The sequence below is a fragment of the Actinoplanes sp. TBRC 11911 genome (genome assembly GCF_012933445.1).
GTDB lineage: Bacteria > Actinomycetota > Actinomycetes > Mycobacteriales > Micromonosporaceae > Actinoplanes.
The window spans coordinates 113,918-168,824 of record NZ_JABBNC010000018.1; the positions used below are offsets into that span (position 1 = coordinate 113,918).

Here is a 54,907-nt window from a genome sequence, read left to right on the forward strand (position 1 = left end):
GCCAGCGGTGGCCACGCCGCGATCGCCTGGCTGATCGGATTGTCCAAGGCGTGCAGCACGTTGGCGACCACCGACGCGGCGACGCCCAGCAGCAGCGTGGCTCGCACCGCCCAGCGGACGCGACGCAGATGCTCGAGGACCACCGGAATCTCCTCAGCTGATCATTACCTTGCGTGACGGCTCCCCGGCCCGGCTTCCGGGCCGGCGACCGCACCATCCTGACCGCTGAAGATGACGCAATCGCTCCCGGCCCGGAACCGTGACCGGTCCGTGCCGGGAGCGATGCGAGAGTGTGATCGTGTCTGCGGCGTGTCGGCTTGCTTCGGGCTAGGCCTTCTTCTCGATCTCGGCGCGGACCTTGGGGAACTCGCTCTTGATCGACGATGTGGACTTGAAGTACCAGACGACCAGGCCCAGGCTGCCGTCGTCGGCCCAGACGCAGATGGCCAGTTTCTGGCCGGCGCTGGTGCTGTTGCCGCACTTTGCGTAACCGCCCAGCGACCCCGTCGAGACGCTGGTGATTCCGGTCACCTTTGTGGAGCTGCCGCCGCTGGCGAGCAACGCGTCCACGGTGGTCTCCGGGAGCACGACGTCGGCCTCGGCGGCCGCCATCACCACGACGTTGCGGGTGCCGATCCGGCCGTACATGCCGCTGACCGAGTTGGACGCCGACGGGTAGCTCGACATCATCGTCTTCAGCAGGTCGACGTAGCTCTGCAGCTCCTTGCTGCTCACCTTGGGCCGGCCGCCCAGCGTCTTCGGCGCGACGACCTTGACGGTCGAGGCCGCAGGCGTGCTCGGCTGGGCCGACGGCTCCTGCGTCGGGTCCTCGGTGGTGGGTGAGGAGGCCGGCTCGGGGGTGGCGTCGGCGGAGGTGAGCTTGTCGTCCTGGTTCCGCAGAACGAGGACCACTGCCGTGCTGCCACCCAGGCACAGGACCAGGAAAATCGCGATCGAGGTGAGCACGATCGGCAGCGTCCGGCTCTTCGCCTTCGGCGGCTGGACGGGCGGCTGCGGGAATCCGGGGTAGGGCGCGTAGGGCGAGGGCGGATACGGCATCGGCTGCCCACCGGCGGGCGGGTAACCGGGCTGCCCGGCGGACGGGTAACCGGGCTGCCCCGGCGGTGCATAGCCAGGTTGGACAGCGCCCGGATACCCCGGCTGGGGCGGCACCGACGTCGGGACGTCCGGGTTGGGCTCGCCGGAATACGGCGACGAGTACGGCGTGGCCGGATACTGCGTCGGATCTGGCTGTGGGTGGCCGGGATAAGGCTCGCCGGGCTGGGGTTCCCCCGAGGTCGGCGGCTGAGGGGGCTGAGACATCCAGGCTCCATCGATCGGGTACCCGGTGAGGCTACCTGGCCTGCGCCTTTCCCGCTGTCCGGTTTAATTCCCGGCGCGTGACGGCACGACGCGGCTGCCCGACGCCAGAATCGACCCGGGGCAGCCGCGTCAACGATCAGGCCGGTGCGTTCGCCAATCCCGCCGGCAGGAACCGCTTCCCGGTCACCCGCTCCGAGATCCCGCTACGGTCCAAATAGGGCGTAATCCCGCCCAAATGGAACGGCCACCCCGCCCCCAAAATCAGGCACAGATCAATGTCCTGCGCCTCCGCCACCACGCCCTCATCGAGCATGATGCGGATTTCCTCGGCGACGGCTTCGAGGGCCCTCCGGCGTACGTCATCGGCGGCAAGCGGAGCGGGACCGCCCGCGACCAGCTTGACCACGTCGGGGTTGAGCTCGTCGTCCACCATGATCGGCTGACCCGAGTCGACGATCGCCTGGAGGCTGGTCGCCACCAGGAAGCGCGACGGGAACGCCCGGTGCAGCGTCTCGCCCACGTGCAGACCGATCGCCGGGCCGACGAGCTGGGTCAGCGCCATCGGACGCATCGGCAGGCCCAGGTCGTCGAGCGCGCTGTCCGCCGTCGCCATGTCGGTGCCCGCGTCGATCGCCCGGAAGATCTCCGTCGAGAAGCGGGTCAGCAGGCGGTTCACCACGAACGCGGGCGCGTCCTTGACCAGCACCGCCGACTTGCGCAGCTCTTTCGCCACGGCGAACGCGGTGGCCAGGGCCACGTCGTCGGTCTGCGAACCGCGCACCACCTCCAGCAGCGGCAGCACCGCGACCGGGTTGAAGAAGTGGAAGCCCACGACCCGCGACGGGTGCTCCAGGTCGGCGGCCATCGCGGTCACCGACAGCGAGCTGGTGTTGGTTGCCAGGATCGCCGAGGGCTCGACGATCTTTTCCAGCTCGGACCAGACCTGCTTCTTGACCTCCAGATCCTCGAATACCGCCTCGATGACAAAGTCCGCGTTGGAAAAAACGGATTTATCGACCGAGCCGCTGATCAGGCCACGTAACTTGGCGGCGTTTCCGGCATCGAGCCGGCCCTTGGACACGAGCTTGTCGATCTCGCCCCGGACGTACGCCACGCCCTTGTCCACACGGGACTGGTCCAGGTCGGTGAGCACGACGGGGACCTGCAAACGGCGTACGAAAAGAAGTGCCAGCTGGGATGCCATCAAGCCGGCGCCGACCACGCCCACCTTGGTCACCGGACGGGCCAGGGCCTTGTCGGGTACGCCGACCGGGCGCTTGGCCCGCCGCTGCACCAGGTCGAACGCGTACAGGCTGGCCCGCGACTCGTCGCCCATCAGCAGATCGGCCAGGCCCTGCGTCTCGGCGGCCGTGCCGTCGGCGAACGAGGCGTCCTTGGCCAGCGCGAGCAACTCCAAAGCCTTGTTCGCGGACGGGACCGCGCCGTGCAACCTCTCATCGAGCTGCTGCTTGGCGAAGAAGAGCACACCGTCCCACATCTCGCGGTCAACCTCAGCCCGCGAAATACCGATATTTCCGGACACCACGCCCGCCGCCCACTCCAGCGACCGCTCCAGGAAGTCGGCCGGCTCGAACAGCGCATCCGCGATCCCCAGCTCGAACGCCTGCTTCGGCCGCAACGTCTTCTGGGTCAGCGGGTTCTGCAGGATCACCTGCGCGGCACCGGGGATCCCGATCAGGTTCGGCAGCAGTTGCGTGCCACCCCAGCCGGGGACCAGGCCGATCGCCACCTCGGGCAGTCCGAGGGCGGCCGCTCCGCCGGACAGCGTACGGAAATGGCAGTGCAGAGCCACCTCGAGCCCGCCGCCGAGAGCAGCACCGTTGATGAACGCGAACGTCGGAATCGTGCTGTCGCGCAACCGGGCGAACACCCGATGGCCCAGCTCGCCCAGCTCGACCGCCTGCTCGCGGGTCGTCAGGTACGGGATGCCGGTGATGTCGGCGCCCACGCAAAAGATGAACGGCTTGCCGGTGATCGCGATGAACGCCGGCTCCTGCGCCGTCGCCTCGGTGATCGCCGCGTCCAGCTCCCGTAAGCCCGCCGGACCGAAACTGGTCGGCTTGGTGTGGTCGAAGCCGTTGTCCAGGGTGATCAGCGCGCCCTTCGTCCCGCCGATGTGGACCGACCGGACCAGCGCGTGCGTCACGACCTCTTTCGGATGCCCGATCACTTGGCGCCGCCTTCCCAGTTAGCGTTTTCCCAGATCACCGTGCCGCCCATGCCGATGCCGATGCACATCGCGGTGAGGCCGTAGCGCACCTCCGGATGCTCGGCGAAGTGCCGCGCGAGCTGGGTCATCAGCCGGATGCCCGACGAGGCGAGCGGGTGCCCGATGGCGATCGCGCCGCCCCACGGGTTGACCCGGGGATCGTCGTCGGCGATGCCGTAGTGGTCGAGGAACGCGAGCACCTGCACCGCGAACGCCTCGTTCAGCTCGAACAGGCCGATGTCCTCGATGGACAGCCCGGCCTTCGCCAGCGCCTTCTCGGTCGACGGGATCGGCCCGTAGCCCATCACCTCCGGCTCGACGCCGACGAACCCGTAGCTGACCATCCGCATCGCGACCGGCAAGCCAAGCGCACGCGCGGTTTCCTCGTCGGCGAGCAGGGCCGCGGTCGCACCGTCGTTCAGCCCGGCGCTGTTACCCGCGGTGACCCGGCCGTGCGGACGGAACGGCGTCTTCAGCGTCGCGAGCTTCTCCATCGACGTCTCGCGCGGCGCCTCGTCCGCGGTCGCCAGCCCCCAGCCCTGCTCGGCGCTGCGGATCGCCACCGGCACCATGTCCGGCTGCAGCCTGCCGTTCGCGTACGCCTTGGCGGTCTTGAGCTGCGAGTTCAGCCCGTAGCGGTCGGCCCGCTCCTTGGTCACCTCGGGCAGCCGGTCGTGCAGATTCTCCGCCGTCGAGCCCATCACCAGCGCGGACGGGTCGACCAGCTTCTCCGCCAGGATGCGCGGGTTGGGGTCGACGCCCTCGCCCATCGGGTGGCGGCCCATGTGCTCGACCCCGCCCGCGATCGCGACGTCGTAGGCACCCATCGCGATCCCGCCGGCCAGCGTCGTCACGGCGGTCATTGCTCCCGCACACATTCTGTCGATCGCGTAGCCGGGCACGGTCTTCGGCAGCCCCGAGAGCAGCGCGGCGGTCCGCCCGATGGTCAGCCCCTGGTCGCCGATCTGGGTGGTGGCCGCGACCGCGACCTCCTCCACCCGCTCCGGCGGGAGCTGCGGATTGCGGCGCATCAATTCCCGGATACACCGGATGACCAGGTCGTCGGCGCGGGTCTCGGCATACATGCCGCCCGCCTTCCCGAACGGGGTGCGGACGCCGTCGACGAAGACGACCTCGCGTACGTGGGGCACAGCAAGCCTCCCTAGCACTTTTCCAGGGATGCTACTAGCCAGTAACTAAGCTGTCGACGCTTTCTCCGCCGCCCGCAAGATCAAGATCAAGATCAGCCTGTCGTAGCGGGGTGGGTGGTGCAGACCGCCGCTCCCGCCGAGGGCCGCGGCGGGCCGAGCAGGGCGCCGGCGCGCCCAAAACGCTCACCCCACCCCGGCGACGTGCGTAAGCGGTCCCGCCCAACCCCCACACGCCCGTCCCCAACCGCACCACCGCCCCGCGCGCCGCCCGGGCCCGTGGTGACCTGCGCCACCCCAGCCGTGCGTGCTCCCCACACCGCGGCGCGGGCCAGCGGCGCGTGGGGAGCTGTGGCGCTCTGCGCGTTGGTGGTCCCCACACCTGGGCGCGGGCGGGCGGGTGTGGGGAGCTGTGCCGCTCTGGGCGTTGGTGGTCCCCACACCTCGGCGTGAGGGGGCGGGTGGAGCTGTGCCGCCCCTGGCCGTGCGTGGTCCCCACACCTCGGGTGGGCCAGCGGGGGTGTGGGGAGCTGTGCCGCTCCGGCCGTAGGTGGTGCCCACACCTGGGCGCGGGCGGGCGGGTGTGGGGAGCTGTGTCGCTCTGGGCGTTGGTGGTCCCCACACCGCGACGTCGGGCGGCGCGGTGTGGGGAGCTGGGGGTCTCTGGGCGTCGGAGGTGCCCACACGCTTGGGGTCGCGCCATGGTGTGGGGAGCTGGGGGCTCTGGGCGTCGGAGGTGCCCACACGCTTGGGGTCGCGCCATGGTGTAGGGAGCTTGGGGGCTCTGGACGGCGGCGATCCCCACACCCCGCGGGCAAGGTGTGGGGGCGTGGGTGGGGGCGCGCCGGGTGGGTCAGGTGGGGGTCGCGTCGGGGAGGATGGCGGCGAGCGCGTCGGCCAGGAGGGTTACCTGCCAGTTGCGGGCGCCGAAGCCCAGCAAGGTGTCGGCCACCGTGCGTGCGGTGATCTCGTCGGGGGGTGACCAGGCCAGGCGGCGGATGAAGTCGGGGCTGATCAGGTTCTCCGGCGGGAGGTTGTGGTCGTCCGCCGTCGTGACCACCACCGCTCGGCAGCGGGCCAGGCGCGCGGCGGCCACCGGGTCGCGTTCCGCCCAGCGGTGCGGCGGGGGCGGGCCCTCGACCGGCTGGTTCACCGGGAGCTCGTCGTCCGGCAGGGCCCGCGCCTCGTCCAGCGCGTCCAGCCACACGCGCGCGAGACGGCGTACGGAACGGCCGCCGAAGCCGGGAATCACCAAGAGTGAGCGTTCGTCCTTGGGGTCGGACTCCGCGGCGGCCACGATCGCCGAATCGGGCAGCACGCGGCCGGGGGCCGAGTCGCGCCGGGAGGCCACGCCGTCCCGCGCGTACCACAGCGCACGCACCCGGGACTGGGCCCGCGCGCCGCGTACGCGATGAATGCCGGAAGTGCGCCGCCACGGATCGGGGCGCACCCGTGGAGGGCGGTCGGCACTCGCCACCAATGCCGCGAACTCCTCGGCCGCCCACTCCGACTTGCCCTGCCGGTCGAGCTCGGCGGCCAGGTTGTCGCGCAGGTCGGTGAGCAGCTCGACGTCGAGCGCCGCGTAGGTCAGCCACGAATCGGGCAGCGGCCGGGTGGACCAGTCCGCGGCCGAGTGGTGCTTCTCCAGCGAGAAGCCGAGCAAATTCTCGGTCAGCGCGGCCAGCCCGACCCGATCGAAGCCGGCCAGGCGCGCGGCCAGCTCGGTGTCGAACAGCCGGCGCGGTTTCATGCCGAGCTCGGCCAGGCACGCGAGGTCCTGGCTGGCGGCGTGCAGCACCCACTCGCTCTCGGCCAGCGCGGCGTCCAGCGTCCGCAGGTCATCGAGCGGCATCGGATCGATCAGGGCGGTTCCAGCGCCGGCCCGGCGCAACTGCACCAGGTACGCCCGTTGGGTGTACCGGTAGCCGGAGGCTCGTTCGGCGTCCACGGCGACAGGGCCGGTGCCCGCGGCCATCCGGGCGACGACATCGGCGAGTTCGCCGTCGGTTTCTACCGGGCGGGGGGTGCCATCGCGCGGCGCGGTCAGCGGAACGGAGGTGGGCGCGGGCTCGGGATCGCCAGCCGTCGGGTCGGGCGGCTCGGCGTGCGGTCGTCCGTCCCCTGCGGTCTCCGGCGCGTCCCGACGGCGCAGGGGTGCTTCGTCGGTCACTCCGTAACCGTACGGGGGTACCGCCCTACGCGTGTGCAGCGGTACCGGCGCGTCGGTTCTCGATCGACTCCCGGCTGATCCGATGACGCGTTTCGTTCGTACTACCGGGCGCAGCGCCGAGACCCGGGAGGCCGCACCGGATGACCATGACCTTTGAGCCGTTCACCCCCGCCGATGGTTCTGACCAGGGCGGATACGGGGGACGACGGCGCGCCGAGGACCGCCCGGAGCAGCCCGGCTGGGTCGCGCAGACCCCACCGGCGGACCGATGGGCCGAGCCGGCCGACCCGTGGGGTTACGAGGCATCGCGCGATACGGGCGAATGGTCCGATCCGGGCGGGGTTGAGACCAGTTGGGCCGAACCGCGTCCGCAGGAGCGAGGGTGGGACCAGCAACCGAGCTGGCGCGCGGAGCTTTCCGCCGCCTACCCGGTGCAGTCGCCACCCACGGCACTGCCCGAGGAGCGCCGTCGCGGGTTCCGGGCCAAACCCGTCATCCTCGGCGTCGTCGTGCTGTTGCTTCTGGTGGCGGGGTGGGAGGCGTACCGGATCGAAAGCATGAGCAAGCACAACGCCGACCTCGCCTCGGTCCTGACCGCGGAGAAGACCCGCACCGATCGGCTGGAGAAGCAGCTCGCCGGCGTCTTCGACCCGGAGGCGGTGTCGTCCGGCGTGCTGCCCAGCGTCTTCCGGGTGCGGGCCGGCGAGTTCACCGGCACGGCCTTCTCGGTGGGCCGCAAGGGCGACGGGGCGAATCTGCTCACCAACTATCACGTGGTCGCGCAGGTGTGGACCAGCGGCGGGAAGTCGGTGTCGCTGGAACGCGGCTCCACCAAGATCACGGCATCGATCGTGAAGGTCGACAAGGGCAAGGACTTGGCGCTGCTGAAAGCCGGCCAGAAGATCGCGGGCCTGGCGCCGGCCGGCGGCGAGGTCAAGCCCGGCCAGCAGGTCGTGGTGGTCGGCGCGCCGCTCGGCCTGGACGACACGGTGACCACCGGCGTCATCAGCGCCTACCGTCCGGACGATCCGGACGGCGCGACCATCCAGTTCGACGCCCCGATCAACCCGGGAAACTCGGGCGGCCCGGTGGTCAACGCGGACAAGCAGGTCGTGGGCCTGGCGACCGCGAAGGCCAAGGACGCCGAGGGCATCGGCCTGGCGATCCCGATCAAGACGGCGTGCGAGACGTTCGCCGTCTGCTGACCCTCACGTGGCCGCCCGGTGATGGTCGGAAAGGGCCGTCACGCCGGGCGGCGGCAACCCCGCGGTGACCGCCAGCATCGCGCACCAGCCCAGCAGATGGGACGTCAGATCGTCATCGGTCGGCGTCCAGGACGCGCGCATCTCCAGGTCCGAGGTCGGTAGCGGCCCGGACAACTCGCCGAACCGTGTCGACGTGGTCTGCGTGATCGTCCCGCCGATCGCCGTGTACGCGGCGGCCTGCTGCTCCAGCGAATCGGTCAGCCACGTCCACGCCACGGCCGGCAGCAGCGGGTCACCGGCCATGTCCGGCTCCAGCTCGGCGGTGACCAGCGTGACCAGCCGGATGTTCCCGTGCCAGGCGTCGTGACCGGCGGGATCGTGCAACAGGATCAACCGCCCGCTGGCCACCTCGTCGGTGCTGCGCAGCACGGTCGCGGACAGCGCGAACGCGTACGGCGCGAGCCGCTGCGGCGCCGGGATCTCTTCCAGCAGGATGTCCGGCCGCGGTGACGGGACCCGCAGTCCGGCGACGGCGCGGGTGAACGCGTCGGGGGCAGCGGAGGGGGTCGCCATGGGGGAAGACTATGCCGATCTCGCGCACGGTTAGCCGATCGGCACGCCGCGAGTGTTTCGCGCCCGGCGTGAGCGGCCGCGCGGGGGAGCGTGGCACCATGGCGCGGTGACCTCAGCGACTCAGGAATCGGTCTTCGTACGGGCCTGTCGAGGGCTTGACGTAGAACACACCCCCGTCTGGTTCATGCGGCAAGCCGGGCGCGCACTCCCCGAGTATCGCAAGATCCGCCAGGGCATCGGCATGCTGGAATCCACCCGCCGTCCCGATCTGGTCACCGAGATCACCTTGCAGCCGGTCCGGCGGTACAACGTGGACGCCGCGGTCCTCTACAGCGACATCGTCGTGCCGATCGCCGCCGCCGGGATCGACCTGGACATCGTGCCCGGCACCGGACCGGTGATCGCCGAGCCGATCCGCACCCGTACCGACGTCGACCGCCTGACCCGGCTCGGCGACGTCGGCTTCGTCGCCGAGTCGGTCCGCCTGCTGACCGGGGAACTCGGCAAGACCCCGCTGATCGGCTTCGCCGGGGCGCCGTTCACGCTGGCCAGCTACCTGATCGAGGGCGGCCCGTCACGGACCTACCGCAAGACCAAGGCCATGATGTACGGGGATCCGCAGACGTGGCACGCGTTGCTCGACCGGCTGGCCGACATCGCGCTCGCCTTCCTGCGCGTCCAGATCGACGCCGGGGTCAGTGCTATCCAGCTGTTCGACTCGTGGGCCGGCGCGCTGTCCGAGGCGGACTACCGGGCGCATGTCATGCCGCACTCGGCGAAGGTGCTGGGCGGGCTCGCCGACGCCGGCGTCCCACGCATCCACTTCGGCGTCGGCACCTCGGTGCTGCTCGGCGCGATGGGCGAGGCCGGGGCGGACGTGGTCGGGGTCGACTGGCGCACGCCGCTGGACCGGGCCGTCGCGCAGATCGGCCTGGGTCGCTCGGTGCAGGGCAACCTCGACCCGGCGGTGCTGTTCGCCGGCTGGGAGGTCATCGAGCGGGAGGCGCGCCGCGTCCTCGACCAGGGCCGCGCGGCCCCCGGCCACATCTTCAACCTCGGTCACGGCGTGCTGCCGGAGACCGATCCGGACATGCTCACCCGGCTGGTCGCGCTGGTGCACGAGGAGAGCGCGCACTAGCTCACACAAAGTGCACCCGGGTGGCTGTACCGACACGCGACCTGAAAGGGTTGACACCGTGCGAAAACGGGTTGCGGTCATCGGCGGCGGCATCGCGGGCCTCGCGGCGGCGGCACGGCTGCGTGATCTGATGCCGGGCGACACCGAGATCATCGTGTACGAGCAGGGCGGTGCGCTGGGCGGCAAGCTACGCACCGGCGAGCTGGCCGGGCTGACCGTCGAACGCGGCGCCGAGTCGTTCCTGATGTCCGGCCCGGACGGCGACGAGTCCGCGGCGCTGGCCATGGTGAAGCGGCTGGGCCTGGCCGAGTCGCTGGTCCACCCGGCGCCGGTGCCGGCCGCGCTGGCGTTCGGCGGGCGTCTCGCGTCGGTTCCGGCGGGGACCCTGGTGGGCGTACCGGGAGATCTGAGCAAACTCGGCGATGTGGCGCACCTGGACGCCGAGCGTGACCACGACGAAGGCCGTCCGCTGCTCGCCGCGGGCGCGGATGTCGCGGTCGGTGAGCTGGTGCGGCAGCGCTACGGCGCCGAGGTCGTCGACCGGCTGCTCGATCCGCTGCTCGGCGGGGTCTATGCGGGACGCGCCGACCGGCTGTCGCTCGAGGTGACGATTCCGCAGCTGGCGGCGTCGGCGCGGGTCGAGCACACGCTGCGCGAGGCGGTGCGGGCGGCGCAGCGGCAACGGGCTCCGCGAGTTCCCGGGCGGCCGGTCTTCGGTGCGCTCGACGGCGGCATGGGCCGTCTGGTGGGTGCCGCGGCGGCGGCGAGCGGCGCCCGGATCAGCCTGGGCCTGCCGGTCCGCGAGCTGGCCCGCACCCCGCACGGCTGGCGGCTGCTGCTCGGCCCGGTCCCGGCGCCGCAGACCGACGACGTGGACGCGGTGGTGCTGGCGGTGCCGTCGAAGCCGATGTCCCGGCTGCTGAGCGAGGTGGCGCCGGACGCCGCCGAGCCGGTCGGGGCTCTCGACTACGCGAGCGTGGCGCTGATCGGCCTGGCCCTGCCCCCGGGCACGCCGCTTCCGGATCTGTCCGGCTTCCTGGTGCCGCCGAGCGAGGGCACCCTGGTGAAGGCGGCGACGTTTTTCACGCGCAAGTGGGCGCACCTGGGCGGGTCCGGTGCGCCGGTCATCGTGCGCGCGTCGCTGGGCCGGGCCGGTGAGCAGGAGCGGCTGCAGCTCGACGACGCGGTGCTGATCGAGACGGCCCGGCGCGAGCTGGGCGAGCTGATCGGCGGCGAACTGCCGCCACCGGCGGCGTCGTGGGTGCAGCGGTGGGGCGGCGGCCTTCCGCAGTACGCCCCGGGGCACCTCGAGCGGGTCACCGCGGCGCGCGCGGCACTGCCACCCGGGTTGGCGCTGGCCGGGGCGGCGCTGGACGGTGTCGGCATCCCGGCGTGTATCGCGAGCGGCGAGCGGGCCGCTGAGGTCGTCAGCAAGTCTTTGGAGGTCAGTCAGTGAGCGAGCAGAGCAACGCGGCGCGGATCAACGAGCTGAACGCGACGATCCGGTACACGATGTGGTCGGTCTTCCGGGCCTCGTCGGCGCTGCCGGGCGGGCGGGACGAGCTTTCCGCCGAGGTCGATGCCCTTTTCGAGCAGCTCGACGGCAAGGACGTGACGATCCGCGGCACGTACGACGTCTCCGGTCTGCGGGCCGACGCGGACCTGATGATCTGGTGGCACGCCTCGTCGTCCGACGCGCTGCAGGAGGCGTACGGGCTGTTCCGCAAGACCGCCCTGGGCCGGCACCTGACGCCGGTCTGGTCGCAGATGGCGCTGCACCGGCCGGCCGAGTTCAACAAGAGCCACCTGCCCGCGTTCCTGGCCGGTGAACAGGCCCGGGCGTACATCTGCGTGTACCCGTTCGTGCGGTCGTACGAGTGGTATCTGCTGCCCGACGAGGAGCGCCGGCAGATGCTGGCCGAGCACGGCCGGTTGGCGCGCGGCTTCCCGGACGTGCGGGCGAACACGGTGGCGTCGTTCGCGCTGGGTGACTACGAGTGGATGCTCGCCTTCGAGGGCGACGAACTGCACCGCATCGTCGACCTGATGCGCGAGCTGCGGGCGTCCACGGCGCGGCGGCACGTGCGCGAGGAGGTCCCGTTCTACACGGGCCGCCGCCGTTCGGTCAGCGAGCTGGTCGCGGCGCTGCCCTGAGCATGGGGACGTGCGGGATGCCGTCCTCGACGAACTCCGGCCCGCTCGGCTCGTACCCATATTTCGTATAAAAGCTGACAAGGTAGGACTGGGCGTCCAGCACACTCGGCCGGTTGCCGATGATCTTCAATGCCTCGTCGAGCAGCCGGCCGGCCAGTCCGGCGCCGCGGGCCGACTTCGCCGTCACCACTCGGCCGATTCGCTGCACGTCACCGTCGTGCAATATGCGAAGATAAGCCCGAATTTCGCCGTCCCGTTCGATCCACGCATGCCGGGTTCCAGGTTCGATGTCCCGTCCGTCCGGATCCGCGTAGGCACATTCCTGCTCGACCACGAAGACGTCACTGCGGAGCTTCAGGATCGCGTACAGGGTGCCGGCGTCAAGATCTGCGAAGGATGCGGTGCGAAGCTCGTCGTGCATGTGGCACAGCGTATTCGGCGTGCCGTCACCCGCAACGCGGCCGCCCGTTGTACGGATGGAAGCCCGAGCTGTGGAGGACTTCATGATCAAGAGAAGCAAGCTCTTCGGCAACAAGACCCGGGTGACCTTCTGTCTGCCCGTCGACGATCCGGCCGGCCCGATCAGCGTGGTCGGCACGTTCAACGGCTGGGAGCCCGGCCGGCACGAGCTCAAGCCGCGCCGCGACGGCACCCGCACGGTCAGCGTGACCATGCCGCCCGGCCACTACTCGTTCCGCTACCTCGGCACGGACGGCGTCTGGCTGGACGACGAGGGCGCCGACGGGGTCGGTCCCAGCGGCAGTGAGCTGCGACTCTAGGCGTTTCAGTCGCGCCCGCCGGGGGACTTAGAAGCTTTAGTGTTGCTCGCCAGCTCTTGTGCGATTAAAGCCCGAAAAAGTCTCATTTCTGGTTAATGTGAGGCATGACCACGTACGAGACCTCTGACCTGCACAAGCGCATCAGCCGGTACGAGACGGCACTCGAAGAACTCCAGGCGGCCCATCAGGACGTCCGCAACGTTCTTCATGATCAACTACTGTACGACCGCTGGCAGCAGATCGGCATGGAGCTGGGCTTCGTGCCGGGTGACCAGATCGGGGAGCGCTCCGACCGGGTCTCCCCGCAGATGCCGCAGCTGTCCGAGTCCTGGGCAGGGTGACCGCTCCGCCGATGTCACCCACGCCACCTGGGGTGGCGTCGGCGGAGCCCCCGGCGCTCGGGCTAGGTTTGCTGGCATGCCCGTCGACACCCAGTACGAGGACCTGCTGCGCCGGGTCCTGACCACCGGCACCCCGAAGAACGACCGCACCGGAACGGGCACGGTCAGCCTGTTCGGCGAGCGCCTGCGCTACGACCTGTCGGCGGGCTTCCCGCTGATCACCACCAAGCGGGTCCACTTCAAGTCGATCGCCGTCGAGCTGCTCTGGTTCCTGCGCGGCGACAGCAACGTCGGCTGGCTGCGCGACCAGGGCGTCACGATCTGGGACGAGTGGGCCGACGACAAGGGCGAGCTGGGCCCGGTCTACGGCGTGCAGTGGCGTTCCTGGCCGACGCCCGAGGGCGGGCACATCGACCAGATCTCCGGCATCCTCGACACGCTGCGCCGCGACCCCGACTCCCGGCGCATGGTGGTCTCCGCGTGGAACGTGGCCGAGCTCGGCGACATGGCGCTCGCGCCGTGCCACGCGATGTTCCAGTTCTACGTGGCCGACGGCCGGCTGTCCTGCCAGATGTACCAGCGCAGCGCCGACATGTTCCTGGGCGTCCCGTTCAACATCGCGAGCTACGCACTGCTCACCCGGATGATGGCCGACCAGGCCGGGCTCGCGCCGGGCGACTTCGTCTGGGTCGGCGGCGACTGCCACATCTACAACAATCACGTCGAGCAGGTGACCGAACAGTTGTCCCGTGAGGCGTACGAATTCCCGCGTCTCGATATAGCTAAACGTGATTCACTGTTCGACTACGCGTACGAGGATTTCCAACTCTCGGAATACAAATACCATCCGGCACTCAAAGCGCCGGTCGCCGTCTGACGATGACGGTGCACATGATTTGGGCGGAGGCCCGCGACGGAACGATTGGGAAAGACGGGACGATTCCCTGGCGGGTGCCCGAGGACCAGCGCATGTTCCGCGAGCTGACGATGGGCGCGACGGTGGTGATGGGCCGCGCGACGTGGGATTCCCTACCGGCCCGCTTCCGGCCGCTGGACGGCCGCCGCAACATCGTGCTGACCAGGGATCCGTCGTGGACCGCGGCCGGTGCCGAGGTGATCCACGAGATCGGGTCGGTGGACGTCTCCGCGGGCCACGTCTGGGTCATCGGGGGCGCCGCCATCTATCAGGCGTTCCTGCCGGTGGCAACACATATCGTGCGTACGCGGGTGGATCTGGACGTTCCCGGCGACGTCCGCGCGCCGTCTCTCGGTGACGACTGGCGGGTCGACCGCGATACTGGGTGGGTGACGTCGTCGAGCGGATTGCGGTACGCCACGCAAGAATTGGTCCGGGCCCGCTGAACCGGCTACTCTTCCGGGCCGACGGTAGGCGAAACCCATTCATCATGAATGGGAGGTAATGATCCTCCGCACCATCGCTCCATAGGGAGAGATTCCCATGCCGCAGCACACCTCGCCGGTGACGCTTTCCGTCGTCACACCGATGTACAACGAGCGCGAGGCGGTCGACCACTTCGTGGCCCGGCTGCGCCCGGTCCTGGACGGGCTCGGCGTGACGTACGAGGTCGTCGCCGTCGACGACGGCAGCCGGGACGCCACCGTCGCCCGGCTGATGCAGCTGCGCGAGGAGTGGGCGCAGCTGCGGGTCATCTCGCTGCGCCGCAACGTCGGGCACCAGACCGCGCTGCGCGCCGGCCTGCACTCGGCCCGCGGCGAGTACGTGGTGAGCATCGACGCCGACCTGCAGGACCCGCCCGAGGTCATCGGCGAGATGCTGGGCGCGGCCCGCGAGCAGGACGTCCACGTGGTGTACGGCGTGCGCAGCGACCGCTCCACCGACACGGTCTTCAAGCGCAGCACCGCCGGCGTCTACTACCGGGTGATGCGCCGTCTCGTCGGCCCGTGGGTCAACGACCAGGCCGGCGACTTCCGCCTGATGAGCCGCACCGTCGTCGACGTGCTGAACAACCTGCCCGAGCAGAACCCGGTCTACCGGCTGGTGGTGCCGTCGCTCGGGTTCTCCAGCGCCGAGGTCGCGTACGTGCGGGCCGAACGCGTCGCGGGCGAGACGAAATACCCGCTCAGCAAGATGATCAAGCTGACGCTCGACAGCGTGACCAGCTTCTCGGCCGCACCGCTGAAGATCGCGACCTGGCTGGGGGTGTTCGCCTTCGTGCTCTGCGTCGGGCTGATCATCGCGGGTCTCATCGCCTGGGGGTCCGGCACGGTGGTGCCCGGCTGGACGTCGCTCTACATCGCGGTGCTGCTCCTCGGTGGGGTTCAGCTCATCTGCCTGGGGCTGCTCGGTGAGTACATCGGGCGCATCTACGCGGCCACCCAGAACCGCCCGCCGTTCCTGATCGCCCTGGACACCGACACCCGTAAGGACAACGAGCCGGCGGAGTTCGCGAGCCCCTCGGTGCGCTGATCTGCTCGCCCACGGTGTGCCTTCGGAGGGCATAGGGTCGGGGGCATGCCGAAAGCCGCAGCGGAAGAGCACGAGATCGCCGGGCACACGGTCCGGCTCAGCAGCCCGGACAAGGTGGTCTTCCCCCGCAAGGGATACACGAAGCGTGACGTCTTCGAGTACTACCTCGCGGTGGGTGACGGCATCATGCGCGCTCTCCGCAACCGGCCGACGACGTTGCAGCGCTTCCCGGACGGCATCGAGGGCGAGATGTTCTTCCAGAAACGCATCCCGACCCGAGGCGTCCCCGACTGGATCCAAACCGCGAAAATCAAATTCCCCAGCATGCGTACGGCCGACGAACTGTGCCCCGCCGACCTGGCCCACGTCGCCTGGGCCGCGCAGATGGGCACGATCGTGTTCCACCCGTGGCCGGTCCGCGCCGCCGCCGTGGACAATCCCGACGAACTCCGCATCGACATCGACCCGCAGCCGAGCAACACGTTCGACGACGTGGTCAGCACCGCGCAGGTCTTCCGCGAGGTCCTCAGCGACCTGGGCTGGACCGGCTTCCCGAAGACAAGCGGAGGCCGCGGCGTCCACCTTTACGTACGGATCGCACCGCAATGGTCATTCGTCGAGGTGCGGCGCGCCGCGATCGCCCTGGCCCGCGAGGCCGAGCGCCGCAGCCCCGCCACGATCACCACCTCCTGGTGGAAGGAAGAGCGCGGCGACAAGGTCTTCATCGACTACAACCAGATGGCCCGCGACCGCACGATCGCCTGCGCGTACTCGCTGCGCGCCAACGCCCGCGCCACCGCGTCCGCCCCGGTCACCTGGGACGAGCTCACCGAGGTGGAACCCGACGACTTCGACCTGCGCACGATGCCGAAGCGCTTCGCCGCGATCGGCGACCCGCACGCGGCCATCGACGACGTAGCGCACGACATCACGCCGCTGCTGGAGTGGTCCCAACGCGACGAGAAGGCGGGCCAGGGCGATCTGCCCTACCCACCGGACCACCCGAAGATGCCGGGGGAGCCGCCGCGCGTCCAGCCGAGCCGCATCAACCCCGCTAACTGGGAGAAGGAAAGCTAAGTCGCGCCGCGCAATAAGGAAAGCTGAGCCGCGCCGCGCAATAAGGAAAGCCGCGCCGCGCAATGAGGAAAGCTAAGTCGCGCCGCGCGACGCGGAGTGCTCGAGCCTCAACCGGGTGTCACGCGGCGCGGACAGCCCGCACATGGCCTGCCAGCCGCCGCCGGCGAGCATCAACGCGCCCGCGGCCCTCTGGCCGAGACGTCCGAGCCTCTAAAACGAACGTTCGTTCCGCTTGGAAAACGAACGTTCGTTCCGCGACGGCCTTTGAACTACGCGTGCGCGCTCGAGCCGCGATCCCCAGCGAGGAGCTGAGCCCGCCCGGGGTGAGGGCCGAGCCTCATCGACTAACGAGCCTTATCGACCAACCGGAAGGCCGAGCTTCATGCCCTCGTGGGAGGCGACGAAGCCTAGCGACGCGTAGAAACGCTGCGCGTCGCCCCGGCGCTTGTCGGTGGTCAGCTGCGCGAGCACGCACCCGCGGTCGCGGGCCCGGCCCAGCGCGAACTCCATCAGCGCCCGCCCCCGCCCGCCGCCACGCCGGTCCGCGCGCACCCGGACCGCCTCGATGGTCATTCGCGAGGCGCCGCCGCGGCTCAGGCCCGGGGTGAAGGTCAACTGGCACGTGGCGACCACCTCGCCGGCTTCCTCGCCCACGATCAGCTCATTGTTCGGATCCGCGTCGATCTGCTCGAACGCCCGCCAGACGGCCTCGTCCGCCTCCTCGCTGACCGGGCCGCGGCTCCGCGCGATGTCATCGTCGCTCAGCATGGCGAGAACGGCGGGCACGTCATCCCGCCGCGCGATCCGAAATTTCACGCAGGCAGTCTAGGGCGCCCATCCCGCCGATCAGGTCGCGCCGCGAAGAGCCCTGCCCGCACCCGGCACCGTCCGCCCTCGCCGCGACCTCGCCCACCTCCTGCCTCGAGCTCGCCCAGCTCCTGCCTCGAGCTCGCCCAGCTCCCGCCCCAACCTCGCGCCGCTCTCGCGTGATCGACATGTTCAGACCTGGGCGACGGGGCTGCGCGGTCACCGAGCGCTCGGGCACGATGACCCAATGCGCTTGCTGCTGATGCCCTTCCGGCGGGCCTATCGGGTGATCGTCTGGCTGGCCAACTCGCCGCGCACGCTGATCCTCTCGTACGCGATCCTCATCGTGATCTGTGGCGCGCTCTACCACCAGTTCGAGCCGGGGGCCTCCTTCGGCGACGCCGTGTGGTGGGCGGTCGTCACGGCGTCGACGGTCGGCTACGGCGACATCTCACCCGAGACGTGGCAGGGCCGCGCGGTTGCCGGCCTGCTCATCTCGATCATGGTGCTGGTGGTGATTCCGCTGATCACCGCTCACTTCGCGAGCCGGCTGATCGTGGACGCCGACGCCTTCCGGCACGAGGAGCAGGAGGAGCTCAAGAACAACCTCCGGCGCGTACGGCAGCTGCTGGAAGCCGTCGCCGAGCGTGAGGGGATCACTGTGGCGGACAGCGCAGTCCCTCCTGCGGCACCTTCAGATCGATGAGGTAGTCGTCGACCGCGTTCACGATGCAGGGCGTGCTCGGGTACGCCGTGTGGCCCTCGCCCTCCCAGGTCAGCACATGGCCGACGCCCAGCATGTTCGCCAGCTCCGCGGTGTTCTCGTACGGGGTGGCGGGGTCGCCGGTGGTGCCGACCACGACGATCGGCGGCGCACCGACGGCGGGGCCGGTCGGGTACGGGTCGCGGGCCTCGGAGTAGTACGCGCAGTTCAGCATGCCGATCGCGAGCGTGGCACCGAACAACGGGTACTTCTTGCGCCACTCGCCCTGCAACTGCCGGATCTGGGCGACCGTCGGCACCTCCTTGGCGTCCGAGCAGTTGACCGCGAAGTTGGCGTCGAACAGGTTCGAATACGTTCCGTCCGGGTTGCGCTCCGCGTACTGGTCGGCGAGGTCCATGACGCCCTTGGCGTTGCCGGTCTTGAGCTGGGCGATCGCGGTGGCCAGGGCGGTCCAGCCGGTCTCCGTGTACAGCGACGAGGTCACCGCCGTCATGATCCAGCCCTGGGTGGCGCTGCGGCCGTCCGCGTACTTGACCGGGTTGGTGGCCGCCGCCGCGATCGCGTCGGTCACCGCCTTGCGGGCGTCGGGCGCGATCGCGCACTTGTTCGGCGTCTGCGTGCACCAGTTGGTGAAGTTCGTGAAGGCGCGCTCGAAGCCCATCGCCTGCGACTCGGAGCCCTGGACCGCCGTCTGCTTGGGGTCGACCGCGCCGTCCAGCACCAGCGCCCGGATCTTCGTCGGGAACAGTTGCGCGTACGTGGCGCCGAGCAGCGTCCCGTACGAGAAGCCGAGGTAGCTCAGTTTGTCGTCGCCGACCGCGGCACGCAGCGCGTCCATGTCGCGGGCCGCCTGCTCGGTGGAGTAGAACTGCAGCTGGTCCGGGTATTTCGCTTCGCAGCCGGCCACGATCTTCTGCTGCAGCTTGCTGATCGAGTCGAACTGGGCCTGGGTCACCGGGTCGGGCGGGGCCCCGAAGTTTGCGTCCTGATCCTGCGGCGAGATGCACTGGACCGGGTCGGACCGGCCGACGCCGCGCGGGTCGAAGCCGATGATGTCGAACTGGTCGGTGACCTGCTCGGGCAGACCACCGAGGGCCGAGCCGAAGGACAGGTAGACCGCCAGGTCGATGCCGGAGCCGCCGGGGCCGCCCGGGTTGATCAGCAGCGAGCCGATCCGGTTGGTCTGCTTGTCCGACCGGACGCGGATCATCGCGATCGACATCGTCTTGCCGTTGCTCGGCTGGTGCCAGTCCTGCGGAACGGACACCTTCGCACAGTCGTAGGACATGCCCTGGGCGCCGCGGCCGACCAGGTCGCGCGGCACGTCCGGGCAGGGCTGCCAGTTTGCGGTGCCGGCCGCCTTGGCGGCCGGGGACTGGGCGCCGGACTGCGGCGTCGCGCCGGAACCGTTGGGCGCGACCGTGGGCAGCGTGCACCCCGCGGCGGCTAACAGGACCGTGGCCAGTAAGGCGACGATCATGCGGGAACGGCGCTGCAGCATGCGCGACCCTTTCGTCCGGGGCGGGTTGGGCCCAAGGCTAGCCGGTGCCTGTGACAAGTGACCTCACCGGCTGCTGAGCACCTCGGCAAGATCGAACCGCACCGGGCGCTCCAACTGCTCGTACGTGCACGTGCGCGGCTCGCGGTCCGGGCGCCACCGCTCGAACTGGGCGGTATGCCGGAACCGGAGGCCCTCCATATAGTCGTAGCGGACCTCGACCACCCGCTCCGGGCGCAACGGCACGAACGACAGGTCCTTACCGTTGTTCCAGCGGCTCATCTCGTTCTTGCGCGGGGTGCGTTCGCCCTGCTCGTGCGCGGCCCAGTTCCACGGGTGCCCCTCGAACGTGGTCACCAACGGTTGCATTTCCCGAAAAAGCTCTTCCCGTACGGACATAGGGAACGAACCGATGACACCGACGGAGACCAGAATGTCCCGTTCGTCGTAGAGGCCGAGTAACAGCGAGCCGATCCGGTCGTCGCCCGACTTGTGCAGGCGGTACCCCGCGACCACGCAGTCCGCCGTGCGCTTGTGCTTGATCTTCGTCATGACCCGCTTGTCCGGCTGATACGTCAGGTCCCGACTTTTCGCGATAAGTCCGTCCAAACCGGCGCCCTCGAACTCGGCGAACCACCGTTCCGCCGTCGCCAGGTCGTCGGTGGCCGGCGTGACGTACACGGGAGGCTTGGCGTCTTTCAAAACCTCCAAAAGGCGTTCCCGCCGTACGCCAAAAGGCAGTTCAGTCAGATCCTCATCGCCGACCGCCAGCAGGTCAAAAGCGACGAACCCGGCCGGCGTGTGCTCGGACAGCATCTTGACCCGGCTGGCCGCGGGATGGATGCGCTGCTGCAGCGCCTCGAAATCAAGCATGTTGCGCTCGGTGTCGGCGACGATCACCTCGCCGTCGATCACCACGCGCTCCGGGAAGTTGGCCAGGACGGCCTCGACCACCTCGGGAAAATAGCGGGTCATCGGCTTCTCGTTGCGGCTGCCGATCTCGACCTCGGTGCCGTCCCGGAAGATGATCGAGCGGAAGCCGTCCCACTTGGGCTCGTAGATCTGGCCCGGCGGGATCTCGGCGACGGGCTTGGCCAGCATCGGCTTGACCGGCGGATTGATCGGCAGCTCCATGGGCCCAGTCTGCCGTGTCCGCCCGAATCCGGAAGCCCCAGTCGCCGGTGTTCAGACCGTTCGGCCGACGCCCACCAGCAAAGACGCCCAGCGGCCATCAGCCCGAGATCGGCAGCGAACCCACCTCGGCGATCTCCTCGGCTCCCACCGGGCACTGCCACACGACCCGCTCCCCGTGCGCCGCGACGGTCAGCGGATGCGTGCCGGGATGCCGCGGGCAGGGCGGCCAGTTCGTCGGCAGCCTCCGCGCCCAGAGATCCTCCACCGCCCAGTCCTGGACCCGACTCGCCAGCTCCACGAGGGGCAGCGACGGATCGACGCCGGTGCGGGAGCCGTCCACGCCGTACAGGAAAATGAAGTCGGGTGTCTGGGTGATGGCCGCGGGGGTGATGCCACCGGGCACGGCGAGGTCGCGCAGCACGAGATCGAGATTCACCGGACGAGCAACTCCAGCAGGCGATCGAGTTCGGCGGACGGGTCCTCGGCCAGGCCCATGTGCACCGGACCGGCTCGCAGGATAGTGCTGCGCGGGGCGACCAGCCAGCGGAAACGCTCACCGAGTTTCATGTCGGCGGAGGCGCCGTCGCCGACGCACATCCGCTGCCAGGAGTCGAGGGCGGCGCGGATGGCCGCGATGTCGGCGCCGGGATCCAGCGCGAACAGCCGCTCGGGGTGCAGGTGGGTGCGGGCGGCCAGGAAGTCGTGGCGCTGACTGTAGAGCAGAACTCCCACGTTGATGACCTCGCCGCGTTCGATGCGCGGAACGGCCTGGATCACGGCGTACTCGTAAGGGGTCTTCATGGCAGCCACGCCTCCGGCTCCGCAGCCCTCTGGGACAAGTGCGACAAATACCGATTTTTGTCGCCGTCGTCAAGCCACTCGTCCGGAACCAGCGCGATGGCCTCTTCCAGCAGCTCCGGTGTCAGCCGGGCAGCGAGGGCGGGCCCTTCCGTCTTGACCGCGGTGGCGTACGGCTTCAGAACGTGGTCGTCCCAGGAGTACGGCCGGTGCACGACGTTCTCCGCGCGCGGCCAATTGTGGTGAAAGTAGAGCGTCGCGCCGTGGTCGATCATCCACAGGGCGTCGTGCCAGACCAGCAGGTTCGGATTGCGCCAGCTGCGGTCCACGTTCTCGGTGAAGGCGTCGAACGCGACGATCCGGGAGGCCAGCGCCTTATCCACCGGGTGCGCGACCGGGTCGAACCCGAGAGCGCCCGGCAGGAAGTCCATGCCCAGGTTCGTGCCGGCGCTCGCCTTGATCAGCGCCTGGATCTCCTCGTCCGGCTCGGCGCGCGCCACCACCGGGTCGAGCTCCACCACGGTCAGCTCGGGGACCGGCAGGCCGAGCCGGCGGGCGATCTCCCCGGAGATCACCTCGGCCACGAGGGCCTTGGGTCCCTGCCCGGCGCCGCGGAACTTGACCACGTACGTTCCCAGGTCGTCGGCCTCGACGACACCGGGCAGAGACCCACCCTCACGCAGCGGCGTGACGTAACGGATAGCGGTGACCTGTCGCAACACGCCGTTACATTAGCCAGGCCCCTGGCGCCGGAGTTCGTCGACCTTGGACATGGCGCCGCGCAGGTCGGACAGCCATTGGTCGCTGTGCTGCCCGACGAGCTTGACGCACCAGGCCAGCGCCTCCGACCGGGACCGCGCCACGCCGGCGTCGACCAGCGTGTCCAGGATCTGGCGCTCGGGCTGGCGCAGCCGGGTCATCACCGGCGCGGACAGGTGGGTGAAGAGCTCGTTGGTGTCGCCGCAGCGGATGCCCCAGGCGACCTTGCGCTGGTAGCGGTGCTCGATCTGGCGCGCGACCCGGATCCGGTCGTCGCGCGTGTCCTCGCGGAACTGGCTGATCCGGCCGCCCTGCGCGGCGGCCTTGTCGGCGTCGGTGGCGTCGGCGCCCAGATCGGGCTCCGGCAGCCGCCCCCAAATGATGATCTCGTCCCGATCGATGACGACTTCGGGCCGCTCGGTGAACCAGCCATCCGGGATGGCACCGGTCACCCAAGCGGGGGCGTCGTCCGCGTCGGGAGGTTCGACGCGCCCGTGAGGCGCACTTGGACGGAATCGCATGATTACATGCTTACACCGTTGCAGGCGTTAAAAGAAGGGCCCGGCGAATGCCGGGCCCTTCTTTCGTTCGAAGCCGCAGCGGCGTGACGGCGCCGCGTGGCCTCAAGCGGCGCGACGGCGCCGCGTGGCGTCAGGCGGCGTGACGGCGCCGCGTGGCGTCAGGCGGCGCGACGGCGCCGCGTGTACCAGACCGAGGCCCCGCCCGCGGCCACCATCAGGATGCCCAGCGAGATGACCGCACCCATCGGCGCGCCCGTCACCGGGAGGTTGTGCCCCGCGCTCACGCCGCCACCGGGCGTGGTCGCCGCGGCCGCCGGCGTGCTCGGGGTCTCCGAGGCGTTCTGCACACCCGGCGGAACCGTGTCGGTGCTGGCGGTCGGAGTCGGCGCGGTGGTGGCCGGCGTCGTCGTGGCCGGCGTCGTCGCGGCCGGCGTGGTGGTCGTCGGTGCCGGCGAGCCGTAGCCCGGCTTACCCCGGCTCGGCGTGGTCGTGGCCGGGCCCGCGCCGGGCTGCTCGGGGGTCTCGGTCGCTCCGTAGCCGCAGTTCCCGCGGTCGGCGTCGGCGCACGGTGTGGCGGCAACGGCCGGGCGCTCCGCCTGGACGCTCGTGGCGGCCATGGCCGGCGCCCCGCTGATCGCGAGAGCGGTGAGGACGGTCAGGCCGGCGGTGGGCAGCCCGGCGGCGACAATCCGGCGAAGAGAGCTCATGAAGGGTTATCCGTTCTGTTTGCGTATTTCCAGGTTCGAAGGGAGCTTAACGGGATATGCCCGATTTACCCGTTAAGTCGCCTCGGCGGGTCATCATCCCGGAAGTCCACCAAATCGGTGACTACGCCACAGAGAGGACAAAGCGAACATTTTTCCTTCGAAACGGGGGTCGGCCGCGAACAACTCACCGCTGTACGGCGCCCGGAGCTGCAGGTTCGCCCCCGACTCAAGATAGAGCGACACCACGGTCCGTCCGCCGCGCCGCTCCGCCCGCAGGTCGACCACCTGGTTCCAGGTCGCCATCCCCGACCCGGTCTGGATGCCGCCCGCACAGATCCGCACCTTCGTACGGCGGCAGGCCGGCGTCCCGATCAACGCACCCGTCAGCAGCGGCCCGACCACCAGCATCGCCCACAGCCAGACCGGCGGCGCGGCCCCCTCGGTCCAGGCCAGCACCGCGACGGTCACCAGCAGCGCGACCGAGATGCCGAATGCCGAGACCATCGCACCGAGGTAGAGACCGCGGCCGAGAGCCTGCTGCCAGGTGGGCCGAAACGTGGGGGATGCATCGTCCATGCAAGGCCCAACGGCGGCGGTCACGCCCTCACCCGCACGCGAAGTGCGTCGTACAGTTGATGACATGGCAACCAATGACACCGCCCTGCCCCGCACCGAGGAGGAGTGGCAGGTCCGCCTGTCGCCGGACGAGTTCCGCGTGCTCCGCCAGGGCGCCACCGAGCGGGCGTGGACCGGCGAGTACGTAGACACCAAGGCCAACGGCATGTACGAGTGCCGCGCGTGCGGCGCCGCCCTCTACCCCAGCGACTACAAGTTCGACTCCAACTGCGGCTGGCCGTCCTTCGACGACGCCATCCCCGGCGCCGTGAAGGAGATCGACGACTACAGCATGGGCATGGTCCGCACCGAGATCCGCTGCGCGAACTGCGACTCCCACCTGGGCCACGTCTTCCGCGGCGAGCACTTCACCGCCAAGAACACCCGCCACTGCGTCAACAGCCTCTCCCTGCGCCTGCAGCCCAAGGACTAACCCAAGAGGTACGAGGCAGCGAACCGCAACTCACCTCTTCAGCCCGGCCGGGACTCCCCAAGCGCCCCCTGCGCCAGCCCCGGCCGGCGCGCTCCCACACTCTCCCTGCGCTTGCTGCTTGCCGGTGCGTTCCCGCGCTCTCCTCGCGCTGGCTGCTGTCGGTGCGTTCGCGCGCTCTCCCCGCGCTGGCCGCCGTCGGTGCGTTCGCGTGCTCTGCGTGTGTCGGTTGCTGTCGGTGCGTTCGCGCGCTCTCGCCGCGCCGGCTCCGGCCGGTGCGTTCGCGCGCTCTCCCCGCGCCGGCCCCCGACCGATGCTCTCCCGCACTCTCCCTGCAAGCACGCGCATGTGCCAACTCTCTGACCGGCACGTGCCCTCACGCCTCCATGCCGGCCCCGGTCGAGCGGGCTCCGCTCCCGCACCAAGGCGTCCGCCCGGGGAGACGCGTTTCGCGCGGCCCGTGCGTCAACCCCCGACCTCTCCGGCCCGCTGATCGACACGGCCCGGGTAGCGGCGCCGACGCGATCGGACGGCCTCGGACCGACATGTTCCTGACGCGCTTCACCCCCGCGTCGCCGAAATTGGCACGCGAATCGCGAATGTCGGTAATGCTGGAATTTCGCACCACCAGCGCCGACGGCTTCTTGGTAGTTTTGCCGCCTTCCCTGATTCCGGGCGCGCGAATCCTGTGCGCACACGAGTTCCACATAAAGGCATTGCTGGGCACATAGTGCGGTGGGGCGTTGGAGCGGATTGGCGTTAGTATTGAATTCGCGACCAGCGCTGTGTGGCCAGGCGAGGCGCGCATATTCGCGGCGCGCGTGCGGATGCGATTTCTGCCGGTGGGCAGAAATCCGATGATTCGGCAGTGGACATAGGGCTCGCCGTGGACGGCGAGCTCGTGCGTGCGCGCTGGCTGGCGCTGGACGCCTGCGTCGTGCGCGCCTGCAGGCTCGCTCTCGACGGCGCGCTCGCTCTCGACGGCGCGCTCGCTCTCGACGGCGCGCTCGCTCTCGACGGCGCGCTCGCGGTCGACTACGGGCTTGTGATCGGTATGCGACGCGCGGTCAACTGCCGGCTCGTCGTCGACGGCCGGCCCATGGTCGGCGTACGGCTCGCCGTCGATCGTCGGCTTGTGGTCGGTGGGCTGCCTGCGGTCGATTGCGAGCGCATGGTGGGCGTGCGGCTTGCGGTCGATCGCGAGCGCGTGGTCGACGGACGGCTTGCGGTCAACTGGGAGCGAGCGGTCGGTGGGCGGCTCGGGGTCAACCGGCTCGTGGCCGGCGGTCGGCTCACGGTCAACTGTCAGCTCGAGGGCAACTGCGGGCTTGTGGTCGGTGCGCGACGTGCGGTCAGCCACTGGCTCGTGATCGGAATAGGGTGTGCGGTCGACTGTCTGCTCGTGGTTGGTGTGGGGTGTGCGGTCGACTGTCTGCTCGCGGTTGGTGTGCGGCGTGCGGTCAACTGCCTGCTCACGATTGGTGGGCGAGCCGCGTTCGACCACCGGCTTGTGGTTGGAGGTCGGCTCGCGGTCGAGCGGCCGCTTGGGGTCGACGGCCAGCGCGCGGTCGGCTGCCGGGTCGCGCTCCGGCCGGCTGCGCGCGTTGGGTGACCGCCGGCCGTTGTCGGTGCGAGCAGTGTCGCGTGGGCGAGCTGGGGTCGGGGTGCGCCTCGGTTCGGGTGTGCGGTTTGGGGGGCGGGTGCGTTCGCTTCGGGAAGGCGGGTCGGCTGGCCGCTTCCGGGGCCCCGGCGCCTGCGGAAGGGGGGAATCGCCATGGAGACGGCGCCATTTTGCTTCGTGCCGCCTTGCTAAACCCCACGCGCGGTGGCGCTCATGGTCGCGGCGGAATTGCTCAGCTTCGGGAGAATATTTGCGTGACCGCGTCCGGTCGCGCATCGCTGCCAATTCTGCCCGGGTGAAAATCTCTAGCTGCCGCACAAAAGAATTCTCCCATTCGCACGCCTGTCCGCCAGTTATTGATCATGCCGAATCAAAAATATGCCGAATGGCTGAATTGCCTCGGCCATTCAGCCGATGGCCCGACGTTGATGATCGCGGTTGCCAATGCAGACAACCCGCGTGTCGTCATCTCACGCGTTCTCTGTCTGCTGCACTTTCGGTCGAGGGCGAGATCTGACCGGGCCTCGCCAGCGGTCGGGAGCCGACTTCCGCCCAGGCTGCTGAAAGTGGCTTCGGCGGATCGGCCGGGCAGGCGACTGGTCAGGCAAAGATCGGCGGCCTTGCAGATCGACCGGGTGGGTGGCTGGTCGGGCAGGGGGTTGGGCTGCGTGGGGGATCGGTCGGGCGCCGCATAGCGGGGTCCGCAGGCGCTGCGAGTGTGAAGAGTCAGGCGGGTGACTGGTCAGGCAGGGGGTCGGTTGTCTGGCTGATCGGTTGGGGTGCCACACAGTGGGCGCGGCGAGTGTGAAGAGTCGGGCGGGTGACTACGGCGTGTGTGTGGCGGATCGGTCGGGTGCTCCCATAGCGGTCGGTCGACGCGGCGAGTGTGGAGAGCCGGGCCGGTGACTGGTCAGGCAGCGGCCGCGTCGGGGACCGGCCGGACCGGCAACCACTCAGGCAGCGGGGATCGGCGCCCCGGTGGCGGACCGGCCGAACGGAACAAGACGAAGTTCGGACGCGACGACATGGTCAAGCTGGTTGCCGCCTCGATCGAGGAAGGCCTCCAACGCGCCAGCCAGGGTGGGGAGGCGCGCCAAACAGTCATCAACCTGCCGGCGAGGCATAGCCAGGCTAGGAGCCCCCATCCCGCCGCGTCCAAGGCGCTGCACCGCGGCGCAGCCACGCGTGAACCCCCACCGCCGGGACTACCCCTACGGCGTACCAAAGGAGGTCTTGGGGGTCGAAACTCACCCCTAACGCCAGCCGCGCCAGCATGCTGCGCGCCGACAGAGCAGCGGGGATGCCGGTCAGCTGAAAGCACTCGACACCCCAGCAGAAGACGAGGGCGGCTGCCGCTCCGACCAGCGGCGACGTGCGCGGGCGCAGGACGAAGACACCCGCGTACACCATGGCGGCGTACAGGGCGGTTCCCGAATACTGCGACAAAGCACCCGAGCTGTCCACGACACGCTGCCCGTTCAAGTGACGTACGACCAGGGCCGTTGTCAGGAAGAGAAGAACCGCTGCCAGACCTGCCACGCGAATGCGCATCAAAGGACGAACGCGTCCGTCCACAGCTGCCGCGACCGGCCGGACAGCGCGTCCATCAAGGCGATCGCCTGGTTATCGGTCAGGCCGGCCACGAAGTCCACCACCGCACGGCCGCGGGCCTGCTCGAGGTGGAACGGGGTGCCGTCGGGCAACTCGGCCTCGGCCAGCTCCACCAGGTCCTGCAGGCGGCGCGGGATGCGTTCGGACTCGTCGGGGTCGGTGAGCCAGGAGAGCAGGGCGTCCACCAAGGAAGCGAGCAGGCGTGCCTGGCCGCGCTGGTGCAGGGCCAGGTCGGGGCGGGCCAGGACGAAGCGGTTCTGGACGAACTTGAGGATCTGGACCTCGTGCCACTGGGCGGGGGCGAGGTGGACGTGGCCGGAGCGTACGGCCGGGGAGTCGGTCAGCTCGATCGACTCGACCAGGCGCTGGGTCCAGGTGGCGGAGAAGGCGGCCACCCTTGACTCGGCCTCCAGCGAACCGTCGAAAGGCTGGGCCAGCAGGCCGTCCACCAGCTCGGCGCGGACCAGCTCGATCGCGGCGGTGAAGGCCTCGTCGTCGGCCATCCAGGCGTCCTTGCGGTGCAGCTGGCGGCGCAGCGACTCGATGGCGCCGCCGGAGCGGTTCAGGTCGGTGTCGCGGCCCCAGCGCTGCCACGCCATCAGCTCGGTGGCGACCGCGCCCTGCTGCAGGACGCCGACGCGGTGCACGTCCTCCAGGTCGTGGATGGCGTACGCGATGTCGTCGGCCGTGTCCATCACGGACGCCTCGAGGGTCTGCTGCCAGTCGGCGACCCGGCCGGCGAACGGCTGCCGGGCGGCGCGCATGTCCTCGGCCTCGGTGGAGTAGGCGCCGAACTTGGCCGAGCCGCTCTCCGGGTCGTCCGGCGGTGGGGCGGCGCCGCGCGGGGCCGGGTCCATGAAGCGGGGATCGCCGTGCCTGGTCCAGGGGTATTTGAGGATCGCGGCGCGTACGGCGTTGGTGAGGTTCAGGCCGATCGTGGCCTGGCCGCGGATCTCCGTGCTGGTGACGATGCGGTACGACTGGGCGTTGCCCTCGAAGCCGTCGCTCAGCCGGAGCCGCTGCCGGGCGAGACGGTCCAGGACGCGTTCGCCGAGGTGGCCGAACGGCGGGTGGCCGAGGTCGTGCGCCAGAGCGGCGGCCTCGACCACATCAGGGTCACAACCACCCAACTTATCCGATAAATCGGATTTGTCCGAAAAGCGCTCCGCAACAGCCCGCGCCACCTGCGCGACCTTCAAGCTGTGCGTCATCCGATTGTGCACCAGCAAACCGGCCCCACCCGGGCTGATCACCTGGGTGACGCCGGCCAGCCGCGCGAAGAACGGGGACGAGACGATCCGGTCGCGGTCCACCCGGAACGGGCTGGCCGCCAGGTCGCCGGGCGCCACCAGAGAATCGCCGAAGAGGCGTTGCGCCCGCGGATCATCCATCCCCGTCAGACTACCGGGCCTGCAGGGCGTCCAGCGCCACGGCCATGGCCCCGACGAGCCGGCGGTCGACCTGCGGGTCGTGGATCGTCACCACGTACCGGTCGCGCAGGCCCCACTTCTTCACCACGCTGAACGCCGGACGGTCGCCGCCGATCACGAAGTCGAAGTGGTACGGCAGCCAGGACAGCGAGTCCACGAAGCGGCGCAGCACCGCCACCGTCATGTTGCGCTCGCGGCCCACCATCTCCGCGTACCCGGGCTGAATCAGGTGCCACGTGGACCGCAGCAGCGACTCCTTGAAGTTCTTGCGGAACTCGCCGATCCCCAGCCCGGAAGCGTCCACCACGTCGTAGGTGGCGCCCAGGTCGATCACCTGGCGGGCCTTGAAGCCGAGCACCGGCGTCTGCTTGGTGTCGTCCGTGTAGAGCGTCACCTGCTCCTTGAACGCCAGTCGCTTCTGCTGGGCGAAAGCGAGCAGTTCGGCCTCCGATCCGTCGGCGGCGACGGCGTGAATCTCGTATTGGTTGACCATCAGGCGGATGCGCTGACGGACTATTAGTTGCTGCTGCGTCTGCAGGGTGTCGACGGTCACGGCCGGGGAGTGTGCCATAGATGAATGCTTTGTCGGTAGCGAGATCACTAGTGGGCCGTCAAACTGTCGGGATGGCAAAGGGCAGACGATTAGCGATCTTGGCGGGCACGGCGGCACTGGCGTACTGGGTCGCGAAGGACATTCCGCGACAAATGGGTGCGAAAGCGAGCGGTGCCCGATTAGCCCGGATGGAATCCTCCCCGCAGTACGCCGACGGCCAGTTCCAGAACTCCGTTCCGTCCAGCGTCATGGCCCCGATGTCGCGCTCCGACATGTTCTCCGCGTTCCTGCGTGACCGCGAGCGGCGGCACCCCCGCCTGCCGATCCCGGTGGTCCACGAGGCTCCCGTACGCGACGCCGACGGCCTGCACGTCACCTGGCTCGGCCACTCCTCGGCGCTGGTCGAGATCGAGGGCCACCGTGTCCTGCTGGACCCGGTGTGGAGCGAGCGCTGCTCCCCGTCGAACCTGGTCGGCCCCAAGCGCATGCACGAGCCGCCGATGGCGCTGCGCGACCTGCCCCCGCTCGACGCCGTGGTGATCTCGCACGACCACTACGACCACCTGGACATGCCGACCATCCAGAACCTGGCCGACCTGCAGGGCGCCCCGTTCCTGGTCCCGCTGGGCGTCGGCGCGCACCTGGAGCGCTGGGGCGTGCCGGCCACCCGGATCATCGAGCTGGACTGGAACGAGACCCACAAGATCGCCGGGCTGGAGTTCGTCTCGACCGCCGCCCGGCACTTCTCCGGCCGCGGCTTCACCCGCAACGAGACGCTCTGGTCCAGCTGGGTGATCAACGGGCCGACCCGCAAGGTCTTCTACAGCGGCGACACCGGCTACTTCGCGGGCTTCGCCGAGGTCGGCGCCGAGCACGGCCCGTTCGACGTCACGCTGGTGCAGGTCGGGGCGTACGCGGACGGCTGGCCGGACATCCACATGACGCCGGAGGACGGCGTGGCGGCCCACCTCGACGTGCGCGGCGGCCTGATGATCCCGGTGCATTGGGGCACGTTCGTGCTGGCCATGCACGAGTGGCCGGAGCCCGCCGACCGTGCGTGGCAGGAGGCCAAGGCCCGCGGCGCGCGCCTGGCCGTGCCGCGCCCCGGCGAGCGCGTCGACGTCGACAACCCACCCGCGCCGGACGGCTGGTGGCAGCAGATCGCCTAGCGCGGCACGCAGACGCGCACGGCGCCCGGAGCCACCGACGCCTCGAAGCTCTTCGTCTTGGTCCGGGCGCCGCCGTCCAGCTCGTACTCCATCTTCGACGCCAGCTTCACCGAAATCTTGCGGGCGCGCGTGGTGCGCACGAACGGTGAACTGTCCGAGCGCCCGACCGCCATCGTGCCCAGCGCCCGCGCCCACTGCAGCGCACCCTGCGCGGTGGCGACGCCGACGTCCAGCCATCCGTCGTCCGGCCGGGCGTCGTCGAACGCCCGGATCCCCCCGGTGATCGTGCCGACGTTGCCGATGAGCACACAGCTCGCCTCGTCGTCGAACCATTTCGTGCCGTCGATGCGCACCGTCGCGGTCGGCGCCTCGCCGTTGACGTGCCGCAGACCCGTCCAGACGTACGCGAGCTTGCCCAGCCGATCCTTCATCTTCCGGTCGGCGTCGTTGATCATCGCGCCGTCGAAGCCGATGCCGGCCATCACCCCGAAGTACTCGCCGTCGAGCTTGCCCATGTCGATGCGCTTGCGCCGGCCGTGCATCGCGATGTCGACGGCCTGCTCCATGTCGGTCGGAATGCCCAGGTTGCCGGCCAGCAGGTTCCCGGTCCCGGCCGGCATGATCGCGACCGGGGTCTTGGCCTTCTCCCGCGCCACGACGTCGAGTGTGCGCTGCACCATGCCGTCGCCGCCCCAGACGACGAGCAGGTCCACATCGGCCTTGAGCGCAGCGTGGACCTGCTGGGGTGCCTTCTTGCTCTTCGGCACCTCAAACCACAACATTTCCCGTACGCCTGTGCTGGTGAGCCGGCGCCGGAGCTCGTCGAGTCCGCCACCCAGCGTCTTGCGGGAATGCGCGACCACGGCAATCGATCGGGGGGTGTCCATGCCCAGGCAACTACCCGGATCGCGGTGTCGGTAATCAGTTCACCGTTTCGCGCATGCGCTGCTCGGCGGCCGCGCTGCGGATCACCATGAGGCGCAGTTCGAGCTCGTCGGAGACCATCGACGCCAGGTGCTCCAGAGCCTGCAGCTGCCGGCGGGTGGCGTCGCGCGGCTTGTTGTCGATCACGTTGACGGTGCCGAGGCGGTACCCGTCGTGGGTGCGGATCGGCGCCGCGGCGTAGAAGCGCAGGCCCAGGTCACCACGGACGAGAGGGTGCTCAAGCGTACGGGGATCGACCGCCGCGTTGTTGATCACGTACACGTCGTCCTGCGCGATGACCGACGCGCACAACCCCGGTTCCTTACCCACCTCCCGTACGCCGGCGAGCCCTTGACACGCGGCTAGCCACACGCGGTCCTGCTCGACCAGCGACACCGTCGCGATCGGAGTGTCGAAAATCGCCCCCGCGACGTACGCGATCCGGTCGTACGCCTCCTCGACCGGCTGATCGACCAGCCGGTAGCGGCGCACCGCCTCGAGCCGCGCCAGCTCCTCTGGCCCGACGTTGTCCAGGTATTCGTAGGCATCGGACGACACCGTCATGGCGAGCCCCTTCGCTATAGATCGCCGATGGTCACTGCGAGCCTAGGAACGCTTCAGCCCTCAATCAATGCTCCAGCCTGCCGATTTGCACTATCCCACCGATCGGGAACGCCGATGTCGCACAACCGGTGGGTCTTTCAGTGGTGACCTTCGCCGGTTTCCTCGGCCCAGACCCGCCAGTTGTCCAGCACGCCGTACAGCGACGGGGTCAGCCAGCCCGGCGCGGATCGGCGGAAGACGCCCGGGTCCATCCGGCCCGCGCCGCCGGGCAACGCGCCGACCAGGTGCGGCACCAATTCGCTCAGGTTGGCCCAATGCTCCAGGTCCGGTTCGGCGGGCCAGGCGCCGATCACCACCCCCGCCGGTACGCCTCGCCGGGCCAGCGCCTCGAGCGTCAGCGCGGTGTGGTTGAGGGTGCCCTGGCCGGCGCGCGCCACCACGATGGTGCTCGCGCCCAGCGTCGTCGCCAGGTCGGCCACGGTCCAGGACTCGCCGGACGGGCGGACACCCATCGGGACCAGAAGCCCGCCGGTGCCCTCGACCAGGACCAGATCGTGCTTGGCCGCCTCGGCGCGGATCGCGTCGACCACTTCGTACAGTTCCAGCGGCTTCATCGAGGCCACCGTGGCGGCCGCGAGCGGGGCCACCCGCTCGGGGAAGGACGCCAGCGTGCGGGTGGTGTCCGGGGAGGCCAGGCGGCTGATCACCTCGATGTCGCCGGGGGTGCCGGTCTGGCCGGGCTTGATGACCGCGACCCGGAGACCGGACGCCTGCGCGGCGGCCGCGATCGCCGCCGTGGTGACCGTCTTGCCGACCCCGGTGTCGGTGCCGGTGACCAGCACGATCCCGCGCCACTCGGAGCTGTCGGGTGGCTGCGCCTTGGGCTGAGCGGCCGGCTGCCGGGCATCCCCTTCGTCTGCGGGGGCGGTGTCGTCATCGGCGGCTGTCGGGGCTGACTCTTCGCCCGCGGCCGTCGGGCCCGGTTCGTCGTCGGCGGCCGTCTCGCCCGTCTCGCCCGGCTCGTCGTCGTCGGCGGCCTTCGGCGTTGGCCTTTCGCTGTCGCCCGCTGGGACTGACCTTCGGGCCGGCTGCGGGATCTCCGCCCCGGGGATCTCGAGCGCCGGCGCGTACAGCTCGGTCGGCTCGGCCAGGAACTCCGGCGGCTCGTAGATCGCCGGCAGCGCCACCACGACCGGCACGATCGGCAGCAGCACTCGCGGACGCGGGCGCTGCGCGAACCCCTTCGCCTGCGTGATCCACACGACGTTCGCCCCGGGCAGGCGCGTGGTCACGCCGGAGACGTCGGGGGAGGCCGCGGTGGTCACGCTATGGGCTCCACGACCACGTCAACTTCGATCACGAGTTAGGGAAACTATCACCTGTCGCGTGCCGGCCGTTGTGGTGGCGGTGGATCGCGGAAGGAACCACCGCCACCGCCCACCCGCTACTTGAAAGTTGCGGGAGCCTCGTCGTCGGCCGAGCGGTGCGGCCGCATCGGCAGCGTGAAGGTGAGCATCGAGCCGTCCCGGTCGATCTGGCCCGCGCCGAGCCGCCGCACGCTGCGCAGCATCGCCACGTTGTCCACGGCGATGTGCGCGATCAGCGCCGCGAACGGGCCGCGCTCGGCGTACGTCATCAGGCGCCGCAGCATCGCCGTGCCGATTCCGCGCCGCTGCCACTTGTCCTCGACCAGGATCGCGACCTCGCCCAGGTCGCCCTCGGCCAGCAGGTTCGCCATCGCGATGACCTCGTCACCGGCGACCGCCACCAGCGTGCGGCCGGTGGCCGGGGTCAGCATGCGGGCCAGCCGGGCGTCGGCGGGACGGCCCCCGCCCAGGTAACGGAGGCGCAACGTGTCGGCCGAACTCCGCTCGTGCAACCGGCGTACGTCCTCGAGGTCCTCCGGGGTTGCCGGCCGCACCAGCACCTCGGCGCCGTCCGGCATCAGCAGCGTGGCCGTCTCGTCCTGCTGGGCCAGCAGCGAACCGGCGAGTTTCACCAGCGCCTGCGCCCGGGCGAACTCGGCCGGCGTGAAGGCCGGCCGCGGCCGGACCACCTCGAACGAGCCGCCGGCCGGGTCGGCCAGCAGCATCCGGGCGTCCTCGAAGCCGGGCCGGTCGGGCGACGGGCGCCAGCGCACCTCGGCCGCGTCGAGCAGGTTGATCAGCACCTCGCCGAGCGTGTCCGGGTCGTGGACCAGACGCCCGGCCAGCGCGAGCGCCAGGGTTGGCTGGTCGGCCAGGCCCTGCGCCTGGGCGCGGCTGACGAACGCGTTCCGGCCGCGGCCCTTGGCGATCGCGGCCAGCAGGTCGTTCTCGGCCATCGAGTCCGGCGCGTCCACGAGGAAGTCGTCGACGGCGCCGCCCTCGGTCGTGTGCACCTGCACGGCGAGAATGTTGACCGCCTTCAGCGCGAGGCTCGCGGTGAGGACGGACAGGTAGCCGGGCCGGTCGTCCACGGTCGCTCGGATGCGCCACAGCGCCATCTCCGGCACCCCTCTCGGCGAGTCACGGAATCAATACCGAAACTCCAATAGTGCCGTGCGGCTGTTAAGCCAACGTTGCTTTGAACTGCGGTTTTACATGAGGAGGGTCACAGGTTGGCCGGTTCGCCGATGGTGTCCAGCCGTTCGCCCAGGATCACCGCGGCCGCTCGGACGAGTTGCGCGATCCGATCGACCTCGGTCACATGGAACGCGGCTGCCGGCAGGCCGTCCTCGTCGGCGCGCGCCACCACGAGCACCAGTCCACCGCGACCGAACGGCACCATCGCGTACCGGGTGCCGTCCGGCCCGACGAGCGGCCGGGCCCGTAACGGGGTCACCTCGGGCAGCCGTAACGGGTTGGGACTGCGCCAGCTCGCGTACGCCACGACAGGTTCCGCGTCGCGCCGGGCCGCCCAATCCGGGGACACCACCGCGGCGGCCGACCAGTCCGCGGCGAGCAGCCCCGGAACCGCGTCGACGAGCGTCGCGAGCCCGTCGGCCGGGTTCGCCGCCACCTGCGCGAGCAGTTCGGCGTCGCCACCCACCGAAACCGGGGTGCCGATCGCCTTCCAGACCCCGTCGACCTGGACGCCCGGGATCGCAGCGAGCCCGGCGAGCAGCCGCTCGACGCGGGACGCGCCCGGCCAGACGACGGTGAAGTCGTCCACCGCCCGGCCGCCGAGGCGTTCCAGCACCACGACCTGGACGATGTCGGCACCCGCGACGCCGAGCGTGCGCGCGACCTGGCCGAGGGCGCCAGGACGGTCCGGCAGAGTGACGCGAACCCGCAGCAACATGAATCCTCCCGTCTCGGGGACAACAGGCGTCCAGCCTGCCAATACGGCGTTACGCGGGGGTTGCGCCACCGTGTCCCGGCCGTCAAGCCTAGGGCCACCCGCGACCCCACGCGACGGACAACCTGCCCCCATGCCGACCGATCCGGACGCCCCGCCGTTCACCCGTTCAGCCGAAATTTCACGCGACGCAACGAAAAATCCGATTCATCCGCCGGGGGGCCATACTCGGGTGCTGGGTGCTGGGTGCTGGGTGCTGGGTGCTGGGTGCTGGGTGCTGGGTGCTGGGTGCTGGGTGCTGGGTGCATGGCCGGGCTGGGCTGGGTACAGGGCCGGGCCGGTTGGGATGCGGGCCGAGCCGGGTGGGATGCCGGGCCGGGTCGAGCCGGGGGGATGCCGGGCCGGGTCGAGCCGGGTGGGATGCCGGGTCGAGCCGGGTCGAGCCGGGTCGAGCCGGGCCGCGCCGGGCCGCGCCGGGCCGCGCCGGGTGCGGGCGGGGCCGGTGGGATGCCGGGCCGGGCGGGATGCCGGGCCGGGCCGGTTGGGATGTGGGGCCGGGCCGGGCCGGGTTCGGGGCCGGGTGCAGGGCTGGGTCGGGTGGGATGCCGGGCCGGGCCGGGCGGGATGTTGGGACGTAGGGCCGGGCGGGATGCGAGGCGGGGCCCAGTGCAGGGCCGGGCCGGGCCGGGTGCGGTCCTGGTCGACGCTTGGGCGGTGAGCCTGGCCGCGATGGTGTCCGCGGCCTGGCCGGCATGCCCAGCGGGGCCGGTGCGCGTCCATTAAGGTCGAGGACGTGATCTGTCGGGCCTGCCAGGAGCGCCGCCACGAAGACTGTCGTGGCCGCTCGTGGTGCGACTGCCAGCACAAAAAGGTCGAACCGACCCCGCCGGTGACCGGGCCGGCCGGACCGTGACCGCGTTCCCGGCGTGGCCCTCGACGCCCGAGGGTCTGGTCGATCTGTATCCGCGCAACCAGGATCCGACGCTGCGGGTGAACTTCATCGCGAGCCTGGACGGCGCGGTCACCGTCGACGGACTCTCCGGCGGCCTGCACGGTCCGGGCGACAAGGAGATCTTCGACTCGCTGCGCATGGTGTGCGACGCGCTGATCGTCGGCCGCAGCACGGTGGTGGCCGAGAACTACGACGCCCTGCGCCTGGCCGGCCCCGCCCGTGCGTGGCGGCGCGAGCACGGGCTGTCCGAGTTCCCGCTGATGGTCATCGTCTCCGACACCCTCGACGTCGACCCCAGCCAGCTCGTCTTCGCCGACGCGCCCATCCCACCCTTGGTGATCACCCACGCCAAGGCCCCGGCCGCCCGGCTGGCCGGCATCGCCGAGGTGATCGTCACCGGCGACGACAAGATCGATCTCACCGTGATGATGACCGAGCTGCACGCCCGAGGCGCCACCCAGCTGCTCTCCGAGGGTGGCCCGCGCCTGCTGGGCCATCTCGCCTCGGCGAACCTGGTCGACGAGCTCTGCCTGACCATCTCACCCTTGCTGGTCGGCGGCGGCCCCGGCCGCATCGCAACCGGCGCGCCGGGCATTCCCCACCGCATGTCCCTGCGCCACGTCCTCTCCCAACAGGACATGCTCTTCTTGCGCTACGCCCGCCCAGTCAGCTGACCAGGTAGCCCCGAGCTGAGCTCCCGCGGCGCCGGAGATCCCCGACTCCGCCGCTGGCCGCCCGGCCGAGTTGGGCAGCCACGGCGTAGGTCGCGGCCGATCAGGATGGCAGCCGCCCCTTACGGTGTCCGATTCGCCTGCTTGGACACACTTCGACCGCCCCGGGGCAAGTCGGCGCCCACGCCGCGCTCACCGCGTTCTCACCATGCGGACGTGGACGCCTGCATGGTGTAACTGTTCAGCTGGTTCCGTCGGCCGGGAGTCCCCGTGCGAGGCGGCGCCGCCAGGTCCGGGCAGGTCCCAGCTCCCCACAGTGGCCGCCCCACCCGGGCGTGGGGAGTCGCGACGCCGAGGAGGTTGCGGTTGCCCACACCGCAGCCACCCCCACCCCCCGTGTGGGCAGCCGCGACACCGAGAAGGTTGCGGTTGCCCACACCGCAGCCACCCCCACCCCCCGTGTGGGCAGCCGCGACACCGAGAAGGTTGCGGTTGCCCACACCGCAGCCACCCCCACCCCCGTGTGGGCAGCCGCCACGAACGGAAGGTCCCGGCTCCCCACAGCGACGGCCCGCGCAGGTCCGCCGCGCAAGGTCAACTCATCGGAGCGTGAGCGGCGCGAGAAACAGCTGAACAGTTCCGCATGGTGGACGATCGTCCGAACAGGACGGTCACTTTGCCCGTGTTCAGCAGCTTTTGAGACGGCGGTTCGGCGACCGATTTGGAGACCTTGGAGAGTTACGCCCACATACGAGCCACAACTCTCCAAGGTCTCCAAATTAAGCTGAATTCCTGAGCAAGGCGGCGTCGCATGCGGTCAAAGTGAGAGGCACCGAGTCGCCGATTGCGGGAGGTGCAGGCCGGGCGCACTACCGCGACTGGCGGCACAGAGCGTGACCAAACGCCCCGCCCGCATGGCTGCCAAGCGTGCCCGTCCGCACGGCGCGACCGGACCGCAGGCGGCGACAGCACACCCGCCACCCGATCCGCACGGCGCGACCGAGCGCAACACACCACCCCGCTCCGCCACTGGCCGATCGGCCGGAAACGGGTCGGTCGCGGGCGCGCCTCCACAGGGTGACCAAGATCTTGTGCATAACTCTGTGGATGACCCCAAGAAGTTGTGGACAACTCATGCCAACCCACGGCTGGTGCGGGTTCTGTCGTACCCCTGAGGCAACATGATCGGCGTGTCTGACGAAACTTCCCCCGTCGGCCGAGTGCTCGGCACCGCGGATGCCACGCCGTTGCAGTTCTGGACGGCCGTGACTCCGGGGGAGTACCTGCAGCTCGACGACGTCGTGGTGACCAAGCGTGACCTGCCGGACAGGGAACCGGTGACGATCGCCGGGGTGGTCACCCAGGTCCGCGCGCGCCACGAGGGCGCCCAGTTCGATTCGGACGTCTTCGCGATCGCCGAGGGCACGCTGCCCGCGCTGGTCCAGGAAGCGGCCGAGATCACCACCACCCGGGTCGATCCGGAGCTGTACGTGCCGCCGTCCCCGGGCGCGGTGGTGCACCGGGCCACCGGCGAGGCGCGCGACGCGGCGCTGCACTTCGACCGGATGGAGCGGCGCATCCCGATGGGCACCGGGCGCGACGGCGTGCCGGTCTTCCTCAACGCGGACTTCCTGGACGGCACCCGCGGCGCGCACGTGTCCATCTCCGGCATCTCCGGGGTCGCCACCAAGACCAGCTTCGCGACGTTCCTGCTCTATTCGGTGTTCCGGTCGGGGCAGCTCGGCGCCGACGGCACCAACGCGCGGGCGCTGATCTTCAACGTCAAGGGCGAGGACCTGCTGTTCCTCGACCACCCGAATACGAAGCTCGACGAGCCCACCGTCGCGGCGTACAAGGGGCTGGAACTCCCGGCGAGCCCGTTCGCCGACGTCCGGGTGTACGCGCCGCCCCGGGCCGGCGACTCGACCGGCACGCCCGACGTGAGCAGCCGGCTGACCGGCATCGACGCGTTCTACTGGACGCTCGAGGAGTTCTGCGCGACCCGGCTCCTGCCGTACGTGTTCGCCGACGCCGACGACGAGCGCCAGCAGTACACGATGGTCGTCCACTCGGTGACCGCGCACCTGCACCGGCACGCCGTGCCCGCCGAGGGTGGCGTCAGCATCGACGGCCGCCGGATCTCCTCGTACGGGGATCTGGTCGACCACATCGTGGAGCAGCTCACCGACGACGAGACCAGGTCCACCTGGGCCGGCAGCGCGGTGAACATGGGCACCGTCAACGCGTTCGCCCGGCGGCTGATCGGCAGCAAGCGCGACCTCTCCCGGCTGATCCGCGGCGACCTCGCCCAGCGCCGCCCGCACCAGATCAAGACCGCAGAGTCCGCCCAGGTCACCGTCGTCGACCTGCACAACCTGCCGGACCGCGCGCAGCGTTTCGTGGTGGGCGTGACGCTGAAGACCGAGTTCGAGGAGAAGGAGAAGGCCGGCACCGGCCGCCCGCTGCTGTTCGTGGTTCTCGACGAGCTCAACAAGTACGCGCCGCGCGAGGGCACCTCCCCGATCAAAGAGGTGCTGCTCGACATCGCCGAGCGCGGCCGGTCGCTCGGCGTGATCCTGATCGGAGCGCAGCAGACCGCCAGCGAGGTGGAACGCCGCATCGTGACCAACTCGGCGATCCGCGTGGTGGGCCGGCTCGACCCGGCCGAGGCGGCCCGCCCGGAGTACGGTTTCCTGCCGCCCGCCATGCGCCAGCGCGCGCTGCTGGCCCGGCCCGGCACCATGTTCGTGAACCAGCCGGACATCCCGGTCCCGCTCACCGTCGAGTTCCCGTTCCCGGCGTGGGCGACCCGGAAATCCGAGTCCGGGCCGCCCCCGTCCGACACGCTGCGCTCGATCGTCCAAGGGGCCGATCCGTTCGCGGTGGTGGGTTCGTCCGACGACGACATCCCGTTCTAAGGTCTGAGCGATGCGGATTCTGCACACGTCCGACTGGCACGTCGGGAAGGTCCTCAAGGGCCGCAGCCGGCATGAGGAGCACATCCGCGTGCTGGCCCAGGTCGTCGACATCGCCAAGGCCGAGAAGCCGGACGTGGTGATCGTCGCCGGTGACCTCTACGACACGGCGGCGCCTACCGCGGACGCGACCCGGGTGGTCACCCGCGCGCTGTCCGCCCTGCAGCGCACCGGGGCCCAGGTGGTCGCGATCGGCGGCAACCACGACAACGGCGCGGCGCTGGACGCGTTGCGGCCGTGGGCCGACGCCGCCGGGGTGGTCCTGCGCGGCTCGGTGGGCGGCGATCCCGGCGACCTGCTGGTCTCCGGCGAGACCGCCGGCGGCGAACGCTGGCAGCTGGTCACCCTGCCGTTCCTCTCCCAGCGGTACGCGATCCGCGCCGCCGAGATGTACGAGCTGACCGCGGCCGAGACCCAGCAGACGTACGCCGACCACATCGCCCGGTTGATCGCCCGGCTCAGTGAGCGGTTCGCCGATCCGGGGGTGGTCAACCTGCTGACCGCGCACCTCACGATCGTCGGGGCGAGCGCGGGCGGCGGCGAGCGCGAGGCGCACACCGTGATGGGGTACGCGGTTACGGCCACCGTCTTCCCGCCGAACGCGCACTACGTGGCCCTCGGTCACCTGCACCGCGCCCAGCAGGTGATCGCGCCCTGCCCGGCGCGTTATTGCGGCAGCCCGCTGGCGATCGACTTCGGCGAGGAGGAGAACGTCAGCTCGGTCGCGATCGTCGACGTCAGCGTGGACAAGGCGGCCCGGGTCCGCGACGTCCCGATCACCGGGGCGCTCGCCCTGCGCACCGTGCGCGGCACGCTCGACCAGCTGGCCACGGTCAACCTGCCGGACGCGTGGCTGCGCGTCTTCGTGCGCGAGACACCCCGGGTCGGCCTGCGCGAGGACGTGCAGGAGCTGCTGCCCAACGCGCTCGAGGTGCGCATCGACCCGGACATGATCCCGGACAAGTCGGCGCGCATCGCCCAGCGGCAGGGCCGGTCGCCGCGCGAGCTCTTCGGCGACTATCTGGACAGCCGCGGCACCGCCGAGGACGGCGTCCGCGAGCTTTTCGACGAGCTGTACGACGAGGTGAGCAGCACAAAATGAGGAGCACCCGGTGAGGCCACTACGGCTGGACATGAGCGGGTTCACGGTGTTCCGCGAGGAGACCACCGTGGACTTCAGCGACGCCGACTACTTCGCGCTGGTCGGGCCCACCGGCTCGGGCAAGTCGACGGTGCTCGACGGGATCACCTTCGCGCTCTACGGGACGGTCCCGCGCTGGGGCGGCGCCCGCGGTATCGCGAACGCGCTCGCCCCGTCCGCGGCCGAGGCCCGGGTGCGGCTGGTCTTCGAGTCGGCCGGCGACCGGTACGTCGCCACCCGGGTGGTCCGGCGCGACGGCCGCGGCAACGTCAAGACCGCCGGGGCCGGGCTGCAGCTCATGCCGGCCGGCTTCGACGTGACAAAGCTGGACACCGGCATGGACCTCGAGGACCTCGGTGAGGTGCTGGCCGGCACCCCGGCCGAGATGGACGAGGCGGTGCTGCACGCGGTCGGCCTGCCGTACGAGCAGTTCACCAGCTGCGTGGTGCTGCCGCAGGGCCAGTTCGCCGACTTCCTGCACGCCAAGCCGGCCACCCGCCAGCAGATCCTGGTCAACCTGCTGGGCCTGCACGTCTACGAGGAGGTGCAGACCCGGGCCACCACGCGCGCGAGCACCGCGGAGGCCAAGCTCGGCGTGGTCGACCAGCAGCTCGAGGGCCTGGCCGACGCCACCGACGAGGCGGTCGAGACGGCGGAGAGGCATCTCGCGAGGATGCGCGAGCTGGTCGCCGAGGTGGAACGGGCGGTGCCCGGGTTGCGCGCCGCCCGCGAGGCCGAGGCGAGCGCCGCCGCGGCCCGCGACGCGCTGGACGCCGAGTTGAAAGCGCTGGCGGACGTGCGTACGCCGGACGGGATCGAGGCGACCGCCGGCGCGACGGCGGCGGCCAGGGCGAGCGCCGACGAGGCCGCGGACGAGGTCCGCACGGCCGAGGAAACTGAGGAGAAGGTGCGCGGCGAGCTGGCCGCGGCCGGCGACGCCGGATCGCTGACGCTGATGCTCGACCGGCACGCCGAGCTGGACAGGCTCACCGGGCAGGAGGAGTGGTTCGCCGGTGAGGTGTCGGTGGCCGACGTCGAGGCGAAGGACGCGATCGCCGCCGCCGAGCTCGCGCACAACGCCCACCTGGGCGCCACCGAGCTGCTCGAACAGGCACGGCTGCACTACACCGACGCGCAGCGCCAGGATCGCGCCGCGGCGTTGCGGGCGCATCTGGTGGCGGGCGAGGCGTGCCCGGTCTGCGAGCAGCTCGTCGGCACGGTCCCGGAGATGCCGGCGGGTTCCGCGGTGCGCGCCGCCGAGGACGCCGGCAAGAAGGCCCGCGCCGCCGCCGAGGCCGCCGAAACCGCGTGGAAGCAGCGCGACGCGGTGGCCCGCAAGCTCGAGGGCAACCTGGAACGTAAGCGCGCCCAGCACGAACACCACCTGACCCGGCTCGCCGAGGTGCGCGCGGTGCTCGCCGACGCGCCCGGCGTCGACGCGATCAAACAGCAGCTCGCCGAGCTGACCTCGCTGCAGCGCCGGCTCGACCAGGCCGCGACGCACGTGCGTACGGCCCGGGAAGCGCAACGCAAGGCCCAGCGCGCGGTGGCCGTGGCCGAGGAACAGCAGCGCACCGCGTGGCGCGCGTTCGACCAGGTCCGCGACGCGGTGGCCCGGTTCGCGCCGCCACCGGCCGACCGCGACGACCTGGCCGGGGCGTGGACGACGCTGGTCGGCTGGGCGCGCGGCGAGCACCGCGCCCGGTCCACCCGCCGCGACGAGGCCGAGGCGGCGGTCGTGGCGGCCCACGAGGGCACCGCACGGGCGTACGGGGAAATGGGGTCGATCTTTCTCGAGGCCGGGGTCGAGCTGCCGGCCGCGAAGAACGACACCGACCTGGTGCGGGCCGCGGCGGTGGCGGCCGAACGCGCCGAGGCGACCTGGACCCGCGTGCAGGACCGGCGCGAGCGGGTGCGCGAGCTCAGCGAGCAGCGGATGACCCTGCAGCGCGAGGGACGCGTGGCGAAGGCGCTGGCCGGGCACCTGCGGGCCAACAACTTCGAGCGGTGGCTGCTGGAGGAGGCGCTGGACCTGCTGGTCGCGGGCGCGTCGCGGATCCTGCGCGAGCTGACCGGCGGCCAGTACGACCTGGTGCACGACAAGGGCGAGTTCTATGTGATCGACCACCACGACGCCGGGTTGCGCCGCGCGGTCCGCACGCTGTCCGGCGGCGAGACGTTCCAGGCGTCGCTGGCCCTGGCCCTGGCGCTGTCCGAGCAGCTCGCGGGCATGTCGACGACCGCGGCCAGCCTGGAGTCGATTGTGCTGGACGAGGGTTTCGGGACGCTCGACGCGGCGACCCTGGACGTGGTGGCCGCGACGCTGGAGAACCTGGCGGCCCGCGGCGATCGCATGGTCGGGGTGGTCACGCACGTGAACGCGCTGGCCGAGCGCGTTCCGGTGCGGTTCGAGGTGCACAAGGACGCGCGTACGGCGTACGTGGAAAGGGTTGGTCTGTGACCAGGATGTTCGTGGACGCGTGGGACCCCTCCTACGGTTCGTCGTTCGAGGGAGCGTCCGAGGCGGACGGCCCGGCATCGCCGAGCAGCGCCCAGGTCGACACCGACGTGGAGGTCCCCGCGGCCGAGTGGGCGCCGATCGACGTGTCGCCGTCGGTGCGGGCGCCCTCGGTGGTCTTCCTGGTCGACGGCGTGCGCCGCAACGACGCCGGGCTGTGGACGTCGGAGGAGGACGGCACCTCGTACGCGGGCCTGGCCGCGTCCTATGCCGCCGGAGTGGTCCGCTGCGACCTGGGCAAGGGCGCCGCGTCGCTGGTGGGTGCCCGGGTCGCCCGCGGCCTGTTCACGGCCAGCCCGTCGGCCGGTGACGTGCAGGCCGGGTCGGTGCGCTACGAGATACATCGGATCTCCGGCACCGGGGAGGCGAGCAAGCTTCCGGCGGCCGTGCAGGCGCCCCTGACCGCCCTAGAGATCGATATTTCGGCGGCGGCCCGCGACGGCGGCTCGGACGGGACGGATCTGCTGGTGGTGGACGGTCCGTTGCGCAACCGCCGGCAGTTGCCGCGCACGATCGGCTACGTGAAGACCCAGCAGAAGCAGTATCTGCCCGGCCCGTTGACCGCGGTGGTCACGGCGCTGAAGCCGGGCCAGCGCACGCCGGTCTTCCATCTCGGCACGGTGTGGGGCGGCTGGTCGTGGTATTTGCGGCTGCCCGGCGCGTCGGGAGCGCCCTGGTCCGGGATCGTCCGGCTGGAGTGCTCGCCCGATCTGACCCCGGACCAGGCGATCGAGCTGGCCGAGATCTCGGTGGTGACGTTGCCGCGGTTCGCGTCGTCGGCCTACAAGGACCCGCGGGCGCCGCAGAACCTGGTGCCGATCGCGGGCTTGGAGCGCCGCCTGCGGGGCATGCTCGGCGACGCCCGGGTCCTGCACCGGGCGCTGACGCTGGCCACCGTGCGGGGCCGCTGAATCAAGGGCCGTTGAACCAAGGGCCGTTGAACCAAGGGCCGTTGAACCAAGGGCCGTTGAACCAAGGGCCGTTGAACCAAGGGCCGCTGAATCAAGGGCCGCCGAGGCGTGCAAAACGGACGGATCGGAAAGGTCCACTGCGGAGATTGCGCCCACCGCAGATCCGGCGCAAGCCGCGGAACGGTCTCAATCGGACGTGGGTGGGTCGAGACCGCCCGAATGGGGGACGCACCTCGTCCGAACGGCCAACCCAGCCTTAGGGCAGTCTTTCGGGAGCGCTCCCAAATCGCGTGATCGGAACGCTGTGAGAGCGCGTGCCTACGTAGCGGTAACGTCACACCGCCGGTGCGTCTCCGCAGCTCAGCACGGCATTTCGTGGCGCCCGCGGGACTGAGTATTATTCCGGCGACCCGCCCATCATATCGGCGCAGATTGATGCCATGAGATCAACTGCGCCGAGCCTCGCGAGGCCCCCCACGCCACTCGGAGGACCGTTGAGAACGCTCGCCGCGGAATTTCTTTCGTCTGCATTAATCCCAGCCGGCCTTCCCGCCCGTACTAGGGGCGACGGGGAAAGCTCCGGGTGGAGGTATCGATGCTTGCGGTGGCCGTTGACCGGCCGGGCGGGATGCGCCTGATGAGTCAGTCGCGTTCCGGTGGACGGTGGCAGTCTCTCGACGGAGGCCGTAGTGCTGACGAAAGTGGTTCGGTGATCCCGCGGCAGGCCCCCCGCCATGGTGCGGCGGAGACCGGCAGCAGCGCGAGTCACGAGGACACCCTGGTCCGGATGCTCTACGAGGAGCATGCCGGCCCGTTGCTGATGTTCGTGCTGCGCCTGACCGGCGGCGACCGGCAGCGCGCCGAGGACATCGTGCAGGAGACCCTGCTCCGGGCCTGGCGCAACGCGCACCGGCTCGGCGCCCAGGGCCAGCAGTCGCTGCGTCCCTGGCTGGTCACCGTCGCCCGGCGGATCGCGATCGACGATCACCGGAGCGCGAGCGCCCGTCCCACCGAGACGTACGATCGAGAGCTGGAGAGCTTCCCCAGCACATCGGACGAAACGGATCGCGTTCTCCAGTCGATGACAGTCTCCGACGCGCTGCGTGAGCTCAGCCAGTCGCATCGGGAGATCTTGATCGAGACGTACTTCCGGGGCCGCACGGTGCCGGAGGCGGCGGAGAAGCTGAACCTGCCTCTCGGTACCGCTAAGTCACGGGTGTATTACGCGTTGCGTGCGCTGCGGACAGCGTTGCAGCAGCGGGGGGTGACGGAATGACCCAAGAGGACCACTTCGATGTGGCGTCGTACGCGCTCGGCGTGCTCGACGACCGGGATGCCGCCCGGTTCGAGGACCACCTGATCGAGTGCCCGCGCTGCGCGTACGAGCTCGAGTCGTTCGTGGAGGTCGCCGATCTGCTGGCCGACGTCGACGCGGGCGCGGTGATCGCGGCGGAGGAGACCCGCCAGGAGGGCATCGTCCTGCAGAAGATGATGGGTGAGGTGCGCCACGACCGGCACCGCGCCCACAGCCGGCGGCTGTATTCGCTGGCCGCGGCCGTGGTCGTGTTCGCCGTCCTGTCCATCGGCGCCTTCTTCGTCGGCGGCCAGGTCCGCGGCGGCGGTGGCGAGCCGCCGTCGACCAACGCCAACGCGAACCCGGCGGAGCAACGCGGCAGCACCCAGCTCGACCCGCTGCCGGCGACCGACGGCGGCGTCGCCATCGGCGGCCCCGACCTGGCCGGCCAGCGCTACGAGAGCACCGACCCGCGCACCGGCGTGTCCGCCGCGGTCGGCCTGGAGAAGAAGGGCTTCGGCACCCAGATCTCCTTCGCCATCTCCAACATCACCGGTCCGAAGGTCTGCCGCCTGATGGTCGTGCACACCGACGGCACCACCGAGCCGCTGTCCTCCTGGACCGTCGGCACCCAGGGCTGGGGCACCGCCGCGAACCCGGAGCCGCTGCTGCTGCAGGCGGTCACCGCGACGCCGCGCGAGGACATCGCGCACGTCCAGGTTCAGGAAGTCGCCGCGAACGGTTCCGGCGAAACGTTGGTACGCGTTCCGTAATCGATTCGTCACGCAAAAAGCCCGGCCGATGGCCGGGCTTTTTTTGGGTCCTTAGAAGAAAGCCGTGGTCAGAGGGTTCGGGCAAAAAACTTGGAATAGTAGTTCAACCGATCCGCCATCTTCCCCGTACTACTGCCCGGAAACGCCAAGAGCCGATTCTGCTGGAGGGCCAGTGGTACCGCATAAGCGAAAGATGGTCGTCGTCGGTGGCGCGATCGCCGCGGCACTCACACTCGCCGGCTGCGCCCCGGCCGGGGGCGCCGATTACGGAAACGCGGCCGAGCCCGCGGCCGACACGGTCGTCGGCACGGCCGGTCCCTCGGCCACCAGCGACCCGGTCGCGGCCGCGGATCCGGACGCGACCGCGCCGCCCGGCTCCGACGACGCCGCCGCCCTACCGGCGGACAAGACCACGGACAAGCTGACCGGCACGTCGGTGAAGAAGATGGGCCAGGTCATCGAGAACGAGGACGGCTACGTCCTCTACCGCTTCGACGCCGACAAGAACAAGCCCGCCAAGTCCACCTGCGTGGACGACTGCGCGAAGGTGTGGCCGCCGGCGCTGACCAACGACGGCAAGCCGACCCTCAAGGGCGTCGACCCGAAGCTGGTCGGCACGGTCGCCCGCGCCGACGGCACCAAGCAGCTCACCGTCAACAACTGGCCGGTCTACACGTACATCGGCGACAAGAAGCCCGGCGACTGGAAGGGCCAGAACGTCGGCGGCAAATGGTTCGTGATCAAGCCGGACGGCGCGAAGAACCTCACCTGCCTGCCCGCCATCTCGAAGCCGGTGGCTCCGCCCAAGGACGATTCCGCGGACGCTGGAACCGATTACAGCTACTGACTTAAGCGCAATTTAAGAATTCGCTAAAGAAAACGCGGTTCCGGAGGTAGAAAAGAAATGGTTCCCGCTCGCATCCTGCGCCGAGGCTCGCGCTGGCTGATGGGCACGACGGCAATGCTCGTGGCATTCCTGTTGGTCCCGGTCGGACCGGCACGAGCCGACGACGCCGAGCCGGGTGTGCCGGTGCCCGCGACGACCTTCAAGGACTCGGGCGCCGGCTCGGTCACCGCCGCGGACCGCGACTTCGTCATCCGCGTACGGCTCGCCGGCCTCTGGGAGATCGACGGCAGCAACCAGGCCATCGAGAGGTCGGACGACCCGCGCGTCGTCAACATCGCCAAGTCGATCGCGGCCCAGCACGTCATCCTCGACAAGCTCGACCGCGACGTGGCCAAGAAGCTCGGCATCGAGCTGCCCAACAAGCCGAACACCGACCAGCTGTACTGGCTGAGCGAGATGCGCACCGCGCCGACTCCGGAGGCCTTCGATCAGGTCTACATCGACCGGCTCCGGGCCGCACACGGCACGATCTTCCCGGCGATCGCGACGATCCGTGCCACCACCCGCAACGACTCGGTCCGCCAGCTCGCCCAGCAGACCAACCAGTTCGTCATGACCCACATGACCCTGCTGGAGAGCAGCGGAATCGTCGACTACGGCTCTCTTCCGACAGCTCCGCCGCCGAAGCCGGCCAACGCCGGTCCGGTGCCGGTGGACGGGCAGATGGTCCGCGCGGCCAGTGCCAGCAGCAACGGAATCCCCGGGCTCAACAACACAGTGATCCTCGTAGTTCTAGCCGCCGCGCTCGTGGCCGGCGTCATCACGACCATGCGTATCTTCCGGGCGCGGTAGCCCCCAGCCACGCCTCGGTCGCATCACAGAAAGGTTCACCCCATGCGAAGGAAGTACCGGCGCGCATCGAGAAACACGGGATGGTTCAGCGGTAAACGCCGGATCGTCGCGGTGGCAGGCACGCTGGTGGTCTTCGCCGGCATCGTGACCGTCACCCAGGTCTCCAACGCGTCGACCACCCGCAACCAGAAGAAGGCGCTGTCCGCGTGCGACAACATCAGCACGCCGCCGCCGCCGAAGCTCTCCACCAAGACCAAGAAGGGCACCTGGCAGGAGAACGGCGTCACCCAGCACGCCGACGACGGCGCCGGTGAGACGGTGAGCGCGACTCAGCTGCGCGACCGCTGCCGCGACTGGGTCATGCACCACGTCGGCAACAACGGCGGGGGCGGTGGCGGCCAGGGCCGGCCCACCAAGACCACGGCGACCCCGGTCAGCGACCCGACGACGTCGGCGAGCACCGACCCGACCGAGGGCACCGACCCGACCGAGGGCACCGACCCGTCCGAGTCGGCCAGTGCCGACCCGAGCCAGTCCGCCGGTGACGACAACGGAGGCCAGAGCGCCGACCCGACCGAAGGCACCGGCAACACCGAGGACCCCACGCCGGCGCCGTCCGACACGTCGACCACGCCCCCTCCGGGCAACGGCCTCGACATCCTCACCAACAGCTGCGACACCAGCCAGCTGCCGCCGCACGACGGCTTCCAGGTCGGCAACCGCTGCGTCTCCACCGAGTTCGGTGAGGTCGGCGTCGCGGCGAACAACCCGTCGCTGCTGATCACCAAGGCGCCGCGCTCGGTCAAGGTGAACACCGCGTTCGAGCTGACCGTCAGCACCCGCAACCTGCTGCGCGACCGGTTCCTCGCGGCCGGCAAGGGCGGCTACTACGTGGAGAGCTCGGTGCTGACCGCGGACGGCATCGTCCACGGCCACTTCCACACCGCGTGCCGCATGCTGGCCAACACCAACGAGGCGCCGGACCCGGCCCCGGTTCCCGCGTTCTTCGTGGCGACCGAGGACAGCAAGGGTGGCAAGACCCCGGACTCGGTGGTCATCTCGGTGCCGGGCATGCCGACCGCGGGTACCGCGCAGTGCGCCTCGTGGGCGGGTGACGGTTCGCACCGTATCCCGATGATGGAGCGCGCGAACCAGACGCCGGCCTTCGACGCGGTCCGCGTCACGGTCCGCAACTGATCGTGGAGTAGCCGAGCAGCACCGCAGCCGGACCCGGACCGCGGGGCGAGGACGCCGACACGGACTCGCCCCGCCTCGGGACCCCCCGCCGGCTACCAGCGGTGGTCGCCCTTCCCCCTGATGGACGACGCGGCTGCTCCAGGCGAACCGGACCACTCGGGTTGTCCGGTCGCCCCGCAGAACCGATGGCCCTGGCCGGGAGCGCGGTCAGGGCCATCGGCATGCCCGCGGCCAGGGTGGGCAATCCGGCGGCGGGATGGCACCCTTTGCGGGTGACAGAACGCCGGTTGACCCCGCCGGAGCGGTACCACTTCGGCGCATCCGTCGGCCCGCTTCTGGTTCCCTCGTACGACCCGAGCGGGTCATTGCAGGGCAGCGACTTCTGGCTTGCTTCCCGTACGCCTGAGGGCCCGGCCACCCTGCACCTGGCGCGCGTGGCCGGCGATCTGGTCGCAACCACCTACGGTCCGGGCGAGGGGTGGCTGGCCGAGCGGGCGGACGCGTTCGCCGGCCTGCGCGACGACGTCACCGGCTTCCTCGACCTCGCCGCCCCGAACCGGCTGGTGCACCGGCTCGGGCGCACGTTCGCCGGCGTCCGCATGCCCGCCACCGGCCTGTTCTTCCGCAGCGCCCTGCAGACCGTCCTGGAGCAGAAGGTCGCCGGCAAGGAAGCCCATCGGGCGTACCGGAAAATCGTCAAGCACTTCGGTGAGCCGGCCCCCGGCCCGGCCGAGCTGCTGCTGCCGCCCGACCCGGCCGTCGTCGCCGCGACGCCGTACTGGGTGTTCCATCCCTTCGGCGTGGAGCAACGCCGCACCCAGACCCTGCAGCGGGTGGCCCTGGCCGCCGCCAGGCTCGAGCAGAGCCCCGACACGGCCGAGCTGACCCGGCGCCTGCTCACGATCCCCGGCGTCGGACCGTGGACGGCGGCCGAGGTGGTCCGCCTGGTCTTCGGCGACCCGGACGCGGTGAGCGTCGGCGACCTGCACATTCCGAACACGGTGAGCTGGGGGCTGGCCGGTGAGCCCCGCGGCACCGACGAGCGGATGCTCGAGTTGCTGGAGCCGTTTCGCGGCCATCGCGGCCGGGTATGTGTGCTGCTCGCGCTCGGCGGGTTCGGCGCGCCGAGGTTCGGACCGCGCATGCCACTCCGTTCGTTCGCGCGGTTCTGAACGGCCGGGACACCAGGTTGACGGTAGGTTGTTTCCCTCAATGATTGATTTGTCCCGGGGGCGTTGAGATGGGTGGCACAGGCGGAGAAATCGTCCTGGTGCTCGTGCTGGTGCTGGTCAACGCCGCGTTCTCGGGCAGCGAGATGGCACTCGTGTCGCTGCGCGAAAGCCAGGTGCAGCGGCTGGAACGAGAATCCGGCGCCGGACGGGTGCTGGCCCGGCTGAGCCGCGACCCGAACCGGTTTCTGGCGACCATCCAGATCGGTATCACGCTGGCCGGGTTCCTGGCCTCGGCGGCCGCCGCGGTATCGCTGTCCGAGCCGCTGGTGCAGCCGTTGAGCTTCCTCGGTTCGGCGGCCGAGCCGGCCGCGATCGTGATCGTCACGGTGCTGCTGACGTTCGTCACGCTGGTGATCGGCGAGCTCGCTCCGAAACGGATAGCGATGCAGCGCCCGGAGGGATGGGCGCTGCTGGTCGCCCGCCCGCTGGACTGGTTGTCGAAGTTCTCCCGGCCCGCGGTGTGGCTGCTCGGCGCCGCCACCAACCTGCTGGTGCGGCTGGCCGGCGGCGACCCGGCGGCGCAGCGCGAGGAGGTGACCACCGAGGAGATCCGCGACATGGTGGCCGCGCAGCAGGACTTCTCGGCCGAGCAGCGCACCATCATCAGCGGCGCCTTCGAGATCGCCGACCGGATCCTGCGGGAGATCCTGGTGCCCCGGCGCGACGTGCTGACGCTGGCCACCGGGACGCCGGCGAAGGAGGCGCTGCGGCTGCTCATCGACGCCGGGCATTCGCGCGCGCCGGTGGTCGGCCCGGCCGGCCTGGACGACGTGATCGGCATGGTCCACCTGCGCGACCTGGTCGACGCCGACGGCACGGTGGACTCGCTCGCGCGTCCCGGGTTGTTCCTGCCGGAGACGCTGCGGGTGTCGGACGCGCTCAAGGAGCTCCGCGGCGAGCGACAGCAGCTGGCGATGGTGGTCGACGAACGCGGGGCCATCGACGGGATCATCACGATGGAGGACCTGGTCGAGGAGATCGTCGGGGAGATCTACGACGAGACGGACCGCGACGTGGCGGCCGTGATCAAGGAGCCGGACGGCGCGCTGCTGCTGCCCGGCTCCTTCCCCATCCACGACCTGCCGGACATCGGCCTGCACGACGAGTCGGACGCCCACGAGGAGGGCGACTACACGACAGTGGCGGGGATGGTGCTGGCCGCGCTGGGGCACATCCCGACGGCTCCGGGGGAGGTGGTCACGCTGCCGGAGTTCACCGCCGAGGTGGTCGAGGTGACCGGCCGGGCCATCACCCGCATCCGGGTCCGCCCGATGGCCGAGTCACCGGCGTAACAACTCTCAGCGCGTTGGTCGTGCCCGCTGCCGCACCGCCTCATACAGCACGACAGTGCCCGCCGCGGCAGCATTCAACGAGCTGGCGGCCCCGGTGATCGGAATGCGCACCGTGACATGGGCGGCGTCGCGCCACGCGGCACTGAGCCCCACCGTCTCGTTCCCCACCAGAATCGCCGTAGGCCCGGTCATATCGTGCTCGTCCACATCCACCCGGCCGTGCTCATCGGTTGCCACAATCTGCACACCACGTGGCAAAAGCGACAAAGCGCCCTCAACGCTGTCGGCCGTCAAAACCGGCAAAGCGAACAAAGAGCCGGTCGACGCCCGCACCGCCTTCGGGTCGTACGGATCGGCCGCATGCCCCGTGATGATCACCGCCGACGCCCCGAACGCGTCCGCCGACCGCACCAGCGTCCCGACGTTTCCCGGCGTCCCCGGCCGATCGAACACCACCACGAGCAGATGCCGATCCGCCATGATCGGGGCCGACGGTGCCATCCCCACCACGGCGATCAGCTCGGCGTCCTCTTTATCGGCCAGCTCGGCCACCAGCTCCGGCGACATCGCCACGGCCCGCGCGCCGGTCCGCGCCAGGACATCCCGGGCCCATCCCGATAAAGCGCGACGATCCGGGTATATCAGGTCGCGGATCTCCCAGCCGTACTCGACCGCGAGGCTGATCGGGCGTACCCCTTGAACCAGAAACTCTCCCGCGCGGTGCCTCTTGGTGCGGTTGGTCAGAAGGGCCTGCCACTGCTGAAAATTGGCGTTCCGCGTACTCACCCGCAAAGCCCTGGACACCGCAGCGACGATACCGGGTCACAATTGCTGTGCGAGGAGGTGACCTCCATGCACACTGGCGGCGTGGCTTTCACCCTGACGATCGACTGTGGCGGCGGCGGCATCAAGGGCTCGGTGCTCGACGAGTCGGGCACGATGCGTGCCCAGCCATTGCGCGTCCCCACGCCGTACCCCCTGCCGCCCGACCTGTTCGTAAAGACGCTGGTGCAGCTCGGCGAGCGTTTACCGAGCGCCGACCAGGTCACCGTCGGGATGCCCGGCATGCTGCGGCACGGCGTGGTGGTGGCGACCCCGCACTACGTGACCCGCAGCGGCCCGCGCACCCGCGTCGACCCGGAACTGGTCGACGCCTGGCACGGCTTCGACGCCCGCACCGCCCTGGAGGACGCGTTCGGCCTGCCCACCCTGGTGCTCAACGACGCCGAGGTGCACGGCGCCGGGGTGGTCGCGGGCACCGGCTGCGAACTCGTCCTGACCCTCGGCACCGGCCTGGGCTGCGCGCTGTTCGACGGCGGCCGCCTCGCGCCGCACCTGGAGATGTCGCAGGCGCCGGTGCGGTGGGGCATGTCCTACGACACGTACATCGGCGAGCACGAACGCCGCCGCCTCGGCGACGCCCTCTGGTCCCGCCGGGTCCGCAACGTGGTTGAGGGCCTGCGTCCGGTGTTCCTCTGGGACCGCCTCTACCTGGGCGGCGGCAACTCCCGCCTGGTCACCCCCACCCAGCTGGCGCGAATGGGCGACGACGTCGTGGTCGTTCCGAACACCGCCGGCATCGTCGGAGGCGTACGCGCCTGGGCCTTGGACACCGCCCGCTGACATGCCGCCGAGCCCAGCCGCCCTGCTGCTCGACTTCGGGGGTGTCCTGGCCGACGCCCCGCACCAGGAGCGCTCGGCCCCACCGGAACTGGTCCTGCGCATCTACAACCTCACGAAGGGCGCCCTGCTGCCCGGCGAGATCCAGCGCTCGCTGACGAGGGGAGCGGCGGCGTACGCGCGCTGGCGCGACGAGGACTGGCCGGACGAGCTGACCCAGGCCGAGGTATGGGAGCGTTTCATCCTCCCGGGCTGGCCGCCGGCGGCGCAGGTCCCGGTCCGGGGAGCGGTCCGCCGCCTGAGCTACGACTGGGCGTGGCGGCACAATTGGGCGGTGCGGCCAGGCATTTTTGAGGCGCTGGAGGCGGCAAGGGAGCGCGAGATCCCGATGGCGGTGGTGAGCAATACGCTGTCCGGGGCGGCGCATCGGGACTTCCTGGCCCAGGTAGGGGCGGGCACGTTCTTCAAGGCCCAGATCTACAGCAACGAGGCAGGCGTCCGAAAGCCGAACCCCCAGATGATCTGGAACGCGACCGACGAGCTGGGCGTGCCCCCGCAGGCGTGCTGGTTCGTCGGCGACACGCCCCGCCGCGACATCGCCTGCGCCCGCCGAGCAGACGTGGCCCGGGCGATCCTGATGCGCTCTCCCCGCACCGACCGCGAGCCCGACGCCCCGGACCTGAAGCCGGACGCCGAGATCGCAAACGGCTTCGACCTGCGGGACCTCCTTTCCACAACCACATAGCCTTCCCCCGTACGAGGCAGCGTCTGGTCCCCGCCCAGCGGGTCCGGCTCTCTGCCTGCTCCAGGCCGTCCGCCGTGTTCCGGCCGTCCTGCCACCCCAGCCGGTTTTCTTTCCGCCCGCGGCTGGCTCACGGTTGGTCGGGTGGACTTTCCTACG

Annotated in this window: 53 protein-coding genes (1 of these 53 only partly in view); 28 read left to right on the plus strand and 25 right to left on the minus strand. The window is 70.3% G+C overall.

Annotated features, from left to right (window positions below; all coding sequences use genetic code 11):
* The 5 genes from HH310_RS43270 to HH310_RS23815 all read right to left on the minus strand — a co-directional run.
* Positions 1–143, minus strand: the 5' end (the start) of a protein-coding gene (locus HH310_RS43270) for a DUF2637 domain-containing protein (protein ID WP_312034282.1). Its footprint begins 955 nt before the window's first position; only the first 143 of its 1,098 coding nucleotides appear in the window; the start codon lies at positions 141–143; its stop codon lies off the left edge, out of view.
* 184 nt (positions 144–327) lie between these two features.
* On the minus strand, positions 328–1,323 hold the full coding sequence (locus HH310_RS23800) for a hypothetical protein (protein ID WP_169177835.1): 996 nt from the start codon (positions 1,321–1,323) through the stop codon (positions 328–330).
* A 136-nt stretch (positions 1,324–1,459) separates the two neighbouring features.
* A complete protein-coding gene (locus HH310_RS23805) occupies positions 1,460–3,514 on the minus strand; it encodes a 3-hydroxyacyl-CoA dehydrogenase NAD-binding domain-containing protein (protein ID WP_169177836.1) in 2,055 nt (684 codons plus the stop codon).
* Positions 3,511–4,704, minus strand: coding sequence for a thiolase family protein (locus HH310_RS23810; RefSeq protein ID WP_169177837.1), 1,194 nt, complete (start codon positions 4,702–4,704; stop codon positions 3,511–3,513). Before HH310_RS23810 ends, HH310_RS23805 begins: the two co-directional genes overlap by 4 nt.
* Positions 4,705–5,554: 850 nt before the next feature.
* Positions 5,555–6,871, minus strand: a complete 1,317-nt coding sequence (locus HH310_RS23815) for a ribonuclease D (protein ID WP_396027537.1) — start codon at positions 6,869–6,871, stop codon at positions 5,555–5,557.
* A 140-nt stretch (positions 6,872–7,011) separates the two neighbouring features.
* On the opposite strand from HH310_RS23815, the gene HH310_RS43275 reads away from it, so the two are divergent.
* Positions 7,012–8,076, plus strand: a complete 1,065-nt coding sequence (locus HH310_RS43275) for a S1C family serine protease (protein WP_248294341.1) — start codon at positions 7,012–7,014, stop codon at positions 8,074–8,076.
* Between the two features lie 3 nt (positions 8,077–8,079).
* Here HH310_RS43275 and HH310_RS23825 read toward each other — a convergent pair whose 3' ends face one another.
* Positions 8,080–8,649, minus strand: coding sequence for a DUF3000 domain-containing protein (locus HH310_RS23825; protein WP_169177838.1), 570 nt, complete (start codon positions 8,647–8,649; stop codon positions 8,080–8,082).
* A 106-nt stretch (positions 8,650–8,755) separates the two neighbouring features.
* Between HH310_RS23825 and hemE the strand changes: the two genes are divergently transcribed.
* From hemE to hemQ, 3 genes are read left to right on the plus strand one after another with little or no spacing between them, the layout of a single operon-like run.
* On the plus strand, positions 8,756–9,787 hold the full coding sequence (gene hemE / locus HH310_RS23830; protein ID WP_312034283.1) for a uroporphyrinogen decarboxylase: 1,032 nt from the start codon (positions 8,756–8,758) through the stop codon (positions 9,785–9,787).
* Between the two features lie 58 nt (positions 9,788–9,845).
* Positions 9,846–11,243, plus strand: a complete 1,398-nt coding sequence (hemG, locus tag HH310_RS23835; RefSeq protein WP_169177840.1) for a protoporphyrinogen oxidase — start codon at positions 9,846–9,848, stop codon at positions 11,241–11,243.
* Positions 11,240–11,941 carry a hydrogen peroxide-dependent heme synthase gene (gene hemQ, locus HH310_RS23840; protein ID WP_169177841.1) on the plus strand — a complete coding sequence of 234 codons (702 nt, stop codon included), beginning with the start codon at positions 11,240–11,242 and terminating at the stop codon, positions 11,939–11,941. Before hemG ends, hemQ begins: the two co-directional genes overlap by 4 nt.
* Here hemQ and HH310_RS23845 read toward each other — a convergent pair.
* A complete protein-coding gene (locus HH310_RS23845; protein ID WP_169177842.1) occupies positions 11,913–12,362 on the minus strand; it encodes a GNAT family N-acetyltransferase in 450 nt (149 codons plus the stop codon). The two genes, hemQ and HH310_RS23845, sit on opposite strands and share 29 nt — an antisense overlap.
* 82 nt (positions 12,363–12,444) lie before the next feature.
* Between HH310_RS23845 and HH310_RS23850 the strand changes: the two genes are divergently transcribed.
* From HH310_RS23850 to ligD, 6 genes are all read left to right on the plus strand, one after another.
* Positions 12,445–12,720 carry an isoamylase early set domain-containing protein gene (locus HH310_RS23850; protein WP_169177843.1) on the plus strand — a complete coding sequence of 92 codons (276 nt, stop codon included), beginning with the start codon at positions 12,445–12,447 and terminating at the stop codon, positions 12,718–12,720.
* Positions 12,721–12,824: 104 nt separating this feature from the next.
* The gene (locus HH310_RS23855; RefSeq protein ID WP_169177844.1) at positions 12,825–13,061 is read left to right on the plus strand and encodes a hypothetical protein; all 237 of its coding nucleotides are present in this window, start codon (positions 12,825–12,827) and stop codon (positions 13,059–13,061) included.
* A gap of 76 nt (positions 13,062–13,137) precedes the next feature.
* Positions 13,138–13,938 (plus strand): thymidylate synthase, encoded by an 801-nt coding sequence (locus tag HH310_RS23860; protein WP_169177845.1) that lies wholly within the window; start codon positions 13,138–13,140, stop codon positions 13,936–13,938.
* Positions 13,939–13,952: 14 nt separating this feature from the next.
* Positions 13,953–14,423, plus strand: a complete 471-nt coding sequence (locus tag HH310_RS23865; RefSeq protein WP_248294357.1) for a dihydrofolate reductase — start codon at positions 13,953–13,955, stop codon at positions 14,421–14,423.
* A 97-nt stretch (positions 14,424–14,520) separates the two neighbouring features.
* Complete coding sequence (locus HH310_RS23870; protein ID WP_169177847.1) at positions 14,521–15,510, plus strand: glycosyltransferase family 2 protein; 990 nt, start codon at positions 14,521–14,523, stop codon at positions 15,508–15,510.
* 45 nt (positions 15,511–15,555) lie between these two features.
* A complete protein-coding gene (ligD, locus tag HH310_RS23875) occupies positions 15,556–16,587 on the plus strand; it encodes a non-homologous end-joining DNA ligase (RefSeq protein ID WP_169177848.1) in 1,032 nt (343 codons plus the stop codon).
* Between the two features lie 354 nt (positions 16,588–16,941).
* On the opposite strand, the gene HH310_RS23880 is transcribed toward ligD, so the two are convergent.
* On the minus strand, positions 16,942–17,355 hold the full coding sequence (locus tag HH310_RS23880) for a GNAT family N-acetyltransferase (protein WP_169177895.1): 414 nt from the start codon (positions 17,353–17,355) through the stop codon (positions 16,942–16,944).
* Between the two features lie 286 nt (positions 17,356–17,641).
* Between HH310_RS23880 and HH310_RS23885 the strand changes: the two genes are divergently transcribed.
* Entirely contained in the window at positions 17,642–18,100 is a 459-nt protein-coding gene (locus HH310_RS23885) for a potassium channel family protein (protein WP_169177849.1), read from the plus strand.
* On the opposite strand, the gene HH310_RS23890 is transcribed toward HH310_RS23885, so the two are convergent.
* The 8 genes from HH310_RS23890 to HH310_RS23925 form a co-directional block, all read right to left on the minus strand.
* Complete coding sequence (locus tag HH310_RS23890) at positions 18,051–19,619, minus strand: alpha/beta hydrolase (protein ID WP_211192523.1); 1,569 nt, start codon at positions 19,617–19,619, stop codon at positions 18,051–18,053. The two genes, HH310_RS23885 and HH310_RS23890, sit on opposite strands and share 50 nt — an antisense overlap.
* Before the next feature lie 63 nt (positions 19,620–19,682).
* Positions 19,683–20,750 (minus strand): ATP-dependent DNA ligase, encoded by a 1,068-nt coding sequence (locus HH310_RS23895; protein WP_169177850.1) that lies wholly within the window; start codon positions 20,748–20,750, stop codon positions 19,683–19,685.
* 97 nt (positions 20,751–20,847) lie between these two features.
* A complete protein-coding gene (locus tag HH310_RS23900; RefSeq protein WP_169177851.1) occupies positions 20,848–21,186 on the minus strand; it encodes a hypothetical protein in 339 nt (112 codons plus the stop codon).
* Positions 21,183–21,551 (minus strand): DUF3037 domain-containing protein, encoded by a 369-nt coding sequence (locus tag HH310_RS23905; RefSeq protein ID WP_169177852.1) that lies wholly within the window; start codon positions 21,549–21,551, stop codon positions 21,183–21,185. The genes HH310_RS23900 and HH310_RS23905 overlap by 4 nt, the downstream gene beginning before the upstream one ends.
* A complete protein-coding gene (locus tag HH310_RS23910; RefSeq protein WP_169177853.1) occupies positions 21,548–22,270 on the minus strand; it encodes a HipA family kinase in 723 nt (240 codons plus the stop codon). The genes HH310_RS23905 and HH310_RS23910 overlap by 4 nt, the downstream gene beginning before the upstream one ends.
* Positions 22,271–22,279: 9 nt before the next feature.
* Positions 22,280–22,828: a hypothetical protein gene (locus HH310_RS23915; RefSeq protein ID WP_169177854.1), complete on the minus strand. Its 549-nt coding sequence runs from the start codon at positions 22,826–22,828 to the stop codon at positions 22,280–22,282.
* A gap of 158 nt (positions 22,829–22,986) precedes the next feature.
* Positions 22,987–23,535 (minus strand): hypothetical protein, encoded by a 549-nt coding sequence (locus HH310_RS23920; RefSeq protein WP_169177855.1) that lies wholly within the window; start codon positions 23,533–23,535, stop codon positions 22,987–22,989.
* 93 nt (positions 23,536–23,628) lie between these two features.
* The gene (locus HH310_RS23925; RefSeq protein WP_169177856.1) at positions 23,629–24,111 is read right to left on the minus strand and encodes a hypothetical protein; all 483 of its coding nucleotides are present in this window, start codon (positions 24,109–24,111) and stop codon (positions 23,629–23,631) included.
* A 64-nt stretch (positions 24,112–24,175) separates the two neighbouring features.
* On the opposite strand from HH310_RS23925, the gene msrB reads away from it, so the two are divergent.
* Both msrB and HH310_RS23935 read left to right on the plus strand, forming a co-directional pair.
* Positions 24,176–24,583, plus strand: coding sequence for a peptide-methionine (R)-S-oxide reductase MsrB (msrB, locus tag HH310_RS23930; RefSeq protein ID WP_169177857.1), 408 nt, complete (start codon positions 24,176–24,178; stop codon positions 24,581–24,583).
* 865 nt (positions 24,584–25,448) lie between these two features.
* On the plus strand, positions 25,449–26,192 hold the full coding sequence (locus HH310_RS23935) for a hypothetical protein (protein ID WP_169177858.1): 744 nt from the start codon (positions 25,449–25,451) through the stop codon (positions 26,190–26,192).
* 1,140 nt (positions 26,193–27,332) lie between these two features.
* On the opposite strand, the gene HH310_RS23940 is transcribed toward HH310_RS23935, so the two are convergent.
* The 3 genes from HH310_RS23940 to HH310_RS23950 all read right to left on the minus strand — a co-directional run bounded on the left by HH310_RS23940 (position 27,333) and on the right by HH310_RS23950 (position 29,795).
* Positions 27,333–27,665 (minus strand): DUF2809 domain-containing protein, encoded by a 333-nt coding sequence (locus HH310_RS23940; RefSeq protein WP_211192524.1) that lies wholly within the window; start codon positions 27,663–27,665, stop codon positions 27,333–27,335.
* A gap of 86 nt (positions 27,666–27,751) precedes the next feature.
* Positions 27,752–29,203 (minus strand): deoxyguanosinetriphosphate triphosphohydrolase family protein, encoded by a 1,452-nt coding sequence (locus HH310_RS23945; protein ID WP_169177860.1) that lies wholly within the window; start codon positions 29,201–29,203, stop codon positions 27,752–27,754.
* Positions 29,204–29,213: 10 nt separating this feature from the next.
* On the minus strand, positions 29,214–29,795 hold the full coding sequence (locus HH310_RS23950) for a hypothetical protein (protein ID WP_169177861.1): 582 nt from the start codon (positions 29,793–29,795) through the stop codon (positions 29,214–29,216).
* 71 nt (positions 29,796–29,866) lie between these two features.
* On the opposite strand from HH310_RS23950, the gene HH310_RS23955 reads away from it, so the two are divergent.
* On the plus strand, positions 29,867–30,964 hold the full coding sequence (locus HH310_RS23955) for an MBL fold metallo-hydrolase (protein WP_169177862.1): 1,098 nt from the start codon (positions 29,867–29,869) through the stop codon (positions 30,962–30,964).
* Here the strand turns inward: HH310_RS23955 and HH310_RS23960 are convergent.
* From HH310_RS23960 to HH310_RS23980, 5 genes are all read right to left on the minus strand, one after another.
* A complete protein-coding gene (locus HH310_RS23960; RefSeq protein ID WP_169177863.1) occupies positions 30,961–31,851 on the minus strand; it encodes a diacylglycerol kinase family protein in 891 nt (296 codons plus the stop codon). The genes HH310_RS23955 and HH310_RS23960 overlap by 4 nt on opposite strands.
* A gap of 34 nt (positions 31,852–31,885) precedes the next feature.
* The gene (locus HH310_RS23965; protein ID WP_169177864.1) at positions 31,886–32,452 is read right to left on the minus strand and encodes a GAF domain-containing protein; all 567 of its coding nucleotides are present in this window, start codon (positions 32,450–32,452) and stop codon (positions 31,886–31,888) included.
* A 137-nt stretch (positions 32,453–32,589) separates the two neighbouring features.
* The gene (gene bioD, locus HH310_RS23970) at positions 32,590–33,297 is read right to left on the minus strand and encodes a dethiobiotin synthase (protein WP_169177897.1); all 708 of its coding nucleotides are present in this window, start codon (positions 33,295–33,297) and stop codon (positions 32,590–32,592) included.
* 599 nt (positions 33,298–33,896) lie between these two features.
* The gene (locus tag HH310_RS23975) at positions 33,897–34,937 is read right to left on the minus strand and encodes a GNAT family N-acetyltransferase (protein WP_169177865.1); all 1,041 of its coding nucleotides are present in this window, start codon (positions 34,935–34,937) and stop codon (positions 33,897–33,899) included.
* Between the two features lie 107 nt (positions 34,938–35,044).
* Positions 35,045–35,734, minus strand: a complete 690-nt coding sequence (locus HH310_RS23980) for an amino acid-binding protein (RefSeq protein WP_169177866.1) — start codon at positions 35,732–35,734, stop codon at positions 35,045–35,047.
* An 843-nt stretch (positions 35,735–36,577) separates the two neighbouring features.
* Here HH310_RS23980 and HH310_RS23985 point away from each other — a divergent pair.
* From HH310_RS23985 to HH310_RS24040, 12 genes are all read left to right on the plus strand, one after another.
* Positions 36,578–37,357 carry a pyrimidine reductase family protein gene (locus HH310_RS23985; protein WP_169177867.1) on the plus strand — a complete coding sequence of 260 codons (780 nt, stop codon included), beginning with the start codon at positions 36,578–36,580 and terminating at the stop codon, positions 37,355–37,357.
* 1,178 nt (positions 37,358–38,535) lie between these two features.
* Positions 38,536–40,272, plus strand: a complete 1,737-nt coding sequence (locus HH310_RS23990) for an ATP-binding protein (protein WP_169177868.1) — start codon at positions 38,536–38,538, stop codon at positions 40,270–40,272.
* Between the two features lie 10 nt (positions 40,273–40,282).
* Positions 40,283–41,431 carry an exonuclease SbcCD subunit D gene (locus tag HH310_RS23995; protein ID WP_169177869.1) on the plus strand — a complete coding sequence of 383 codons (1,149 nt, stop codon included), beginning with the start codon at positions 40,283–40,285 and terminating at the stop codon, positions 41,429–41,431.
* Positions 41,432–41,441: 10 nt separating this feature from the next.
* Positions 41,442–43,931, plus strand: coding sequence for an AAA family ATPase (locus HH310_RS24000; RefSeq protein ID WP_169177870.1), 2,490 nt, complete (start codon positions 41,442–41,444; stop codon positions 43,929–43,931).
* Complete coding sequence (locus HH310_RS24005; RefSeq protein ID WP_312034284.1) at positions 43,928–44,899, plus strand: hypothetical protein; 972 nt, start codon at positions 43,928–43,930, stop codon at positions 44,897–44,899. Before HH310_RS24000 ends, HH310_RS24005 begins: the two co-directional genes overlap by 4 nt.
* A 595-nt stretch (positions 44,900–45,494) precedes the next feature.
* Positions 45,495–46,175 carry a sigma-70 family RNA polymerase sigma factor gene (locus HH310_RS24010; RefSeq protein ID WP_169177871.1) on the plus strand — a complete coding sequence of 227 codons (681 nt, stop codon included), beginning with the start codon at positions 45,495–45,497 and terminating at the stop codon, positions 46,173–46,175.
* Positions 46,172–46,966 carry an anti-sigma factor gene (locus HH310_RS24015; RefSeq protein WP_169177872.1) on the plus strand — a complete coding sequence of 265 codons (795 nt, stop codon included), beginning with the start codon at positions 46,172–46,174 and terminating at the stop codon, positions 46,964–46,966. Before HH310_RS24010 ends, HH310_RS24015 begins: the two co-directional genes overlap by 4 nt.
* A gap of 193 nt (positions 46,967–47,159) precedes the next feature.
* Complete coding sequence (locus HH310_RS24020) at positions 47,160–47,813, plus strand: hypothetical protein (RefSeq protein WP_211192526.1); 654 nt, start codon at positions 47,160–47,162, stop codon at positions 47,811–47,813.
* A 57-nt stretch (positions 47,814–47,870) separates the two neighbouring features.
* The gene (locus HH310_RS24025; protein ID WP_248294342.1) at positions 47,871–48,665 is read left to right on the plus strand and encodes a DUF4142 domain-containing protein; all 795 of its coding nucleotides are present in this window, start codon (positions 47,871–47,873) and stop codon (positions 48,663–48,665) included.
* A gap of 42 nt (positions 48,666–48,707) precedes the next feature.
* Positions 48,708–49,862: a Pecanex-like protein 1 gene (locus tag HH310_RS24030; protein WP_169177874.1), complete on the plus strand. Its 1,155-nt coding sequence runs from the start codon at positions 48,708–48,710 to the stop codon at positions 49,860–49,862.
* Positions 49,863–50,083: 221 nt separating this feature from the next.
* Positions 50,084–51,034 (plus strand): DNA-3-methyladenine glycosylase 2 family protein, encoded by a 951-nt coding sequence (locus HH310_RS24035; RefSeq protein WP_169177875.1) that lies wholly within the window; start codon positions 50,084–50,086, stop codon positions 51,032–51,034.
* A gap of 68 nt (positions 51,035–51,102) precedes the next feature.
* Complete coding sequence (locus tag HH310_RS24040; RefSeq protein WP_169177876.1) at positions 51,103–52,386, plus strand: hemolysin family protein; 1,284 nt, start codon at positions 51,103–51,105, stop codon at positions 52,384–52,386.
* A gap of 6 nt (positions 52,387–52,392) precedes the next feature.
* On the opposite strand, the gene HH310_RS24045 is transcribed toward HH310_RS24040, so the two are convergent.
* Entirely contained in the window at positions 52,393–53,190 is a 798-nt protein-coding gene (locus HH310_RS24045; protein WP_169177877.1) for an RNA methyltransferase, read from the minus strand.
* A gap of 63 nt (positions 53,191–53,253) precedes the next feature.
* Between HH310_RS24045 and HH310_RS24050 the strand changes: the two genes are divergently transcribed.
* Entirely contained in the window at positions 53,254–54,009 is a 756-nt protein-coding gene (locus tag HH310_RS24050; protein WP_169177878.1) for an ROK family protein, read from the plus strand.
* 1 nt (position 54,010) lies between these two features.
* On the plus strand, positions 54,011–54,751 hold the full coding sequence (locus HH310_RS24055; protein ID WP_169177879.1) for an HAD family hydrolase: 741 nt from the start codon (positions 54,011–54,013) through the stop codon (positions 54,749–54,751).
* Positions 54,752–54,907: the final 156 nt, after the last annotated feature.

Excerpts from the sequence above, each read along its gene's own strand:
- HH310_RS23800 (WP_169177835.1), bottom strand. The coding sequence starts at position 1,323 with ATGTCTCAGCCCCCTCAGCCGCCGACCTCGGGGGAACCCCAGCCCGGC.
- HH310_RS43275 (WP_248294341.1), top strand. The coding sequence starts at position 7,012 with ATGACCATGACCTTTGAGCCGTTCACCCCCGCCGATGGTTCTGACCAG.
- HH310_RS23825 (WP_169177838.1), bottom strand. The coding sequence starts at position 8,649 with ATGGCGACCCCCTCCGCTGCCCCCGACGCGTTCACCCGCGCCGTCGCC.
- HH310_RS23845 (WP_169177842.1), bottom strand. The coding sequence starts at position 12,362 with ATGCACGACGAGCTTCGCACCGCATCCTTCGCAGATCTTGACGCCGGC.
- HH310_RS23850 (WP_169177843.1), top strand. The coding sequence starts at position 12,445 with ATGATCAAGAGAAGCAAGCTCTTCGGCAACAAGACCCGGGTGACCTTC.
- HH310_RS23855 (WP_169177844.1), top strand. The coding sequence starts at position 12,825 with ATGACCACGTACGAGACCTCTGACCTGCACAAGCGCATCAGCCGGTAC.
- HH310_RS23860 (WP_169177845.1), top strand. The coding sequence starts at position 13,138 with ATGCCCGTCGACACCCAGTACGAGGACCTGCTGCGCCGGGTCCTGACC.
- HH310_RS23865 (WP_248294357.1), top strand. The coding sequence starts at position 13,953 with ATGATTTGGGCGGAGGCCCGCGACGGAACGATTGGGAAAGACGGGACG.
- HH310_RS23870 (WP_169177847.1), top strand. The coding sequence starts at position 14,521 with ATGCCGCAGCACACCTCGCCGGTGACGCTTTCCGTCGTCACACCGATG.
- ligD (WP_169177848.1), top strand. The coding sequence starts at position 15,556 with ATGCCGAAAGCCGCAGCGGAAGAGCACGAGATCGCCGGGCACACGGTC.
- HH310_RS23880 (WP_169177895.1), bottom strand. The coding sequence starts at position 17,355 with ATGCTGAGCGACGATGACATCGCGCGGAGCCGCGGCCCGGTCAGCGAG.
- HH310_RS23885 (WP_169177849.1), top strand. The coding sequence starts at position 17,642 with ATGCGCTTGCTGCTGATGCCCTTCCGGCGGGCCTATCGGGTGATCGTC.
- HH310_RS23890 (WP_211192523.1), bottom strand. The coding sequence starts at position 19,619 with ATGCTGCAGCGCCGTTCCCGCATGATCGTCGCCTTACTGGCCACGGTC.
- HH310_RS23895 (WP_169177850.1), bottom strand. The coding sequence starts at position 20,750 with ATGGAGCTGCCGATCAATCCGCCGGTCAAGCCGATGCTGGCCAAGCCC.
- HH310_RS23905 (WP_169177852.1), bottom strand. The coding sequence starts at position 21,551 with ATGAAGACCCCTTACGAGTACGCCGTGATCCAGGCCGTTCCGCGCATC.
- HH310_RS23915 (WP_169177854.1), bottom strand. The coding sequence starts at position 22,828 with ATGCGATTCCGTCCAAGTGCGCCTCACGGGCGCGTCGAACCTCCCGAC.
- HH310_RS23920 (WP_169177855.1), bottom strand. The coding sequence starts at position 23,535 with ATGAGCTCTCTTCGCCGGATTGTCGCCGCCGGGCTGCCCACCGCCGGC.
- HH310_RS23925 (WP_169177856.1), bottom strand. The coding sequence starts at position 24,111 with ATGGACGATGCATCCCCCACGTTTCGGCCCACCTGGCAGCAGGCTCTC.
- msrB (WP_169177857.1), top strand. The coding sequence starts at position 24,176 with ATGGCAACCAATGACACCGCCCTGCCCCGCACCGAGGAGGAGTGGCAG.
- HH310_RS23945 (WP_169177860.1), bottom strand. The coding sequence starts at position 29,203 with ATGGATGATCCGCGGGCGCAACGCCTCTTCGGCGATTCTCTGGTGGCG.
- HH310_RS23955 (WP_169177862.1), top strand. The coding sequence starts at position 29,867 with ATGGCAAAGGGCAGACGATTAGCGATCTTGGCGGGCACGGCGGCACTG.
- HH310_RS23960 (WP_169177863.1), bottom strand. The coding sequence starts at position 31,851 with ATGGACACCCCCCGATCGATTGCCGTGGTCGCGCATTCCCGCAAGACG.
- HH310_RS23965 (WP_169177864.1), bottom strand. The coding sequence starts at position 32,452 with ATGACGGTGTCGTCCGATGCCTACGAATACCTGGACAACGTCGGGCCA.
- HH310_RS23975 (WP_169177865.1), bottom strand. The coding sequence starts at position 34,937 with ATGGCGCTGTGGCGCATCCGAGCGACCGTGGACGACCGGCCCGGCTAC.
- HH310_RS23980 (WP_169177866.1), bottom strand. The coding sequence starts at position 35,734 with ATGTTGCTGCGGGTTCGCGTCACTCTGCCGGACCGTCCTGGCGCCCTC.
- HH310_RS23990 (WP_169177868.1), top strand. The coding sequence starts at position 38,536 with ATGATCGGCGTGTCTGACGAAACTTCCCCCGTCGGCCGAGTGCTCGGC.
- HH310_RS23995 (WP_169177869.1), top strand. The coding sequence starts at position 40,283 with ATGCGGATTCTGCACACGTCCGACTGGCACGTCGGGAAGGTCCTCAAG.
- HH310_RS24010 (WP_169177871.1), top strand. The coding sequence starts at position 45,495 with ATGCTTGCGGTGGCCGTTGACCGGCCGGGCGGGATGCGCCTGATGAGT.
- HH310_RS24015 (WP_169177872.1), top strand. The coding sequence starts at position 46,172 with ATGACCCAAGAGGACCACTTCGATGTGGCGTCGTACGCGCTCGGCGTG.
- HH310_RS24020 (WP_211192526.1), top strand. The coding sequence starts at position 47,160 with ATGGTCGTCGTCGGTGGCGCGATCGCCGCGGCACTCACACTCGCCGGC.
- HH310_RS24025 (WP_248294342.1), top strand. The coding sequence starts at position 47,871 with ATGGTTCCCGCTCGCATCCTGCGCCGAGGCTCGCGCTGGCTGATGGGC.
- HH310_RS24030 (WP_169177874.1), top strand. The coding sequence starts at position 48,708 with ATGCGAAGGAAGTACCGGCGCGCATCGAGAAACACGGGATGGTTCAGC.
- HH310_RS24035 (WP_169177875.1), top strand. The coding sequence starts at position 50,084 with ATGCCCGCGGCCAGGGTGGGCAATCCGGCGGCGGGATGGCACCCTTTG.
- HH310_RS24040 (WP_169177876.1), top strand. The coding sequence starts at position 51,103 with ATGGGTGGCACAGGCGGAGAAATCGTCCTGGTGCTCGTGCTGGTGCTG.
- HH310_RS24055 (WP_169177879.1), top strand. The coding sequence starts at position 54,011 with ATGCCGCCGAGCCCAGCCGCCCTGCTGCTCGACTTCGGGGGTGTCCTG.